This is a genomic window from Flavobacterium laiguense (genome assembly GCF_003097655.1).
Classification (GTDB): Bacteria; Bacteroidota; Bacteroidia; order Flavobacteriales; family Flavobacteriaceae; genus Flavobacterium; species Flavobacterium laiguense.
Map to the genome: position 1 here is coordinate 1 of NZ_QCZH01000007.1, position 57,671 is coordinate 57,671.

At 34.4% G+C, this 57,671-nt stretch carries 49 protein-coding genes (1 of these 49 running past the window's edge); 25 read left to right on the plus strand and 24 right to left on the minus strand.

Features of this window, described 5'->3' with window-relative positions; translation table 11 throughout:
• The 4 genes from DB891_RS08240 to DB891_RS08255 all read right to left on the minus strand — a co-directional run.
• The coding region (locus tag DB891_RS08240) for a hypothetical protein (protein ID WP_133243527.1) at positions 1 to 2,132 on the minus strand (2,132 nt) is incomplete at its 3' end.
• A gap of 793 nt (positions 2,133 to 2,925) precedes the next feature.
• On the minus strand, positions 2,926 to 3,822 hold the full coding sequence (locus DB891_RS08245; protein ID WP_116762425.1) for a GNAT family N-acetyltransferase: 897 nt from the start codon (positions 3,820 to 3,822) through the stop codon (positions 2,926 to 2,928).
• A 183-nt stretch (positions 3,823 to 4,005) separates the two neighbouring features.
• Entirely contained in the window at positions 4,006 to 4,575 is a 570-nt protein-coding gene (locus DB891_RS08250) for a hypothetical protein (RefSeq protein WP_124019505.1), read from the minus strand.
• 392 nt (positions 4,576 to 4,967) lie between these two features.
• On the minus strand, positions 4,968 to 7,094 hold the full coding sequence (locus DB891_RS08255; protein WP_116762429.1) for a M3 family metallopeptidase: 2,127 nt from the start codon (positions 7,092 to 7,094) through the stop codon (positions 4,968 to 4,970).
• A gap of 183 nt (positions 7,095 to 7,277) precedes the next feature.
• Here DB891_RS08255 and DB891_RS08260 point away from each other — a divergent pair, with 183 nt between their 5' ends.
• The 5 genes from DB891_RS08260 (at position 7,278) to DB891_RS08280 (ending at position 12,519) form a co-directional block, all read left to right on the plus strand.
• Complete coding sequence (locus tag DB891_RS08260; RefSeq protein ID WP_116762431.1) at positions 7,278 to 7,727, plus strand: DUF1569 domain-containing protein; 450 nt, start codon at positions 7,278 to 7,280, stop codon at positions 7,725 to 7,727.
• Between the two features lie 40 nt (positions 7,728 to 7,767).
• Positions 7,768 to 8,415, plus strand: coding sequence for a DNA/RNA non-specific endonuclease (locus tag DB891_RS08265; protein WP_116762433.1), 648 nt, complete (start codon positions 7,768 to 7,770; stop codon positions 8,413 to 8,415).
• Between the two features lie 367 nt (positions 8,416 to 8,782).
• Positions 8,783 to 9,463: a tRNA (guanosine(37)-N1)-methyltransferase TrmD gene (gene trmD / locus DB891_RS08270; protein ID WP_116762435.1), complete on the plus strand. Its 681-nt coding sequence runs from the start codon at positions 8,783 to 8,785 to the stop codon at positions 9,461 to 9,463.
• 199 nt (positions 9,464 to 9,662) lie between these two features.
• Positions 9,663 to 10,013 (plus strand): 50S ribosomal protein L19, encoded by a 351-nt coding sequence (gene rplS / locus DB891_RS08275; protein ID WP_111409294.1) that lies wholly within the window; start codon positions 9,663 to 9,665, stop codon positions 10,011 to 10,013.
• A 265-nt stretch (positions 10,014 to 10,278) separates the two neighbouring features.
• Positions 10,279 to 12,519 (plus strand): NADP-dependent isocitrate dehydrogenase, encoded by a 2,241-nt coding sequence (locus DB891_RS08280; protein WP_116762437.1) that lies wholly within the window; start codon positions 10,279 to 10,281, stop codon positions 12,517 to 12,519.
• 112 nt (positions 12,520 to 12,631) lie between these two features.
• On the opposite strand, the gene DB891_RS08285 is transcribed toward DB891_RS08280, so the two are convergent.
• Positions 12,632 to 12,952 carry a panthothenate synthetase gene (locus tag DB891_RS08285; RefSeq protein ID WP_116762439.1) on the minus strand — a complete coding sequence of 107 codons (321 nt, stop codon included), beginning with the start codon at positions 12,950 to 12,952 and terminating at the stop codon, positions 12,632 to 12,634.
• A gap of 284 nt (positions 12,953 to 13,236) precedes the next feature.
• Between DB891_RS08285 and DB891_RS08290 the strand changes: the two genes are divergently transcribed.
• Complete coding sequence (locus DB891_RS08290; RefSeq protein WP_116762441.1) at positions 13,237 to 14,169, plus strand: peptidylprolyl isomerase; 933 nt, start codon at positions 13,237 to 13,239, stop codon at positions 14,167 to 14,169.
• A gap of 227 nt (positions 14,170 to 14,396) precedes the next feature.
• On the opposite strand, the gene DB891_RS08295 is transcribed toward DB891_RS08290, so the two are convergent.
• The gene (locus DB891_RS08295; protein WP_116762443.1) at positions 14,397 to 14,951 is read right to left on the minus strand and encodes a thioredoxin family protein; all 555 of its coding nucleotides are present in this window, start codon (positions 14,949 to 14,951) and stop codon (positions 14,397 to 14,399) included.
• Between the two features lie 168 nt (positions 14,952 to 15,119).
• Here DB891_RS08295 and DB891_RS08300 point away from each other — a divergent pair, with 168 nt between their 5' ends.
• Entirely contained in the window at positions 15,120 to 15,455 is a 336-nt protein-coding gene (locus DB891_RS08300; protein WP_116762692.1) for a tRNA-binding protein, read from the plus strand.
• Positions 15,456 to 15,469: 14 nt separating this feature from the next.
• Here the strand turns inward: DB891_RS08300 and DB891_RS08305 are convergent, their stop codons facing one another.
• The 6 genes from DB891_RS08305 to DB891_RS08330 form a co-directional block, all read right to left on the minus strand.
• Positions 15,470 to 15,997, minus strand: coding sequence for a YceI family protein (locus tag DB891_RS08305; RefSeq protein ID WP_116762445.1), 528 nt, complete (start codon positions 15,995 to 15,997; stop codon positions 15,470 to 15,472).
• A gap of 318 nt (positions 15,998 to 16,315) precedes the next feature.
• On the minus strand, positions 16,316 to 17,134 hold the full coding sequence (locus DB891_RS08310; protein WP_116762447.1) for a sulfurtransferase: 819 nt from the start codon (positions 17,132 to 17,134) through the stop codon (positions 16,316 to 16,318).
• A gap of 2 nt (positions 17,135 to 17,136) precedes the next feature.
• Positions 17,137 to 17,685 carry an RBBP9/YdeN family alpha/beta hydrolase gene (locus DB891_RS08315; RefSeq protein ID WP_116762449.1) on the minus strand — a complete coding sequence of 183 codons (549 nt, stop codon included), beginning with the start codon at positions 17,683 to 17,685 and terminating at the stop codon, positions 17,137 to 17,139.
• A 2-nt stretch (positions 17,686 to 17,687) separates the two neighbouring features.
• Positions 17,688 to 18,509: an alpha/beta hydrolase gene (locus DB891_RS08320; RefSeq protein WP_116762451.1), complete on the minus strand. Its 822-nt coding sequence runs from the start codon at positions 18,507 to 18,509 to the stop codon at positions 17,688 to 17,690.
• Between the two features lie 203 nt (positions 18,510 to 18,712).
• Entirely contained in the window at positions 18,713 to 19,093 is a 381-nt protein-coding gene (locus DB891_RS08325; RefSeq protein ID WP_116762453.1) for a PUR family DNA/RNA-binding protein, read from the minus strand.
• A 67-nt stretch (positions 19,094 to 19,160) separates the two neighbouring features.
• Positions 19,161 to 20,921 carry an ABC transporter ATP-binding protein gene (locus DB891_RS08330; RefSeq protein ID WP_116762455.1) on the minus strand — a complete coding sequence of 587 codons (1,761 nt, stop codon included), beginning with the start codon at positions 20,919 to 20,921 and terminating at the stop codon, positions 19,161 to 19,163.
• Between the two features lie 201 nt (positions 20,922 to 21,122).
• On the opposite strand from DB891_RS08330, the gene DB891_RS08335 reads away from it, so the two are divergent.
• From DB891_RS08335 to yajC, 3 genes are all read left to right on the plus strand, one after another.
• Positions 21,123 to 22,229 carry a Glu/Leu/Phe/Val family dehydrogenase gene (locus DB891_RS08335; RefSeq protein WP_116762457.1) on the plus strand — a complete coding sequence of 369 codons (1,107 nt, stop codon included), beginning with the start codon at positions 21,123 to 21,125 and terminating at the stop codon, positions 22,227 to 22,229.
• 320 nt (positions 22,230 to 22,549) lie between these two features.
• Entirely contained in the window at positions 22,550 to 23,461 is a 912-nt protein-coding gene (gene nusB / locus DB891_RS08340; protein ID WP_116762694.1) for a transcription antitermination factor NusB, read from the plus strand.
• A gap of 76 nt (positions 23,462 to 23,537) precedes the next feature.
• On the plus strand, positions 23,538 to 23,813 hold the full coding sequence (gene yajC, locus DB891_RS08345; protein WP_116762458.1) for a preprotein translocase subunit YajC: 276 nt from the start codon (positions 23,538 to 23,540) through the stop codon (positions 23,811 to 23,813).
• A gap of 91 nt (positions 23,814 to 23,904) precedes the next feature.
• Here the strand turns inward: yajC and DB891_RS08350 are convergent, their stop codons facing one another.
• The 4 genes from DB891_RS08350 to DB891_RS17475 form a co-directional block, all read right to left on the minus strand.
• The gene (locus tag DB891_RS08350) at positions 23,905 to 24,429 is read right to left on the minus strand and encodes a hypothetical protein (protein WP_116927934.1); all 525 of its coding nucleotides are present in this window, start codon (positions 24,427 to 24,429) and stop codon (positions 23,905 to 23,907) included.
• A gap of 276 nt (positions 24,430 to 24,705) precedes the next feature.
• Positions 24,706 to 25,269, minus strand: a complete 564-nt coding sequence (locus tag DB891_RS08355; protein WP_116762464.1) for a YdeI/OmpD-associated family protein — start codon at positions 25,267 to 25,269, stop codon at positions 24,706 to 24,708.
• Positions 25,270 to 25,284: 15 nt separating this feature from the next.
• On the minus strand, positions 25,285 to 26,562 hold the full coding sequence (gene pepT, locus DB891_RS08360; protein WP_116762695.1) for a peptidase T: 1,278 nt from the start codon (positions 26,560 to 26,562) through the stop codon (positions 25,285 to 25,287).
• Between the two features lie 157 nt (positions 26,563 to 26,719).
• Positions 26,720 to 27,376 (minus strand): hypothetical protein, encoded by a 657-nt coding sequence (locus DB891_RS17475; protein ID WP_124019506.1) that lies wholly within the window; start codon positions 27,374 to 27,376, stop codon positions 26,720 to 26,722.
• A 359-nt stretch (positions 27,377 to 27,735) separates the two neighbouring features.
• Here DB891_RS17475 and DB891_RS08365 point away from each other — a divergent pair, with 359 nt between their 5' ends.
• Positions 27,736 to 28,698 (plus strand): ion channel, encoded by a 963-nt coding sequence (locus tag DB891_RS08365; protein ID WP_116762466.1) that lies wholly within the window; start codon positions 27,736 to 27,738, stop codon positions 28,696 to 28,698.
• Here DB891_RS08365 and DB891_RS08370 read toward each other — a convergent pair.
• Positions 28,688 to 29,380: an SIR2 family NAD-dependent protein deacylase gene (locus DB891_RS08370; RefSeq protein WP_116762468.1), complete on the minus strand. Its 693-nt coding sequence runs from the start codon at positions 29,378 to 29,380 to the stop codon at positions 28,688 to 28,690. The genes DB891_RS08365 and DB891_RS08370 overlap by 11 nt on opposite strands.
• A 414-nt stretch (positions 29,381 to 29,794) precedes the next feature.
• On the opposite strand from DB891_RS08370, the gene DB891_RS08375 reads away from it, so the two are divergent.
• On the plus strand, positions 29,795 to 30,454 hold the full coding sequence (locus DB891_RS08375; protein WP_116762470.1) for a TrmH family RNA methyltransferase: 660 nt from the start codon (positions 29,795 to 29,797) through the stop codon (positions 30,452 to 30,454).
• A gap of 6 nt (positions 30,455 to 30,460) precedes the next feature.
• Here the strand turns inward: DB891_RS08375 and DB891_RS08380 are convergent, their stop codons facing one another.
• The 3 genes from DB891_RS08380 to DB891_RS08390 form a co-directional block, all read right to left on the minus strand.
• Positions 30,461 to 31,228 carry a carboxypeptidase-like regulatory domain-containing protein gene (locus DB891_RS08380; protein WP_116762472.1) on the minus strand — a complete coding sequence of 256 codons (768 nt, stop codon included), beginning with the start codon at positions 31,226 to 31,228 and terminating at the stop codon, positions 30,461 to 30,463.
• Between the two features lie 127 nt (positions 31,229 to 31,355).
• Positions 31,356 to 33,293, minus strand: a complete 1,938-nt coding sequence (locus tag DB891_RS08385) for a DEAD/DEAH box helicase (protein WP_116762474.1) — start codon at positions 33,291 to 33,293, stop codon at positions 31,356 to 31,358.
• 468 nt (positions 33,294 to 33,761) lie between these two features.
• Complete coding sequence (locus DB891_RS08390; protein WP_116762476.1) at positions 33,762 to 34,343, minus strand: non-canonical purine NTP diphosphatase; 582 nt, start codon at positions 34,341 to 34,343, stop codon at positions 33,762 to 33,764.
• A gap of 240 nt (positions 34,344 to 34,583) precedes the next feature.
• On the opposite strand from DB891_RS08390, the gene DB891_RS08395 reads away from it, so the two are divergent.
• Positions 34,584 to 35,027: a lipocalin-like domain-containing protein gene (locus DB891_RS08395; protein WP_116762478.1), complete on the plus strand. Its 444-nt coding sequence runs from the start codon at positions 34,584 to 34,586 to the stop codon at positions 35,025 to 35,027.
• A 435-nt stretch (positions 35,028 to 35,462) separates the two neighbouring features.
• Here the strand turns inward: DB891_RS08395 and DB891_RS08400 are convergent, their stop codons facing one another.
• Positions 35,463 to 36,251, minus strand: a complete 789-nt coding sequence (locus DB891_RS08400; protein ID WP_116762479.1) for an NYN domain-containing protein — start codon at positions 36,249 to 36,251, stop codon at positions 35,463 to 35,465.
• A gap of 503 nt (positions 36,252 to 36,754) precedes the next feature.
• On the opposite strand from DB891_RS08400, the gene DB891_RS08405 reads away from it, so the two are divergent.
• Positions 36,755 to 38,017 (plus strand): aminotransferase class I/II-fold pyridoxal phosphate-dependent enzyme, encoded by a 1,263-nt coding sequence (locus DB891_RS08405; protein WP_116762481.1) that lies wholly within the window; start codon positions 36,755 to 36,757, stop codon positions 38,015 to 38,017.
• Positions 38,018 to 38,239: 222 nt separating this feature from the next.
• Here the strand turns inward: DB891_RS08405 and DB891_RS08410 are convergent, their stop codons facing one another.
• A complete protein-coding gene (locus tag DB891_RS08410) occupies positions 38,240 to 39,358 on the minus strand; it encodes a GTP cyclohydrolase (RefSeq protein WP_116762483.1) in 1,119 nt (372 codons plus the stop codon).
• A 20-nt stretch (positions 39,359 to 39,378) separates the two neighbouring features.
• Positions 39,379 to 40,356: a transporter gene (locus tag DB891_RS08415; protein ID WP_116762485.1), complete on the minus strand. Its 978-nt coding sequence runs from the start codon at positions 40,354 to 40,356 to the stop codon at positions 39,379 to 39,381.
• Positions 40,357 to 40,492: 136 nt separating this feature from the next.
• Here DB891_RS08415 and DB891_RS08420 point away from each other — a divergent pair, with 136 nt between their 5' ends.
• The 9 genes from DB891_RS08420 to DB891_RS08460 all read left to right on the plus strand — a co-directional run bounded on the left by DB891_RS08420 (position 40,493) and on the right by DB891_RS08460 (position 50,048).
• The gene (locus DB891_RS08420; RefSeq protein ID WP_116762697.1) at positions 40,493 to 40,774 is read left to right on the plus strand and encodes a DUF4834 family protein; all 282 of its coding nucleotides are present in this window, start codon (positions 40,493 to 40,495) and stop codon (positions 40,772 to 40,774) included.
• Between the two features lie 199 nt (positions 40,775 to 40,973).
• Positions 40,974 to 43,394, plus strand: coding sequence for a YfhO family protein (locus DB891_RS08425; RefSeq protein WP_116762487.1), 2,421 nt, complete (start codon positions 40,974 to 40,976; stop codon positions 43,392 to 43,394).
• A 53-nt stretch (positions 43,395 to 43,447) separates the two neighbouring features.
• Entirely contained in the window at positions 43,448 to 43,636 is a 189-nt protein-coding gene (locus DB891_RS08430; RefSeq protein WP_116762489.1) for a hypothetical protein, read from the plus strand.
• The gene (locus DB891_RS08435) at positions 43,617 to 44,081 is read left to right on the plus strand and encodes a hypothetical protein (RefSeq protein WP_116762491.1); all 465 of its coding nucleotides are present in this window, start codon (positions 43,617 to 43,619) and stop codon (positions 44,079 to 44,081) included. The genes DB891_RS08430 and DB891_RS08435 overlap by 20 nt, the downstream gene beginning before the upstream one ends.
• 129 nt (positions 44,082 to 44,210) lie before the next feature.
• Positions 44,211 to 45,503 (plus strand): glycosyltransferase family 4 protein, encoded by a 1,293-nt coding sequence (locus DB891_RS08440; protein WP_116762699.1) that lies wholly within the window; start codon positions 44,211 to 44,213, stop codon positions 45,501 to 45,503.
• Positions 45,504 to 45,554: 51 nt separating this feature from the next.
• On the plus strand, positions 45,555 to 47,018 hold the full coding sequence (locus DB891_RS08445) for a lipopolysaccharide biosynthesis protein (RefSeq protein ID WP_116762493.1): 1,464 nt from the start codon (positions 45,555 to 45,557) through the stop codon (positions 47,016 to 47,018).
• 141 nt (positions 47,019 to 47,159) lie between these two features.
• Complete coding sequence (locus DB891_RS08450) at positions 47,160 to 48,851, plus strand: mechanosensitive ion channel family protein (RefSeq protein ID WP_116762495.1); 1,692 nt, start codon at positions 47,160 to 47,162, stop codon at positions 48,849 to 48,851.
• Between the two features lie 274 nt (positions 48,852 to 49,125).
• Positions 49,126 to 49,425 (plus strand): hypothetical protein, encoded by a 300-nt coding sequence (locus DB891_RS08455; RefSeq protein WP_116762497.1) that lies wholly within the window; start codon positions 49,126 to 49,128, stop codon positions 49,423 to 49,425.
• A 323-nt stretch (positions 49,426 to 49,748) separates the two neighbouring features.
• Positions 49,749 to 50,048 (plus strand): hypothetical protein, encoded by a 300-nt coding sequence (locus tag DB891_RS08460; RefSeq protein ID WP_116762499.1) that lies wholly within the window; start codon positions 49,749 to 49,751, stop codon positions 50,046 to 50,048.
• 97 nt (positions 50,049 to 50,145) lie between these two features.
• Here the strand turns inward: DB891_RS08460 and uvrA are convergent, their stop codons facing one another.
• Positions 50,146 to 52,941 carry an excinuclease ABC subunit UvrA gene (gene uvrA, locus DB891_RS08465; protein ID WP_116762500.1) on the minus strand — a complete coding sequence of 932 codons (2,796 nt, stop codon included), beginning with the start codon at positions 52,939 to 52,941 and terminating at the stop codon, positions 50,146 to 50,148.
• Between the two features lie 634 nt (positions 52,942 to 53,575).
• On the opposite strand from uvrA, the gene DB891_RS08470 reads away from it, so the two are divergent.
• Together DB891_RS08470 and DB891_RS08475 are read left to right on the plus strand one after the other, a co-directional pair.
• On the plus strand, positions 53,576 to 57,565 hold the full coding sequence (locus DB891_RS08470; RefSeq protein ID WP_116762502.1) for a putative Ig domain-containing protein: 3,990 nt from the start codon (positions 53,576 to 53,578) through the stop codon (positions 57,563 to 57,565).
• Between the two features lie 2 nt (positions 57,566 to 57,567).
• Positions 57,568 to 57,671: the 5' portion of a glycoside hydrolase family 78 protein gene (locus tag DB891_RS08475; RefSeq protein WP_116762504.1), read on the plus strand. The gene runs 583 nt beyond the window's last position; only the first 104 of its 687 coding nucleotides appear in the window; it begins with the start codon at positions 57,568 to 57,570; its stop codon lies beyond the right edge, outside the window.

Sequence of the window (57,671 nt, forward strand, 5' to 3'; positions counted from 1 at the left end):
GCCCCCTGAACAGGTGTATTAGAAGAATTATATAACTGATAGCTTATGGTATTATTTCCGGATGTGGTAGAACTAATCGTGCCTGTGTCAGGAGCAGAAACACAAATTGAACTTCCAGTCAATACCAGCGCCGCTGGATTTGCTACCGTGGTTACATTAGCGGGAACACTGGTAGAAGTACAGCTGGTAGGAGTAGCGCCAGTAGCGATTACATAGTACCCATTCCCTGCCGCAAGTCCATTCCATGTCAAACCCGAACCCGTTCCTGTTTTAGCCCCCTGAACAGGTGTATTAGAAGAATTATATAACTGATAGCTTATGGTATTATTTCCGGATGTGGTAGAACTAATCGTGCCTGTGTCAGGAGCAGAAACACAAATTGAACTTCCAGTCAATACCAGCGCCGCTGGATTTGCTACCGTGGTTACATTAGCGGGAACACTGGTAGAAGTACAGCTGGTAGGAGTAGCGCCAGTAGCGATTACATAGTACCCATTCCCTGCCGCAAGTCCATTCCATGTCAAACCCGAACCCGTTCCTGTTTTAGCCCCCTGAACAGGTGTATTAGAAGAATTATATAACTGATAGCTTATGGTATTATTTCCGGATGTGGTAGAACTAATCGTGCCTGTGTCAGGAGCTGAAGCACAAATTGAACTTCCTGTTAAGGCAAGAGCCAATGGATTAGCAACAATTACAACATTAGCTGTTGCAGGAAACTGACAACCAGAACTGGTATAATTATAGGTTATGGTATAAGATCCTGCATCACTTGCTCCAAGGTTTATCGCACCGGTAGCTCCATCAAGTTCTAAATGTAAGGTTACTGGGGTATAGCTATAATTACCACCTGCAATTGAAGGTGGAGGGGTAGGATATATTGTCCCCCCTGATTTACAGAAAGATGGCGCACTATAAGCTAAACCTGTTGTGCCAAATTGGAAATTTACCTGTTGCGGTTCTACAAAGTCTTTTAACGCTGCGCTATAAGAATCGGACGCTTTCGTTTTAACAAAAATAGTTTTAATACTTAAGCCTTCGCAATTGGCACTTAATATAGCATCAATATTAACAGCTGCTTCGACAAAAGCATAAGGGATATAATTTGTGGAGCCAAATGCACCATAGGGAGCATCAGTAGTAGTTCCGTTTGTTGCTCCATATGCCAATATTAAATTATTTCCCAAAGGGATTGGATGTTCAACGTATTTATATCCCCCGGAATTTTCCCAACGGTAATAATGTACCGTTGCATTTGTACCTCCATTGCTATACTCCATGGATAGAACAAAATCACCAACTTTCCTTCCTCCGGTATCATTTGAAGATAATGATGTAAAGGTATTATCACTATTTCTTGTCAATGTATTCTGTAAAAATTCAAAATCAATATAACTGGTACCTGTTGTGGTAAAGCGATCTCCTCCAAGAATTATCCATTTACTGTCGGCAGAAGTAGTGACATGATACATCGCATTGTTTATATCGCATTTGTTAGTGGCTTTGCCACTAGTCCATTTCCAACCACCTTGTAACCCAGCAACGGTATTGGGATTATCACTGAACGAACTTCCGGAAAAGATCATATCAGTGGTGCTATTGTAAGCATCCTGAACAAATTTGGTCGTAGTAGAATTTACCGGCACCCAATTAGGACTTACAAATTGAATTACATGCCCCCCTGTTCCAAAAGCACCGGTAGTAACCCAATCACCCTCATTTACAAAAGGGAGGTTTGCTTTTACATCACCTTCAATCCTGAACCCATTGGTTGGTGGACTAACAGGCGCAACGGGTGGCCAAGTCTGAGCAAATGATTTCGAGGAAACAAGAAAAACAAAAAAGAAAATTTTGAGAGAACGGGATAAACAATCTACCCATTTCACCTGATTAGAAACAGGGTAACGGAAGCATAATAAGTTTTCGAACTGCTTCGCAAGTGAAAGAACACTAAACTTTGTAGTTACTGTAGGATCTTGAGCAGTAATTTGAGACCAAGAAACAATCCTAGATAAACAGGATATAATAAATTTAAAAAACCCGAATGTAAAAACCATGTTTTTCTGCAAAAAGCTATCTCTTATTTTGCTTGATAAAATTTCGAAAAACGTCAGAAGTGAATTTTTTTTCATAATAATAAAGTTTTAAAACCATAATCAGTGAAAAGAAGGAAACCAGCAGATTTGGGAAATAAAACGTGCAGATAAATACATACCACCTTCACAAATATAAATTCATGAAGAACTCCATCATCAAAAGGATATTTTACTTTGGGGAATAAATAAACTTTTATTAACCTAAAGGCATTTGACAAAATAAAAACCTTATTTTAAATTAATAAGTATGTATAGGAAAAAACAGAAAGCTTACCGATTTGGGTAATGAAACTTTCATATAAATACAAACACCTCCATAAAGATAAATTTATGAAGAACTCCATCATTAAAAGGATATTCTATTGTGGGGAGCAATAACTAAATTCTTTTTTTACCAGTAACCTGTTTCAGAAAACAGATTAAAAAAATAATTCTAAAACATTAGAATTAAAAATCAAAAAAATAAAATAAAGTTAAAAAGTTAATGGGTCTGCGAAAATTTAAGCAATACAAAAACACCTTCAAAAAATACAAATTTATGAAGAACACATTCATCAAAAGGATATTCTACTGTGGGGAACAATAACTAAATTCTTTTTTAACCAATAAACTGTTTTACTGAACAGCTTTAAATTCAATTATTTTGGGAGATTAAAGTTAATCAATTAGTTTGAAAATAGGTTAAATGATTCTGATAAATCAGACAAAACAATAACTTTATCCGATAAACACCTTTTTGATTCAAAAAGCAACATTTTTCGATTGTAATTTTCTGACTATGAATATGTTAATGTCGTTTTTTGTTAGTTTTGAATATTTGTTTTTTTTGTTATTCGAGGGTATCGTCTTCCCAAATAACGGAACTTATTTTCCACCCATTGTTTGTTTTGACATACTGAAATAATTTATTGCCATTCCCCTCAAAGTAAGTTCCGTTATGATATCCTTTCTTTTGAAATCTAGAAAAACGTTGCGAAATACTACCAACTACTCTAGTTTCTTCGGATGTTTCATATTCCATAAATTCAGTAAGCGTTCCATCTGAAAGTGTTTTTTTTCTGGGCTCAATAAAAGTGCTTAAATTGTAAACTTCTTCATTGTTGGTACTCTTCTTTATTATTATAGTTTCAGGCAAACAAATAGTGTAGATCGTATTCCAATTTGGTTGCTGTTGATTGCTGTTTGTGAAAATATTGAAAAAGGATTCCGTCAATTGGTCAATAAGTAATTTGTCAGCAGTTATAGAATAGACTTGTAGCAATTGGTTTTCATTTTGAATTTCTTTGTAAAATTGCAGACCTAATTTCTCCAGAAGTTGTATAGAATTGGTGTTTTCTTTTACCGTTGTTGCAAGAATCTGTTTGTGGTTATAATTCTTTACGGCATCATTTAATACTACAATTGAGGCTTCGTGAGCATATCCTTTTTTGGTGTATTTTGCAAGAAAGGCAAAGCCAATATCGTAATGATCTAAATAATCACGTTTGATAAAAGTGATAATGCCAATAGGTGTTTGTTGGTCTTGTATTCGTACTACCCAAAAATTAGTATTCGGATTGCTAATTATTTTTTGGATATATTCGTTTGCTTCGGCTATGCTTTTAATATTTCTATCCCCGATAAACTTTATCCATTCAGGAGTGTTTACTAACTCCGAAATAAATTCAGCGTCATCTAAATTTATTTCATTTAGTAAAAGTCGGTCTGTGCTGTAAGCATGTTGCATTTTTTGTGGGTTCGTTTATGGTCTGTTAGTTATTAGTCGCACTGTCTTTATTTCTAATGCTTTCGCTAGCGTTTTCCTGAGACTGTGGGTTTGGGACTAAATTATAATTTCTTTTCGGTTATAACTCAATTTCTTGAAACCGTTAACCTTGCTTTTTTATTTTATAATCCGTCTGCCATGTATTTATTTTGAAGATACGATATTACTAAGCTTAGATATTATAAACACTAACACTGGTCGGACTAATAAATATAATACTGCACCAATTACTGCTAAAATCGACCCTATCCCAGTTGGAAGAACAGCACCAAATGTATATGTCATACCAATGACAAAGCCAAGAATGCACTCTGCTCGATAAATGGGTAGGAACAGTGAAAGCAGAATAAGTCCCATAAGCATGTAACCGGGGATTTCAGTATTGCCAAAAGTAAAAAAGCTAGAAAGGGTTATGCCAAAAAGTAGCCCACCTAAGAATCCATAAAGGATATTTCTGGGAAATGGTATTACTTGTGATACGTCATTGTTTTTTCCTGTTGCTCTCTTCGAAATGCGAAATAATAGAAACAAAGTAAGTAATGGCAGTAAAAGTCCTCCCCACCAATTTGAAATTTCTGGTAGGTCTTCCCGAGCCAATATATGATGGCTTGGTACACCTCCGTGATAATGGTTCCAACTTAATAGTGACCAAATAGCAATTGTTACTATTGCCGTAAAATACAGTCGGGTCATAAAAAACATCTTTTTGCTCATAATTAGTTTTGTTAGAAATTTGTACCGTTTGCTTTCTGTTATGGTTGGTGATAACTTTTGTATAGGTCTGGGAAAGTTAAAATTATAGTTTCCAAATTCGGGAGACTTTATGCTATAATTTTGGAATTCCAATTCTGTAAATATATTAAAATTTTCCTTGCATTATTTCTGAGATAAAATGCTGTTTGGTGTTCTTATACCACTTACTATTGGGCTATTTAGAAAATATAGATGGTATTAATTCCATCAAGGCCTAGCCCAGATAGTAGCGGTATCCTTTATAAGGTGATTTTTCTTCACCTTATAAAGATACAAGCGGATAGCTGGAAATTGCTCCTAAAAAAAATGACATCCTTTCGAATGTCATTTCATGTATTAAATTTTAAAATAAATTATTGGGCTGATAGTCCCGCATTTTTTAGGTACGGTTCGGTTTGCATGTCGTGACCGATGAATTCTTTGAAGGCATGGTTTAAATCGACACTGTTCCCTACGGATAAAATGTATTTTTTGAAACGCTCGCAGTTTGCTCTAGTCAGACCACCATTGGCCTGCATCCAGTCAAATGCGTTGTAATCTAATGTTTTTGACCAAGTGTAGGCATAATACCCTGCAGAGTAACCGCCTCCCCAAATGTGAGCAAAATAAGGAGTGTGGTAACGAGTAGGAACTTCATTGACCAATAATCCGTATTTTTCTAAGGCCTCTTTTTCGAAAACCAAGGTTGGTTTAAAATCAGATTCTTTTTCGACACTGTGCCAAGCCATATCAAGGGTTGCAGCGGCTAAAAGTTCGGTCACATCATAGCCTTTATTGAAGGTTTCCGCTTTCTTGATTTTGTCGATCAAGTCTTGAGGTATCGGCTGTTTTGTTTGGTAATGGATGGCATAGTTTTTTAAAATTGCTGGGTCCAATGCCGCATGCTCATTGATTTGAGAAGGGAATTCTACATAATCTCTTGGTACCGAAGTTCCAGAAAGGGATACGTATTGTTGGTTGGCAAACAAACCGTGCAAGGTATGTCCGAATTCATGAAACATGGTAATTACATCATCAAAACTGATTAAAGATGGGTTTTCTCCAACTGGTTTAGAAAAATTATAAACGTTAACGATTACCGGTTTTTGTTTTAGATAATGCGATTGGCTTACCAAATTATTCATCCAAGCCCCTCCATTTTTATTGTCACGGGTATAAAAATCTAAATAGTAAATGGCAATTGAAGTCCCTTTTTCGTCAAAAACTTCATAGACTTTTACATCAGAGTTATACACAGGTAAATCTTTTCTTTCCTTGAAGCTGATACCATACATTTGTTTGGCGGCATAGAACACACCATTTTCTAATACGGTATTCAATTCGAAATACGGTTTGGTTTGACTTTCGTCCAGATCGTATTTTGCTTTACGCACTTGCTCAGCATAAAAATTCCAATCCCAAGGTTCTAATTTAAATCCTCCATTTTGGGAGTCTATTAAAGCTTGAATTTCTTTGGCTTCTACTTTGGCTTTTGCTACAGCCGGAGTAGCAATTTTAGCTAGCAATTCCATAGCTGTGGCTGGAGATTGTGCCATTTGATCTTGTAATTTCCATTCGGCAAAACTTTTTTTGCCCATCAAATTGGCTTTTTGCAAACGTAATCTTGCAGTTTTCTCCAGAATTTCACGAGTGTCTCCTTCATCATTTTTTTCGGCACGATACCAAGATGCTTTGTATATTTTTTCTCTTGTAGCTCTGTTTTTTAGGCTAGCGAGCAAAGGTTGTTGGGTGGTATTCAACAATCCTATTAGGTATTTATTTTCGTAACCTGCTTCTTTGGCTTTTAGTTTGGCAGCATCAATTTCGGCAGTACTCAATCCGTCTAAATCGGTAGCATTGTCAAATAAAATTGCACCATTTTTTCTTGATAATAATAATTTATTGCCATAAAGAGTGCTTAGACTCGCTAGCTCTTCATTGATTTGTTTCATTTTGACTTTATCTGCTTCCGATAAATTAGCGCCTGCTAATTCAAATTGTTGCAAATAGTATTGTGTCAATTTTTTGTCTTCCCCTTTCAATTTATTCAAATCGATTGCTTTGAATCGATTGTACAATTTACTGTTTAAATAAATTTTGTCGTTATGGCCAGAGAAAATAGGAGCATATTCCGCTTCTATAGCCTGCAAGGTCGGATTGGTGTTGGAACCAGTTAGATTATAAAAAATACCGACGGCTCTGTTTAAATCAACTCCGCAAATTTCTACTGCCAAGACAGTATTCTGAAAGGTTGGTTTTGCCGGATTATTGGCAATTGCATCAATCTCCTGATCGTGAATTTTTAAACCGTACTCAAAAGCAGGTTTGAAGTGTTCGTCTTTTATCAAACTAAAATTGGGTGATTGATACTGTAAAGCGCTTTTTTGCAATAGCGGATTTGTCATTTTAACCGAATTGTTTTGAGCATTCACTGTTTCAGTTGGTAAAGTTGCCACTAATAGCAATGAACCAGCAATGAATATTTTTGAAAAAATTTGCATAATTAATAATTGTTTGTTTTTTGGGTCTAAAAATAATCAAAAAAAGAGTTATAGGTAACTAATTCTGAATTAAATTAAATTATTGTTGTTTTTAGAGTTGTTTTTGTTTCGAATTAAAAATCAAGAATAGTTCTTTAGAAATATAGTTTATATTTGTTTACAATAATCAAACCAAAAGCAAATATGAGTTCTATTTTTAACAAAGCCGATAACGTGGCGATACTAAACAGAATTAATTCTCTCACATCAGAAAGTAAGGCACAGTGGGGGAAAATGACGGCTGATCAAATGTGTAAGCACTGTAGTTTGGCTATAGCCGTTGCCTTTGGGGAACAGGATTTGAGAATTAATTTCCTGATGAGGTTGCTGGGAAAAATGCTCAAAAAGAAAGTTATTCACGGAAATCATCTAAAGAAAGAAAGTCCAACTGCAAAAGAATTCATAGTAACTAAACATTATGATTTGGAAAAAGTAAAATCGGAATTAATTGCCCATTTCAGTCGATTTGCAACAGAAGGAGAATCAGCAATTCAAGTGAAAAAACATCCGTTTTGGGGAACAATGACCAATGAGGAATGGGATTTATTGATGTGGAAACACCTTGATCATCACTTGAAGCAGTTTGGCGTTTAGTTTTTATAGACGAAAATAGCATTTAAATAGTTATTGGCAAATGGCAATCATAAGACACAAGCATTTTTTTCTGTCCTATTCCGAAGAGCATGAGCAAGCGGAGTGGGCGGCGTACTATTTGACGAGAGACAATAGGCATCAACACAGTTTATCAAGACCCTATTTTTCTCTAGATCCTTTGATCGATACGGAATCTGCGCATTGGAAAAACTACAAAAATACCGGATTTGACAAAGGGCATTTGGTTCCGGCGGCCGATATGAAGTTTTCGGAAGAGGCTTATGGGGAAACCTTTTATACCTCTAATGTAGCACCACAAAATAGAGCATTTAATGCAGGTGTTTGGAATAGATTGGAACAAAAGATACGCTATTGGGCAGATAAATACACGGCTCTATTTATAGTTACGGGAAGTATTTTGCATGATGATTTGGTAACCATTGGTGAAGAAGAAGTTTCTGTTCCCGATTATTTTTTTAAAATTGTGGTTCGGGTGCAAAACGACAAGTTGGTTATGATTCCGTTTTTGGTTCCCAATGCAAAATCGGATGCTCCGCTTTATACTTTTGCAACTACCATTGATGAAATTGAACAAATTACCGGAATTGATTTCAATCAAAAATTGTCTAAAAAAATAGAAGAAAAAATAGAAAAAGAGTTGAGTTATAAAGAATGGAGTTTTAGTTAGTAAAAAAAATAAACATAGGAGTCATATAAGTTTACTTCTATAACCTGTTGGGTGTAATTCTGTTTAAATAAAAAAACGAACCACATAGATACATAGATTTATGACTAATGATTAAAGAATAAATAGAGAATAGCACTATTTTTCACATAGATTGACTATGTGAAAAGTAAAACATCTACCAAACTCTTTTCAAAAACTATAAATTCTATGTTTCTATGTGGTAAAAAAAATGCACCCAACGAGGTCCTATAATCTTATATGACTTATATGTTTAAAACCGTTTCCTTTTTTCGCTATAAGTTTGTGTTAGAAGTTACGAACGCTCCTATCAATTTATTTGTACCTTTGCCGTTCCTAAAGAAGCAACATGAGAATTGATATCGTTACCGTATTACCTGATTTACTAAGAAGTCCTTTTGAAGCTTCGATTATGAAACGCGCTATAGACAAAGGACTTGTAGAAGTCCATTTTCATAATTTAAGAGATTACACGACCAACAAACAAAAGAGTGTCGATGATTACCCTTTTGGAGGTGGCGCTGGAATGGTAATGACGGTGCAACCAATTGACGCTTGTATCACGCATTTGAAAAGTGAAAGAACCTACGATGAAATCATATACATGTCGCCAGACGGGGAAACGCTAAACCAAAAAATGGCCAATACCATGTCGATGTATGAAAATATCATTATACTTTGTGGTCATTATAAAGGAGTGGATCAACGCGTTCGAGATCATTTTATAACCAAAGAAATTTCTATTGGAGATTATGTTTTATCAGGAGGAGAATTAGGCGCGCTAGTTTTATCAGATGCTTTAATCCGATTGATTCCGGGTGTTTTGAGTGACGAAACCTCTGCCTTGACGGATAGTTTTCAAGACGGTTTATTGTCGGGGCCTATTTATACACGCCCTGCCGATTACAAAGGCTGGAAAGTTCCCGATGTTTTATTGAGTGGCCATTTTGCTAAAATTGACAAATGGAGGGAAGATACCGCTTACGAACATACTAAGAATAGAAGGCCTGATTTGTTGGAGGAAAAATAGTGGTCAGTAATCAGTTTTTGAGTGGTCAGTTTGCACACTGCAATTACAAACCAAGACTGATTACTGAAAAACTGAAAACTGAACACTTAAAAAAATTTGCAGTTTAAAACAAAAGCCTTACATTTGCACCCAAATTTAGATTAACCTCTGGCGAAGTACGCGAATGTTGATTTGATAAAAACCATAATAAAAAAACATCATGGCAGATTTAATGAAGTTCGTTCAAGACGAATTCGTAACAAGAAAAGATTTCCCTGTATTTGGAGCTGGAGACACAATCACAGTTTACTACGAAATTAAAGAGGGTGAAAAAACAAGAACACAGTTTTTTAAAGGTGTTGTAATTCAAAGAAGAGGTTCTGCTAACACAGAAACTTTTACTATCCGTAAAATGTCAGGAGCTATTGGAGTAGAGCGTATCTTCCCAGTAAACTTGCCAGCTTTGCAAAAAATTGAAATCAACAAAAAAGGTGCAGTTCGTAGAGCTAGAATTTTCTACTTCAGAGAACTTACTGGTAAAAAAGCTAAGATTAGAGATAAAAGAAGATAGTTTACTATTTCTTGAAGATAAAAGCCCCAACATTGTTGGGGCTTTTTTTATGATAATTTTTTGCCATTTAATTTTTCGATTTAAAAAATAAATGGCAAAAAATTATCAAATTCAAAATAAGCACCATCAAACTTTCAAAGTTGTTATTTTATGTCTAAAAGCATCATCAATTACAGCTGATTTTCATATATTTGTGAGCCTTATTTTAATCGATATAATTATATTTAAGGCCCTATGAATAGTGATTTAGATTAAAAATAAAAAAATGACACAAAAAGCAAAAATTTTTTACACACTGACAGATGAGGCCCCTTTATTGGCTACTTATTCTTTTTTACCTATTGTTCAAGCATTTACTTCTACTTCGGATATTGAAATTGAAACGAGAGATATATCGCTTGCAGCACGAATCTTATCTAATTTCCCTGAATTTTTGAAAGAAGACCAAAAGACAGGAGATGCTTTATTAGAATTAGGAAAATTAGCCACTACTCCAGAAGCTAACATTATAAAATTACCGAATGTTTCTGCCTCTGTACCGCAATTAAAAGCGGCAATTGCAGAATTACAATCTCACGGTTACGCCTTGCCTGATTTTCCGGAAGATCCGCAAAATGAGGAAGAAAAAAATAGTAAAGCTAAATATTCTAAGGTTTTAGGATCTGCGGTTAATCCTGTTTTACGTGAAGGTAATTCAGATCGTAGAGCACCAAAAGCAGTTAAGAATTATGCTAAAGCCAATCCACACTCTATGGGTGCTTGGTCATCTGATTCAAAAACGCATGTAGCTTCTATGGAAAGCGGTGACTTTTACGGAAGTGAAAAATCGATCACCGTTTCAGATGTTACTGATGTGAAAATTGAATTCGTTGGTAAAGACGGGGTAAGTACTGTATTAAAAGCAAGTACTCCATTAAAATCGGGCGAAATCATTGATAGCTCCGTTTTAAATATAAATGCCTTAAAAACTTTTGTAGCAAAAACAATCAAAGAAGCTAAAGAACAAAACATCTTACTTTCGGTTCACCTGAAAGCAACTATGATGAAGGTTTCTGACCCTATTATTTTTGGTGCTATCGTAGAAGTATATTTCGCAGCGGTATTCGAAAAATATGCTGCTTTATTTGTCGAATTGAATATCGATACTCGCAACGGTTTGGGTGATGTGTATGCAAAAATTGTAGGACATCCTATGCAAGCTGAAGTAGAAGCTGCCATAAACCAAGCCATTGAGAACGGACCAGCTTTGGCCATGGTAAATTCAGATAAAGGAATTACCAATCTTCATGTTCCTTCGGATGTGATTGTAGATGCGTCTATGCCTGCTATGATTCGTACTTCTGGACAGATGTACAACAAAGAAGGAAAACAACAAGATACAGTAGCGATCATCCCAGACAGATGTTATGCTGGTGTTTATACAGCTACGATTGATTTTTGTAAAAAACATGGTGCTTTTGTTCCAACTACAATGGGAAGTGTTCCAAACGTAGGTTTGATGGCGCAAAAAGCGGAAGAATACGGATCACATGACAAAACTTTCCAAATGCAAGGAGATGGAGTGGTACGTGTTGTTGATGCAAACGGAACGGTTTTGATGGAACAGCTAGTTGAGAAAAATGATGTTTTCAGAATGTGTCAAGCAAAAGACGCTCCAATTCAAGACTGGGTAAAACTAGCCGTAAACAGAGCTCGTTTGTCTAGCACACCTGCCGTTTTCTGGTTGGATGAAAATAGAGCACACGATAGAGAATTGATCGTTAAAGTAAAAAAATATTTAAAAGAGTACGATACTACTGGTTTAGATATTCAAATCTTGAATCCAATTGAAGCTACTAATTTTACATTAGAAAGAATCATCAAAGGATTAGATACTATTTCGGTAACAGGAAACGTATTGCGTGATTATTTAACCGATTTATTCCCGATTTTGGAAGTGGGAACTTCTGCAAAAATGCTATCTATCGTTCCGTTAATGAATGGTGGAGGTTTGTTCGAAACCGGTGCAGGTGGATCAGCTCCAAAACACGTGGAGCAATTTATACAAGAAGGATATTTACGTTGGGATTCCCTTGGTGAGTTTTTAGCTTTAGGAGCTTCTTTAGAGCATTTAGGACAAACATTAAACAATTCAAAAGCGATTGTTTTGGCAGAAACGCTAGATGTGGCTACTGAAAAATTCTTGGCAAATGATAAATCGCCTTCCCGTAAAATTGGTCAAATTGACAACCGTGGATCTCATTTTTATCTAGCGATGTATTGGGCAGAAGCCTTGGCAACTCAGGATAAAGACGCTGATTTAAAATCAATTTTTGCACCTATCGCAATTGAGTTTATAGAGAATGAAGCTAAAATCAATGCAGAGTTAATTGGGGCTCAAGGAAAGCCACAAACTATTGGAGGTTATTACCAACCGAATCCTGCATTAACAAACAAAGCAATGCGACCAAGTGAAATTTTTAATGCAATTCTAGCTAAAATTGATGTTTTGGCAAAAATCGCTTAATCAAATCGCTTACTTTTATACAAAAGACAACTGGAAACAGTTGTCTTTTTTTTTGCTCAAAAAAGAACCACTTCATGCGAATTGAAGTGGTTCTTTTAATTTGTTCATGGCTTTATGAGACAGGAATGTCACTCCATTTTTCAGCGATTTTAGTAAGGTTGGCTCGCTGTAAATCATCAGGGGTCATTGCAATTCTAAATTCGCAATGGGCTTCAAAAATCAAAAACCATGGTTCTGCAATAGCAGGAACGGCAGAAGCGTCAGGAACTTCAACAATCATTACTGCAGATCGATTTCCTTCTTGTTCACAAAAATGAACGCTTTCAGGTTTGATGTCATCAATTACTCGACCGATGATTTCACCTGCTGTACCATTTCTGACCATTGAATTAAAAGGCTCAATAGGAAAGATAACATTAACTAACATTTTCATTGTAATTGGATTTAAAGTTATTAGGTCTAAAGATACAAAATAAATGAATTGAAAATATGCGTAACTATTTGATAACTAGAGTGTGAATTGGTTTTTTTTGTCTGTTTGCATAGTAACTATGTGTATTGAATAACAAGGTCTGTAATTCTATATAACGTTGTATATTCAATTATTTAGTCACTAAAAATTCGAACCCTAATAGAATTGCCAAATTTCCAAATCATCAAATTTTCTCATTCTCTAATTAATTTCGTAAATTTGCACTTCAATAAAAAATAAACACAATGGAAAACGGAATATACGCTAAATTCAACACCGCAAAAGGGTCGATTTTAGTAAAATTAACACACGATTTAACACCGGGAACTGTAGGGAATTTTGTAGCTCTTGCAGAAGGGAATATGGAAAATAAAATTAAACCTCAAGGAACTAAATTCTATGATGGTTTAAATTTTCACAGAGTTATCCCAAATTTCATGATTCAAGGGGGTTGTCCTCTTGGTACAGGTACTGGAGATCCAGGGTACAAATTTGATGATGAATTTCATCCTTCTTTAAAGCATGACCGTCCAGGAGTGCTTTCTATGGCAAATTCTGGTCCAGGATCAAACGGTTCTCAGTTTTTTATCACGCACATCCCAACGGATTGGTTGGATAACAAGCACACTGTTTTTGGACACGTTATCGAAGGACAAGATGTTGTTGATGCGGTTGAAGGGAATGATCTTCTTGAAACTCTTGAAATTATTAGAGTTGGTGAAGAAGCTCAAAAATGGAATGCTATTGAAGCTTTCGTTGGATTAAAAGGGGCTCGTCTAAAACGGGATGCAGCTTTGAAATCAGAATCAGAAGCAAAAATGGAAAAATTGGCGGCTGGTTTTGAAAAAACAGAAAGCGGTTTGCGTTACCAATTCATCCAAAAAGGGGATGGTAAAAAAGCTGAAAGCGGAAAAACGGTTGCTGTTCACTACGAAGGTTCATTAGAAAATGGTAAAGTATTTGATTCTTCTTACCCAAGAAAAAAACCAATCGAATTTAGATTGGGTCAAGGTCAGGTAATTGAAGGTTGGGACGAAGGTATCGCTTTATTAAGAGTAGGAGACAAAGCGCGTTTTGTTATCCCATCTGAATTAGGATACGGATCTCGTGGTGCTGGAGGAGCAATTCCACCAAACGCTACTTTGATTTTTGACGTAGAATTAATGGAAGTGAAATAGTTGCCAGATTTCAGTTATTAGTTATCAGATAGCAGAATTCAGATTTCAGTTGTAACATAAATTGAAAATCCCAAAATGAAAATTTCGGGATTTTTTTTGGTTTAAAATGGTGCCTATTTTACACTCAGTACATTTTTACTGTCCGACATTCTGAAATCTGATTTCTTCAATCAGAAATCTATATTCTCTTCTCTATGTTCTTTATTCTAAAATCTAAATTCTGACAGCTACTTCCACTTAATATTACAACCTATACTCGGTTTCTGGAGCTCTTTCAAACTTCTATTGTAAATTAAAGCATCTATGGCTCCTCTCAAATCACTACCGCTTAATGGGATTCCGTTTCCGGGTCTAGAATCGTCGAGTTGTCCTCTGTAAAATAATTTATCTTCCGTATCAAAAAGAAAAAAATCGGGGGTGCAAGCGGCGTCATACGCTTTGGCGACTTCTTGACTTTGGTCAAATAGATAAGGAAATTCCATTTTGTTCTGGAAAGCAAATTCGGTCATTAATTCAGGGACATCTTGAGGGTATTTTACAATATCGTTACTCGAAATGGCAATTATTGCTAGACCTTGTACCCGGTAATCATTGTTAATCTTTACTATTTCTTCGATAACGTGAAGAACGAAAGGACAGTGGTTGCACATGAAAATAATCAAAGTTCCTTTCGAACCTTTTAGTGAATCATAGGAACCTTCAAAATTTGAATTAGTGTCTTTTAACTTGAACTTTGGTGCCAAAGTTCCCAGAGGTAACATATTTGATGGAGTTTGTGCCATTGAAGTTTTTTTTACTCCTTCTCAAGAGTCCCGATAATTATCGGGAGTGGGTGTGTTTTAGGTTTAATGTTTAAAGTTAAGAAAAAGGATTGTTTTTTTTGCATAGAAATAGTAAATTTAGATTTTAAAAATCCTTTAAACTAAACTATGGAAACGGTAAACAAAACGATGGAATTAACTTGGTCTGAATTTGAAAGAGTAGAAATGCGTGTGGGAACAATACTAGAAGTCAATGATTTTCCCGAGGCACGCAAACCAGCATATCAACTTACGATTGATTTTGGCGCTGTCATCGGAATCAGAAAAACATCGGCACAAATTACCAAACGTTATCAAAAAGAAGTATTATTAAATAGGCAAATTGTTGCAGTTGTTAATTTTCCTAAAAAGCAAATCGGGAAGTTTATGAGTGAATGTCTCGTATTGGGTGCAGTAGGCGAGGGGGGAGACGTGATTTTATTGTCACCTGATTTTAAAATAGAAAATGGGTTGCGTATCGGGTAGTTTCGTTTGTATTCTTATTTCTTTAGCAATTCTATATTAGCAGCTATTTTTATTTCTTCACCTACCAAAACACCGCCTGCTTCTATTGCAGCATTCCATATCAATCCAAAATCTTTGCGATTTATTTTTCCATTCAACTCTAGGCCTGCTTTGGTATTACCCCAAGGATCTATAGCGGTACCACTATATTTTATTTTCAAAATGGTTGGTTTTGTGATTTCTTTAATGGTAAGTTTACCTATTAATTCGAAATTGGTATCACCGGTTCTTTTGAATTTAGTGGAGAAGAACGTTATTTTGGGAAACTTTTCTGCATCAAAGAAATCGATGCTTTTTAAGTGAGTATCTCTTTTTTGATCGTTGGTATTGATGGAGTCAACATTTGCTGAAAAAGAAAACGCTGCATTTTCAAAATTTTCTTCTGCCTCAGCAGTTCCTGTTATTTCATCAAACCTTCCTGTTAATGTAGCAATCCCAAGATGTTTAACTTTGAAATGGACTTGTGAATGTGTTGGGTCTATTTCCCATTTTGTATTTTCCATGACTCTGTTTTTTAGGGTTGAGTGTTTCCTTTGTTAATAAGGTTCAGTAATTTAAGAAACATAAAACACTATACAAAGGTAATGTTTTCAATTTTATTTCAATTGGTTTTAAATGTGTAAGTAATTGTTTTTCAATAGAATGTATTTTTTTTTTAAAATAAAAACATAAAAATTATGTAACTATTCAGTAGACACTAAGTTGCTAAGATTTAAGTATACAATTTAAAAAACAAAACAAAAAATAATTATCCCGAAAAGCAAGAATTAATATACTAGCGTTTATGAAAAGGTAAAAAACTATTTTATCGTTAACGAATCTTATTTTTCAATAGGCAGATCACTAGAACCCCATTCGGTCCATGAACCATCATAAACGGCTTTTGGGTTATCCGAAATCAATTCGCAAGCCAATAATACAATACAGGCGGTAATTCCGGAACCACAGGTAAATAACAAGGGCTGATCGTTTAATTTCAAAATTTCAGTCAACTCTTCTGCTGATTTGTATTTTCCGTCTTTTTGAAGCTCTGTATAAGGAACGTTAATTGATCCAGGAATATGTCCGCTTCTTAAACCGGCTCTCGGTTCTTCGTGAGTAGCATAAAAACGATCTTGGGATCTTGCATCTATGAGTACCGCTTCTTTAGTTTTTATATTTTCAAGAATCTGTTCTTTGTTTTTTATGAATTCGGGTTGTAGGTTTGCTTCAAAATCGCCAATGGTATAGGTGGTCTCTTGTCGATTTTCTGTCGGATTACTTTCTTTGATCCATTCGGGAAGTCCACCATCCAATACAAAAACATTCGAATGTCCCATGGCTTTAAACATCCACCAAGCTCTTGGACTCGAATAGATTCCCAAAGTGTCATAAACTACAATGGTGCTGTTTTTGTTGATGCCTAATTTTTGACATTCGGCAGTGAATTGTTCTGGCGTTGGAAAAGTATTGGGTAGTGGATTGCTGGTGTCGCTAAAATTATTTTTGATATCAAATAAACGAGCGCCTTTAATTTGTAAATCTGGATTTTGGTTTTCCAAACCAGATTGATTATGGTCTAATCGGGCATCGAGTATTATTAGTTCAGGGTCATTCAAATGATCTTGAAGCCAAGTCACGGAAACTATTGGATTTGTCATGTTTAGAGGTTTGTTTTAGCTATTAATTGTTGTAGAAATAGTTGTCCTTCTTCCCAATATTCGAGATTAGAATCGGAGTTGACGTGCCCTTTTTGTCCAATGTTTACAAAATCACTTCCCCAATTATGCGCGAGTTCTTGGGCTCTTTCTAAAGATATATAAGTATCGTTTTCGGTTCCAACCACGAGAGATGGGAACGGTAATTTTGAAGTCGGAATGGGAGCAAAGTTCCTTAGGAAATCAGGAGTGTGTTCGGGAGAATCTACATCGGCGGGTGCGACAAGTATGGCGCCAATGATATTCGGATTGTTGTTTTGAGAAAGCCAGTGTATCACGAGCGAAACTGCTAGACTATGAGCAACCAAAATAGTTGGCTCTTCTAGTTTTTGAATGGCTTCGTTTAGATTATAAAGCCATTGTTCTAGTTGAGGTTCTTCCCAATTGTCTTGTATGACTTTGGTGGAATTTGCGAATTTTTTTAGCCAAAAGCTTTGCCAGTGTTTTTCGCCTGAATCACCAAGTCCAGGAATAATTAATAAGTGCGGAGTCATTTTTATTTCTTTTTTAAAGCGGTAATTCTTTGAATTTCTTTAATAACAAGAGGAAAAGCAGGTTCGGTCATGTCGTGTCCAAAACCTTGTAATTCATATAAAGTGGTTTTTTTGTGACCTGCGATTTTCATCATTCGCATCAAGTAGGCGTTTTCTTCGTAACGCCCCAGCAGTTCTTTTTCTCTGTCTCCTGTAATGAGTAATAAAGGAGGGGCATCGGCGTGAACATGATACAATGGAGCAAATTCATCAATAATGGGTTGGATGTCTGGAATACCTCTTTCTTTTCGAATTTCAAAATGGGTAATGGCTTGGGCGCTTAAAGGAATCAGTCCAGCAATGGAGTTCGCATCAATGTCGTCGGCTTTTAACCATCTCTTATCCAAACCAACCATCAATGCCAAATACCCGCCAGCGGAATGTCCTGAAATAAGAATCGAGGAATCGTCTCCACCATAAGCTGTAATATTTTTGAATGTCCAAGCTACGGCTGCGGCAGCATCTTCTATGCATTTTTGCACTTTTACTTTTGGAGACAATCTATAATTTACAGAAACGACACAAAACCCTTTGTCTTTGAGTCCTTCTGGGAGTTCTTTGCTGCCAGAGGATAAGCCGCCTCCGTGAAACCAAATCACGGTCGTAAATCCTTTGGTGTTTTTAGGGTAATAGATATCCAGTACGCATCGTTCTTTGATATAAGTATCTGTATTGGCTGTGGTTATGTTGTAATAGGGAATGTTGTTAATTGTGGTGTATTCTGTTTTTTGGGCGAAAACTAATGTAATCGAAAGTAATAATAGAGTGAGAAATGTTTTTTTCATTTTTTGCTTTCATTTTGACTTTATAAAAGTACAGAATTTTTATACGTTGTTTGTTTTGGCTTTTTATAAAAATAAAAAAAATGTAGAATAACCACGATGGGAGTAATTGCCCTCCCATCTCGTCTAGTCCCAAAGACGAGATATAACAACAAAAAAAGCCCAAAAATTAGGTGATTTTGGGCTTTAAGTTAAGTAAGTGTCAATTAAATATCGTCAAATTCGATATCGGTAAAACTAGATGTGCTCGGTATAATATCTTCATTTGTTTTATCTGAAGTATATTCTTTTTTGAAATCTTTTTGGTGTCTTTCAGAGATTACTTCTTCACCTTTGTGGTTTAAAACGTAAGAAGTCATGTCTTCTAAAATTTCAGAGAAGGCGGTAAAATCTTCTTTGTATAAATAGATTTTGTGTTTTTTGAAATGAAAAGAACCGTCTTCTTCAGTGAATTTTTTACTTTCGGTAATCGTAATATAATAATCATCAGCTTTTGTAGCTCTTACATCAAAGAAATAGGTTCTTCTACCAGCTCTTAAAACTTTTGAGAATATTTCTTCTTTTTCTAACATATCATTTTCTCTCATAATCTTTTCGTCATTTTTTTATTTAATAGCACTCAAAAATCATAAAAATATATCTATTATACAACAATTAAAGCAATTCTTTTTCTGAAAGTTGTTTTAAATAGAGTGTTGCATAATGTCCTTCTTCATTTATCAATTGATTATGAGACCCTTGTTGAATTATTTTTCCGTCTTCAATAATAATAATTTTATCTGCATTCTTTGCCGATGAAACTCTATGACTTACAATTATAGTGGTTTTATTCTTGCATATTTCGTAAAGGTTGTTTAAAATAGCTTCTTCAGTTTCGGTATCAACTGCAGATAGGCAATCATCGAAAAGTAAAATGGCCGGATTTTTTATGATGGCTCTAGCGATAGAAACGCGTTGTTTTTGACCTCCGGAAAGTGTAATTCCTCTTTCTCCTAATACAGTGTCGTATCCTTTGCTAAAACCAATAATGTTGTCATGAACTACAGCGCTTTTTGCGGCGGCTTCTACTTCTTGATCAGTAGCTTCTTCTTTTCCAAACTTAATGTTATTCTTGATACTGTCCGAGAATAGAAAGGCATCCTGAGGTACAACTCCTGTACTACTGCGCAAATCAAATAAATTGACTTGGCTGATCTCTTTGTTGTCAATCAAAATTTGCCCACTGGTTGCATCATACAGTCTGGATAATAAAGCCAAAATAGTTGATTTTCCAGAGCCTGTTTTTCCTAGAATTGCTAAAGTTTCTCCTTTGTGTACAGTGAAGGACACGTTTTGAAGTGCTTTTATATGGGTGTCTTCGTAAGTGTAACTTACATTTTCAAAAGTGATTCCACCATCAATTTTAGATTTGTTTGGGTTTTTGTTTTGTATTTCTGGAACGATTTTCAAAAATTCATTCAGTCTTTTTTGTGAAGCTTCGGCTTCTTGAACCATAGAGGAAACCCATCCCAAGGAAGCCACGGGCCAAGTAAGCATATTTACATATAAAATAAATTCCGCAATGGTTCCGAGACTTTTTATGGTGCCATCGATGTACATTAGACCACCGAAGTAAATTACAACTAAGTTACTCACTCCAATCAAAGCGAGCATCAAGGGGCCAAAAAGGGATTGTATTTTGGCTAAACTCAAACTTTTACTTTTACTTTCATTGGCCAAATTTGTAATGTTAGCCTGATGTTGGTCTTCTAGAGAATAGGCTTTTATAACTCTAATTCCGGAGAAAATTTCTTGTGTATAACTCGATACTTTGGATAAGTATTGCTGAAAAGTAGTCGATCGTTTATTGATTTCGGAACTTAGTTTGAAGATGCAGTACGATAATATTGGTAAAGGTAAAATTGTATATAAAGTTAGGCGAGGCGAAACATTGTACATATACCCAATTACGATAGCAAATCGTATGAAGGTGTTTATAGAGTACATAACCGCAGGTCCAACGTACATTCTAACCTTGGAAACATCCTCGCTAATGCGGTTCATTAAATCTCCGGTTCGGTTTTGTTTGTAGAAGTTTTGCGATAAGTTTTCGTATTGACGGAAGACTTCATTTTTTAGATCAAACTCAATATGACGCGACATTACGATCAGCGTTTGTCTCATCAGGAAAGTCAGGAAACCAGCGATTATGGTGGTAGCAATAATTAATAGAATATTCGAAATTAATTGCTGACTTATAAGGGTGGTGTCTACGGCATTACTTTTAGAAAAGGCTTCGATTTCATTAAAAGACTTGCTGATCAGTTTTGGTGTAAACAAAGAAAATATTTGTGCGATTATTGTGATAATAATTCCGAGTAAAAAGCTGTATTTGTATTTAATGAAATATTTATTTAAATAACGTAATTCTTTCATATTTTAAGAGATTCAGTATTGAATTGTTTTTGTTTTTTATTGAATAATTGATTTTTAATAATTGTTTTGATGATTCAAATATTATTTATTCTTGTTGATTATTTATTTTAAGATAAATTTAATGCGGTATGTTTATTTTTTATGTATGTTTGATATGTCTTTTTGACGAATTCGTAATTTATAACTAAAAAAAATAGTGCTATGGATGCTACGGTTACAACTGTAAAAGAACTTCAAAAAATGGATCCTGTTTTTGGACAATTGTCTTTTAATGATCACGAACAAATTGTATTTTGTAATGACAAAGATACAGGTTTAAAAGCAATTATTGGTATTCATAATTCGGTTATGGGACCTGCATTGGGTGGAACTCGTATGTTTAATTATGCTACTGAATGGGATGCTTTAAATGATGTTTTACGTCTTTCTAGAGGGATGACTTATAAAGCTGCAATTACAGGATTGAATATTGGTGGAGGTAAAGCTGTTATTATGGGGGATGCCAAAACTCAAAAAACGCCTGAATTAATGCGTAAGTTTGGAGAATTTGTACATTCATTAAGCGGAAGATATATTACGGCTGAAGATGTTGGGATGGAAACATCGGATATGGATTTAGTGAGAGATGTGACTCCTTATGTTACAGGGATTTCTGAAGAAAGAGGTGGAGCAGGAAATCCATCGCCAGTTACCGCTTTTGGGGTATATATGGGGATGAAAGCAGCTGCAAAACAAAAATTTGGTTCGGACAAATTAGAAGGTAAAAAAATATTGGTTCAAGGAATTGGACACGTAGGAGAGACTTTGGTTGATTATTTGACGAAAGAAGGAGCTCAAGTTATTATCGCTGATATCAATGAAGAAAGATTAAATGAAGTAGCAGCAAAATATAATGCACAAATATTTAGAGGAGACGATTTATACAATGCTGATGTTGATATTTATGCGCCTTGTGCTATGGGAGCAACAATTAATGATGCTACCGTAAACAAAATTAAAGCAAAAGTGATTGCGGGTGCTGCTAACAACCAATTGGCAAACGAAGATACACACGGTCTAATATTGCAAGAAAGAGGGATTCTTTATGCTCCGGATTTCTTAATTAATGCAGGTGGAATTATCAATGTTTATGCAGAGTTGGCTCATTATGACAAAGCAGAAATCATGCGTAAAACCGAAAATATTTATAACACTACATTAGAAATCTTTGATTACGCTATTGCAAAAGGAATAACAACACATCAAGCGGCTTTGACTATTGCTCAAAATCGTATTGATTTAAGAAAAATTGAGAACAGTAAAAAATAATAGTGTTCAGTGATCAGTTTTAAAATAGTGTTCAGTAATCAGTTGTTTAGTATTCAGTTTTATAGAGTTCTATAAAAATACTGACTGCTAATAAAGCTGTTAACTGAACATTTTTTTTAAGTACAAAATATGAATCACTTTTTAAACTCTGATCACTTACCACTTCTTAGAAACTGATCACTAAAAAACTGACCACTGATCACTTTTTTTTAATTAAGCAGTTATAAATTTTCATTTCAGCGATGAAATTCTTATTTTTGCAGACTAATTTTAAAAGTTCTTACAAGGTGGTAAATAGAAGACACATTCGCGTTAAAGTCATGCAATCCATTTATGCAATGCATCAAAATGGATCTGATAATCTAGAAAAAGAAGAGAAGTTCCTTTTTCATAGTATTGATGCCATTCAAGATTTATACCTTATCATGCTTTCTTCGCTGATAGAAATTTGTAAAAAAGAAACCATCTTTTTGCATCTGTCAAGCCAAAAACACTTGGCTACAAAAGAAGAACGTAATCCTAATGAGAAATTCATTAAAAACAGTATTTTTCAAATTCTTGCCGAAAATAATTCCCTTAGTATTGCTCTGGAAAATCGTTCCATTAACAATTGGACATTAAACGATGATTACATTATTCTTTTGCTTAATGCGATAAAAGAAAGTGATTTGTATGCTAAATACATGAGCAATAATGTGAATGCTTTTGAGGAAGACAGAGATTTTATTGTCGACATATTTACAGATGTTATCGTTCCTAATGAGAAATTATACGAATACATTGAAGATGATAAATTGACATGGATTGATGATGTGCCTTTGGTAAATACACATATTATCAAGCAACTAAAAGGAATAAAACAAGGCGAAGATGATAATTTTAGAGTACCAAAATTGTACAAGGACAATGAAGACAAGGCTTATGTGAAAGATTTGTTTAGAAAAACTGTCTTGAATGAATCGGAATTGGCTAAAGAATATGTTGATAAAACACCTAATTGGGATAGTGAACGTATTGCCGAGATCGATACTATTATTCTAAAAATGGCGATTTGTGAATTTTTGAAATTCCCTTCTATTCCTGTAAAAGTAACTTTGAATGAATATTTAGAATTGGCAAAAGAATATTCTACGCCAAAAAGCAGTATTTTTATCAACGGAATTTTAGATAATCTAGTAAAAGAACTAGAAAAAAGTAAAAGAATAGTTAAGATTGGTAGAGGTTTGATGTAAAAGTAATTTGCTGAAAATACAAAACCCAATTCCACTAAAAAATAAAATTAATTAACAAAAACCCAATATTTAAATTATGGAACAATTAACTCAGTTTGCACCGTTTTTATTGATGTTTGTAGTGATCTATTTCTTTATGATCAGACCACAACAAAAAAAAGCTAAAAATGAAAAAGAATTTGAAAGCACATTAAAAGTAGGAGACAAAATCATCACAAAAAGTGGTCTTCATGGTAAAGTTGCTGAGCTTGCTGATACTACAGTGATTATTGAAACTATGGCTGGAAAATTGAAAATGGAGCGTTCTGCCATTTCTATGGAAATGAGTGCTGCTTTGAATAAAAAACAGTAGTTTAAAAAATATAATATTTAAAATCCCAAATTCCAATCGTTATTATTGGAATTTGGGATTTTTTTATTTTTTTTGAACTTTAAAAATTGGATTATTTCTTTTTATTCTTTTTTCCTTTTTTAGATTTTTTTGCCTTTGCTTTCGCTTTTTTCTCTTTGGCTTTGGCTTTTACCTTTGCTTTTTTCGCTTTATCTTTTTTCGCTTTCTTAGCTTTTTTGGCTTTCGCTTTTGCTTTTTCCTTTGCTTTCGCTTTTTTTGCTTTTTCTTTCTCTTTGTCTTTCATTTTTGCTTTGTTTTTTTTCTTTTTCTTTTTCTCTTTTTTCTCTTCCGAAATAATAGCTTTTTCGGCTGTCTTAATGTTTTCGGTAATTTTGTCTTTGACCTCTTCGCTTTTTTCAACTTTTACTGCTGGAGAGCTTACTTTTGCGCTGCTAGGTCTCGATGTTGTTTTTGCAACAGTGGGTTTTACAACGGTTGCTTTTGCAACTGTAGTTCTTGTTCTTTTAACAACTGGCTTTGAAGATGCTGGTTTTGCCGCAACAGGTTTTTTGCTTTTTATCGCATCTGGATTAACAGCTATTTCCGGAATTACTTTTTCTTCTTTTTTTTCTATCATAACAGTATGTATTAGTATGTGAATTATTGTATTGACGATATTGAAAAACAAGGGTCTGGATGCCGTAAATCGCTCAATGTTAGTGAATTGTTAGATTTGTATTAACAAATATAATGAATATTTACATACTAAAATGTTAAGTTTTTGTAGATTTTTAATTACTTAAACTGCTTTTTAGGAATGAAATTTTTTATTGCTTTAAATGAAAAAATCCCAAATTCCAATGCTATTGGAATTTGGGATTTGAGTTTTTATTTGAATTTTAAATTTTCGAATCTACCTGTATTTATCATTCAGACCAATATTATCTAAAATCATAGGCTTTATCTTTTCAATTCTCGAAAGTTTAGTTTCTTCTCGTTTTGCGGTTTCGATATATTCTAAAAATTCTTTTTGTTTGTATGGACTGAATCTTTGGAATGCCTCTTCTAAATTGGGATCGGCATTCAATTCTTTTTGAAAAATAGCAGGTATTGAAACTGCTTCTTTTGTCTTTTCGGGTTTAATTATTTTTACCTGTTTTTCATTTTTAATGGCTTCCTGGATGTAGGCAAGAATTTCCGTCTCATTGATTTCCTCTTTGGATGTAAAACGCCATTGTTGCAATGATTTGGTAACGCCTTCGTTGGCATTGACCAAATGTTTCTTTTCATCTTTTAAAAATACACCATTGAAAAACCAAAGCGTAAAGAAGTTTTTGAATCCACCAACACCAATTACATTTTTGTTATCAAGTACATATACACAACCGCCCCACTTGGTGGTTTCAACCAATACTGTTTTAGCAATAATTGATTTTAAAATTTCCAATTCAGCCTCCCAATGATTGATTTTGTCCATGTATTACTGTTAGATTTACCTTCTTCTTTTCGGTTTTTCTTCTTTTTTTAGATAGTCACCTTTGGCGGTCAATTCGGCAATTCTCACAATTACATTTACTGCTTTTTGCATGCTTTCTACCGGAACATATTCATACTTTCCATGAAAGTTATGTCCACCTGCAAAAATATTAGGACAAGGCAAGCCTTTGTAAGATAATTGGCAGCCGTCTGTTCCTCCACGAATAGGTTTGATTAGCGGTTTAATTCCGAGTTCTCTCATGGCACTTTCGGCAATGTCAACAATATGTTTTACAGGCACTACCTTCTCTTTCATATTGTAATATTGATCTTTTACTTCGGTAATGACAATATCTTCTCCAAATTTTTTGGCAAATTTCTTGTTGAATTTTTTAGCTATTTTCGCAATTAAATCTTTACGTTTCTCGAACTTTTTCTTGTTATGATCGCGAATGATTAATTCTAAAACCGTTTCTTCTATGCTTCCCGTTAGGTGATGTACGTGAAAAAAACCTTCGTATCCTTTAGTGTCTTGCGGAGTTTCTTCCTTTGGTAATTCGTTGATAAAGTCATTGGCGATAAGCATTGAATTAATCATTTTTCCTTTGGCATAACCGGGATGAACGCTTTTTCCTTTGAAAATTATTTTGGCACCAGCCGCATTAAAATTCTCGTATTCCAATTCGCCTACTTGACTACCATCCATGGTGTAAGCCCAATCTGCTGCAAATTTTTCAACGTCAAAATGATGGGCACCACGACCAATTTCTTCATCGGGAGTAAAACCAATTCTAATTTTTCCGTGTTTGATTTCAGGATTGTTGATTAGGAATTCCATTGCAGTAACAATTTCCGTAATTCCGGCTTTATCATCGGCACCCAGTAGTGTTGTTCCGTCTGTGGTGATTAGCGTTTGTCCTTTGTATTGTAATAAATCCTTAAAATATGAAGGAGATAAGATAATATTTTGTTCTGCATTCAGAATAATATCTTTACCGTCATAATTAGGGATAACTTGTGGTTTTACATTGGCACCGGTAAAATCGGGAGTGGTGTCAAAGTGAGAAATGAAACCTATAGTTGCCACTTCATGGTCTACATTACTCGGTAGCGTTGCCATGATGTAAGCTTTGTCATCTATGGTTACATCCTGTAATCCGATAGTTTTTAATTCTTCTACCAATTTATTGGCTAAATCCCATTGTTTTGCTGTACTAGGAGTTGTAGTTGAGCTTGCATCCGATTCGGTGTCAATGGTAACGTAACTAATAAAGCGGTCAATTATATGTTGCATGATTATTTTTTTTTTGGTGGTAAAGATAGACATTTTTAAAAAATATTATGTTGGATATAATTGCCCTTGATTTGTATGTATTAAAATAATAAAATCCGCTTTTCAGCGGATTTTAAAAACTAAATTGGTTAGAATAATTCTTGGTTTTGTTCGTGGTTTACTTTTCTGTTTTAGCCGCTTTTTCTTCCGCTATTTTAGCTTCTGCTGCCGCTTTTTTCTCTGCTTCAGCAGTTGCTTTAGCGATTTGTTCTTCTAGTTGGGTCGATTTTTGCAGTGCTAATCTTGCCGATTCAGCTAGTTTTTGTTCCGCTTCTTCTTTTTCTTTAGTCAGTTTTTCAACATCTTTTGCAATTTTTTCTTGAGCTTCTTTGGCGGCATTGACTTCTTTTTCATAAGCTGCTAGTTTTTCTTTTGATATTTTTTCGGCCGCTTCTGCCGCTTTTTTATCTGCTTCAGCTTTTGTTTTTGCGGTTATGGCATCTTCTTTTGCTGCTTTTTCTGCGGCTATTTTAGCCTCAGCTGCTGCTTTTTTGTCAGCTTCCGCCTTTGCTTTTGCGGCTATAGCCTCTTCCTTGGCTGCTATTTCCGCTGCTTTTTTATCTGCTTCTAGTTTTGCTAAATACGCTTTTTCTTGATCTTTTAAGGCTTGAATTTCTTTTTTATAATCAATTGCAGGCGCATCAGTTTTTGTTGTTTCTTCAGAAAAGGTATTGTTTTTTGCATCGATAGTTGCTGTCTCGTCTTTTGATTCTTGTGCAAAAGAGGATTGTGCGCCAAAAAGTAAGATAATGATTAGGGGTAATTTTAAATTCATGATTTTGTGGTATTTAACTGGTATTGTTTGTTTTGTGAAGAAACAAAAATAACTTTTTTTTCATTTTTTCAACTTTTTAGAGGTAAAAATATTTGAATATTTATCTAACATGGTAGTACTACTCATAAAAATATTTTTTGAACAAGATTATTCGTGTTATTATTATACTTGCTTTAGGATTTGATATTTTTTTTCTCTTTTAGGTACTTTATTTTGTGCTTTCTGATGTGAAATAATGGATTTTATATTTCGAATCCTATTGTTATGAAGAGCTTATGATTTTAGGGGATACTTTATTTTATGCAGTAATCAGATGTAAATGAAATTAGTTAATTTGCACTTAAATAATTCAACGCATTATGGTACTATTTGACCGATTAAATTTAAAAGCAAAATTTCTTATCAATACGGGATTTGGAGCTAGTGCATCCAGTTATGGTGGTCGTTTCATCAATAAGGATGGCTCTGCAAATGCGGTTAAAAAGGGTGTTGGGATTCTAGATAGAATAAGTTGGTACCATACTATGTTAGATATGTCTTCATGGAAATTCCTTTCGATTCTTTTGTTGTTTTATATTAGTATTAATTTCGTGTTTGCATTACTCTATTTTGGGATAGGAATTGAGAATCTCAACGGGATCCAAACTACAGATGATGAATGGATACAATTTGGGCAGGCTTATTTTTTTAGTGCACAAACGTTTACCACAGTGGGGTATGGGCATATTAGTCCGACAGGTTTTTATACGAGCGCTTTATCTTCTGCTGAAGCTTTAATAGGTTTGTTGAGTTTTGCCATTGCCACGGGTTTGTTTTTTGGAAGATTCAGTAAACCTGCTATTTTTTTAAAGTTTTCGCATCATGCAATCATTGCTCCTTTTAATGATGGAAAAGCATTAATGTTTAGGCTCGCTCCTTACAAAAACACTAATTACATTGACGCTGAAGTCAATGTAACTCTTGGAATGCGAATTGAAGAGAATGGGGTTATGACGAATAAATTTTTCACCTTGGATTTGGAATATCAAAAAATAAACTCGCTGGCGATGAGCTGGACTTTGGTTCATCCGATAACTAACGAAAGTCCTTTATTTGGATTGGTAGCTTCTGATTATACTTCAATTTCGGGTGAAATTATAATAATCGTTAAAACATTTGATGATATGTTCAGCACTACGGTTGCAACAAGGACTTCATATACTTTTGATGAAATCGTTTACGGAGCCAAATTTATGCCGATGTATTCCCAAAGTGAAAATCATCGTAGCACTGTTTTGGATTTAGGCTTATTAAATTCGTTTGATAAAGTTGTTATAGATTAGTTTGTAATTTTTCTTTTAAAATAATCATCCCTTCAGAAGCGATGTTCGGAATTACTTCAAGGCGATTTCTAAGATTGGGTATTTTTATGGGTTTTGGATCAATATAATAAATTGGGGTTTCTTTTTTGGTAAAATCTATTAAACCCGCAGCAGGATAGACCTGTAATGAAGTTCCAATGACTGCAAAATAATCAGCTTGTTCTGTTATTGTGATGGCTTCGTCTAGGGCAGGGACTTGTTCCCCGAACCAAACGATATGTGGCCGAAGTTGATTTCCTTGATGATCAACGTCTCCAAAATTTAAGTCATCTTGCCAATCCAAGATATAGTTTTCATCTTTAGAACTTCGTACCTTTAATAATTGACCGTGCAAATGGGTGATATTAGAGCTTCCGGCACGTTCATGTAAATCATCTACATTTTGGGTGATAATGTAAACGTCAAAGTCATTTTCTAATTCGGCTAAAATTTGATGTCCTAAATTGGGCTGTACTTCTTTTAATTGTTGGCGTCTTTGGTTGTAAAAATCCAAAACTAAAGAAGGGTTTTTATGCCAGCCTTCGGGAGTAGCTACGTCCATCACGTTATGGCCTTCCCATAATCCGTCGCTGTCACGAAAGGTTTTGATACCGCTTTCGGCACTAATTCCTGCACCGGTGAGAACTACTAGTTTTTTTTTCATTAGGTTGTATTTGTTTAAAAGTTCAATTTTTTAGAACGTTTGAATGCATTTATAAATCATTGTGAAAAATAACCATATAATATAAGTTAAGCTTAAATAAACTTAACCCGTTGGGTGTAATTCTGTTTAAATAAAAAAATGAACCACATAGACACATAGATTTATAACTGATAACTTAAGAATGAATAGAAAATAGCACTATTTTTCACATAGATTGTCTATGTGAAAAGTAAAACGCCTTTCAAATTCTTTTCAAACAATATAAGCTCTGTGTTTCTATGTGGTAAAAAAATAATTACACCCAACGCCTTAAACTTATATGAATCTTATATGGTTTAAACTTTTTTTGTTGTTTGTTAGTCTAGCTTATAAAACTACTCTTTTTTAGTATTTTTGCCAAAAAAATAATTCGCAATGATTGATATAGATTACCTCACTTTTCTGGAAAATATTTTAACCGATAATCGGAAAGAGAAATTTTTGAAAGTCCTAAATAACAGAACTAAACATTTTACGATTGCGGTTGAAGATATTTTCCAAATGCATAATGCCAGTGCGGTAATGCGCAGTTGTGAAGTTTTTGGTATTCAGGAGTTGAATGTGATCGAGGAACGTTATGGTAAAAGTATCGACAAAGAAATTGCGATGGGTGCCCAAAAATGGGTGGATATATCCTCTTTTGACAGTGTGACCAATTGTATCGATTCGCTGAAAGACAAAGGATACCAAATCATTGCGACCACACCACACGAGAATGATTACTTGCTGGAGGATTTTGATATTTCGAAACCAAGTGCGTTATTTTTTGGCACCGAAAGAGATGGATTGTCAGAAGAAATTCTTCGCAGGGCGGATGGTTTTCTTAAAATCCCGATGGTGGGTTTTACGGAGAGTTTGAATATCTCGGTTTCGGCGGCTATTATTATTCAGAATCTAACAAATCGATTGCGTAATTCCGATATTAATTGGCAGTTGACCGAAGAAGAAATATTGGTAAAACGATTGGATTGGGCGAAGAAGTCTATTAAGGATATTAAAAGAATTGAGGAGAGGTATTATAGTAGTGTTCAGTAATTAGTTTTACTTTTTCTTCAAAATCTTATATTGCTCGTAACATCCACTTATGGCGTCCATGATTTGAAGGTCGTTGGCGGTTTTGATAAAAGCTTCGGAGTAGCTGCATCGAGATAATATTTCGGCAATTTCGTCTTTGGTAACGCCTAATAGTAATGAAATGGTTTCTCTGTCAAATTTGGTTTCCAGAAGATTTCTCACGGTGTCATCCTTTCGCAGCTCTTTGAGTTTTTTGAGCTGTTGGGGTTTCTTTCCAAAGACATTGTAGAGCATATCGGCAGGATTGAATATGGATCCGAGTACTTTGCCAAAAGCTTCGGGTGCGTATTGACCTCCTTCATAGCCTTGGTTTAATCCCGAAATACTATAGCGGTAATCTTCTTTTATAGGGATTAATTTAGAATCGATTTCTAGATAGCCGGTAAGGTAGTATGGACTTATGACCACTTCTTCCAAAGCGATTGCTTTTTGAGTCAATTGAATAGTCGTTTTTTTGTTTTTTATCCAGTCATTGGTCACTCTAACCCGTAAGGATTGATAGCCAAGAAGGGTAACGTGTAAGGTGTCGCTTTGGGTTACGGCAATCTCAAAACTACCTTTGTCATCAGTAGTGGTACCGGTAACTTGATTGATGTTGATAATATTTGCGTTAGCTAAAGGGGTGCCGGTATTATCGCTGATAATCGTACCAGAAACTTTTACGGGAGTATCAGTGGTTTGGGCAACTGTACTTATGGAAGCTATTAAAAATAAAAAAACTACAAAATATTTCATAAACTGGTTTAAAACTTTAAAAGTAATAAAACAGGATTAAATATTTTGTAGTTCCAGTATAATTATAAGAAAATTAACAGAAGGTTTTAAAATTGCAAATCATAAATCTGCAATCTAAAATCTTTTCTTAGTCTCTTCTTGGTCTTCTTGGTCTTGGTGCATCACCAAAGCTTTCAGAACGTCTTGGAGCTCTATCAGATGAACCTTCTGCTCTTGGCGCCCTGTCAGATGAAAAACCACCTGTTCTTGGAGCTGATGAGCTTCTTGGTCCAAAACCACCTTCTCTAGGAGCAGAACCTCTGTCGCTTCTAAATCCGCCTGATCCTTCTCTTCTTGGAGCAAAACTTCCTTCTCTTCTTGGAGCAGAACTTCTTCCACCACCAAATCCGCTTCCACCACCTCTAGAATCTCTTCCGTTGTGATCTCTTCTTCCACCACCATCGTTTTTAGAAATTTCAACATTGATACGACGTCCTTCTAATTGTACGTTGTTCAAAACTTCCATTACTTTATCCGTGTGTTCTGGATCAGTGTTAAAGAAAGAGAAACCTTCTTTTACATCTACTTTGAAAACGTCATCACGACCTAAGTCTAATGTTTCTTTCAAGTAGTCTTTTAATGACATCCAGTCGAAATTGTCTCTAGAACCAATGTTTACAAAATATCTTGTAGCACCGCTATTGTTGTTTTCTCTTGGAGCACCATCTCTATCATCACGATCACGTCTTTCAGAATTTGAAGACTGATTAGAAATATCTCTGTTTTTCTTGTAGTAAGCAATAAAACGGTTAAATTCTACTGATACCATTTTCTTGATCAATTCTTCTTTAGTTAAACCTTCAAGAACATTGTTGATAGCTGGAAGATAGTTGTCAATTTCGTGATCAACTTCTGTGTCTTTTATTTTGTTTGCAAGGTGCAACAATTGAATTTCGCAGATTTCAATTCCAGAAGGGATTGTTTTTTCTTCGAATTTTTGTTTGATAATTCTTTCGATAGAAGAAATTTTACGCAATTCACTTTTAGTAACAATTACGATAGAAGTTCCTAATTTACCAGCACGACCCGTACGACCTGAACGGTGATTGTACGTTTCGATTTCGTCAGGAAGTTGGTAGTTTACTACGTGAGTAATATTATCAACGTCAATTCCACGTGCCGCTACGTCAGTCGCAACAAGCATTTGGATTTGTCTTCCTCTAAAAGATTTCATAACACCATCACGTTGCGCTTGAGATAAATCTCCGTGCAAGGCAGCAGCGCTGTATCCGTCTTCAATCAATTTTTCGGCAACGGCTTGTGTATCACGTTTTGTTCTACAGAAAACTACTGAGAAAATATCAGGATTACAATCGGCTAATCTTTTCAAAGCTTCGTAACGGTCACGTGCATTTACTAGGTAAAATTCGTGAGAAACCGTTGCAGAACCAGAGTTTTTGGCACCAACTGTAATTTCAATTGGATCTTTCATGAATTGTTTTCCAATTCGTGCTACTTCAGCAGGCATAGTTGCAGAAAACAACCATGTGCTTTTGGAGTCAGGCGTAGTAGAAAGGATGTTTACGATATCTTCGTAAAAACCCATGTTCAACATTTCGTCTGCTTCATCAAGGATACAATAGTTAATTTGAGAAATGTTTACCAATCCTCTGTTTATCATATCTTGCATTCTTCCTGGAGTTGCCACAATAACTTGTGCACCTCTCTTTATGTCTCTCGCTTGTTCTGTTATGCTAGCTCCACCGTACACTGCTACTACATTAATACCTTTTTCGTATTTTGAGTAGTTTTTAAGTTCGTTGGTAATCTGCAAACACAATTCGCGTGTTGGAGATAAAATTAACGCCTGTGTATTTCTGTTGTCGGCATCAATTTTCTGAATAACTGGAAAACCAAAAGCTGCCGTTTTCCCTGTCCCTGTCTGAGCCAACGCAACTAAATCTGTGTCTTTTTCCAATAATAGGGGAATCGCTTTCTCCTGTACTTCGGTCGGATTCTCAAATCCTAGATCTAAAATCGCCTTCAGTAACGATTCACTCAATCCTAATTGTTCAAATTTATTCATATGTATTTTTAAAATAGGGTGCAAAATTACTGTTTATAATTCATATAAACTAATGCTATTTTAAGATTTAATGTTTTATTAGTATTTGATAATCAGAATTTTATAATTTTGATTTTATAATTTAAATTTTAAATTTTGAATTTTGATGTCTGAGGATGGCTTTTGAGTAGAAAGTTTTAATCAGAAAATGATGTTTTTTTAGGAGCAGAATATTTTCTTTTCATAACAAAACATCCTCCCGCCATCATTCCAATCTTTCTTGTCTCGAAATCCCGATAGCTATCGGGACGAGACAAGAAAGTATTTTCCCTTCTGTCGGGGCTATTCTACAGTTTTTTATTTTTATAAGACCTTTGCAAAAGCTACAGGGTACGCGACAAATTACACTTTTAAAGAAGATATTATAGAGTAAAAAAAATCTGCAAAAATCTGCGAACCCCGAAAGCTTTCGGGAGCATGCTACTTTTTTTAGATTTTATTATTAGTCAAAAAAGCGATAAGTTCAACCGTAGCCTTTCCTCTATGGCTAATCTTGTTTTTGGTTTCTAATGACAATTGAGCGAAAGTCTCTTGGTAATTTTCCGGTCTAAAGATGGGGTCATAGCCAAAACCTTGATTTCCTGTTCTCTCCAAAGTGATTTCGCCTCGTGAAATACCCGTAAAAAGATACTGTTTTCCTTTAAGGTTTAATGTGATTACGGTTTTAAATTGGGCTTTTCTATTGGTTTTGTCTTCTAAATTCGAAAGTAACTGCGTCATATTGTCTTCAGACGAACGTTGTTCTCCAGCATAGCGAGCAGAGAATACGCCTGGTTCGCCATTAAGTGCATCCACTTCCAGTCCTGTGTCGTCTGCAAAACAATCATAACCATATTTTTCGGTTACATAATTGGCTTTCATAATAGCATTTTTTTCAATAGTATCAGCGGTTTCAGGGATTTCTTCATGACAACCGATGCTTTCGAGACTTATGATTTCGATACTTTCGGGAAGCATGCTTTGTATTTCTTTGATTTTGTTGGAGTTGTTGGTAGCGAATACGAGTTGCATAGGGAGTATTGGTTTGCTGTTTTGATTGCAAAGATATGTGTTTTTTGGATTTCAATTAGGAAACAAATGAATTTATGAATGAAGGAGTGTGTATTGAAAAGCGTGTATTTTGATACTGAAAATCAAGACGTTAACTAATTGTTAAAATACTTATGTATAGGTCTTTTCACAATAATTTATTGTAAATTCAAGTTCTTTTTTTTTTTTAGAATCCACTTCCTAATTTAAAAACAAATTATTATGAAAAAAGCAATTATTTTATTCATTTCTGCCCTAGTTTTAGGCATGACTTTTTCCTCTTGTAGTAATGATGATGATTCTCCAGCTCCAGCTCCGGCTTCGGTTGAAGGAAAATGGAATTTCAGCAAGATGAGCGAGACTGTTAATGGGGTAACTTCTCCAGAAGAAGATTATGGTCATGAGCCCGGATGTATCAAAGATTACATCGAATTAAAAGCAGGTGGTGTTTTTAATGAAGTTTATTATTTCGGTTCAGATTGTGCATCAGATCTAGTTACTGGAACTTGGTCTAAAAGCGGAAACATTATTACTATTAGATATGAAGGAGGACGTGTGGTTTCTGTCGAGGTAGTAAGTGTATCGAGTTCTGTGTTAAAAGTAAAATTTTCAAATACTGAAGGAGGAATTACAACTGTAATAAATACGACTTTTACAAAAGCATAATTTTATATTTGTCTAGTTCTGAAAAAAATTGACGGGAATGATGGTTTAAAATTACATTAAAAATTTAGCTCGGAAGCAAAAAAACAAGGTTTTTTTAAGGGTTTTATTTTTGTTATTTTGTTTGAAAAAACAGGTGTTTTAAATATTGAAAACAAATGTGTTAAATAACGGTTAAAGTACTGAAAAAGATATGTTTAGATTTAAATATATTGTAAATTTGATTGTGGTTTTGATTAATTACTTGAGCATATAATATCACAACTGTTTCAGTATTAGAAAAAATATCTCAATAGTCAGCTATACGGATTTAGGGTATAAGTTAGATAATGATAAATCAGAACTACAATGGGAGGGTGGTACATACGCCCTCCTTTTTTTGTGCACTATTTTGAATGTCACGTTACATTTGTTAAATTATCGGGAAAAAATGATTGATTACGTATAACGCAATCGCACATACACGTGTTTGATTCCTTTTTTATCAGAGTCTCTTTCGTCTATTTCTAGAATATCGGTTAGGGATTTGAGCATAGGTGTCAGTTTGTTGAAACCATAACTTCTGGGGTCAAATTCGGGTTTTTTCTTTACGATTAGGTTACCTACATCTCCCAAGAAAGCCCAACCATCATCATCGCCAATTGCATCTATGGTGTCTTCTATCAGTTCTATAGTTTGATTGTCTACTTTTATAGAGGTTTCTTTTACGGCAGTTTTTTTGGTGTCTTTAGTATCTGTAACTGGAGCCGAAACGGTTTGTTTTGTTTTTTTCTTTTTGATGGCGCCTTCCAAAACTTCGATAAAAATAAAACGGTCGCAAGCCACAATAAAAGGATTTGGTGTTTTTTTCTCGCCAATTCCGATGACTTTCATGCCAGATTCTCGCAAGCGTATGGCTAGTCTGGTAAAATCGCTATCACTGGAAACGATACAAAAACCGTCAACTTTGTCTGAATACAATAAATCCATTGCATCAATTATTAAAGCCGAATCGGAGGAATTTTTTCCGACGGTGTAACTATATTGTTGAATAGGTGTAATAGCGTGTTCAAGCAAAACTGATTTCCAACCATTGGCATTAGGTTTAGTCCAGTCGGCATAAATGCGTTTGGTGGTTGGGGTGCCATATTTAGCGATTTCTTCCATCATTCCCTTCACATTGCTGTAAGGAACGTTGTCGGCATCAATAAGTACGGCGAGTTTTAATTCTTTTGCGTTTTGAGACATACCTTAATATTTTAGTCCCGAAAGCTTTCGGGAGCAGATTTTAGATTTTAGATTATTTTGATTGTCAATTTTTAGAATTTAGATTTTTCATATTGTAATTGACATTGCAATTGATATTGATATTGAATCTGATTCAAATATACGGATTTTATTGAAAAAAGTTGTTTGTTGCCGCATTAGCCCTGATGGAAACGGAAAGCCTCGATGGAATAAACCTGTTTTTTCTTGTACTGCAAGAGCGACTGGAGGAAGCTCCTTGCAGCGCAATAGAAAAAAAGGTTTATGAAGAAGAGCTTGTAATGTACAGCGGGAGATAGCTCCTTTATTTCTACCCTTCGGCTTCGCTTAGTGTAGAGTTCGTTAAGGATCAAAATATTGATTTTTTTAAGTGGTTTTTAGATAGAAAAAATAAATTTACTTTCAATACGCTAATAAATTATAAATAATTAATTTTGCCCCCGAACCTTCGGGACTTAAAATTAATACTAGTACATACATATATTATGGTAAAAGATTTATTCGAAAGAATTCAAAACAATAAAGGTCCACTAGGAAAATGGGCTTCACAAGCAGAAGGTTATTTTGTGTTTCCAAAATTAGAAGGAGAACTAGGACCAAGAATGAAATTTCAAGGAAAGGATATTTTGAACTGGAGTTTGAATGACTATTTGGGTCTTGCGAATCATCCTGAAGTACGTAAAGCGGATGCTGATGCGGCTATCGAGTTTGGTGCTGCTGCCCCAATGGGAGCCAGAATGATGAGTGGTCACACAAAATATCACGAACAATTAGAAGAAGAATTGGCTGCTTTTGTAATGAAAGAATCAGCTTATTTATTGAATTTTGGTTACCAAGGAATGGTGTCTATTATTGATGCTTTGGTTACTAGAAATGATGTGATTGTGTACGATGTTGATGCTCATGCTTGTATTATTGACGGGGTTCGTTTGCATAGCGGAAAACGTTTTACATACCGTCATAACGACATCGAAAGCATGGAGAAAAACTTGGCTCGTGCTACGAAACTTGCAGAAACAACTGGTGGTGGTATCTTATTTATTACCGAAGGTGTTTTTGGAATGCGTGGACAACAAGGGAAGTTGAAAGAGATTGTAGCCATGAAAGAGAAATACAATTTCCGTTTACTTGTAGATGATGCACATGGTTTTGGCACTCTTGGTAAAACAGGTGCTGGAGCAGGTGAGGAGCAAGGTTGTCAAGACGGAATTGATGTTTATTTCTCTACGTTTGCAAAATCTATGGCTAATATTGGTGCTTTTGTGGCTGCTGATAAAGATATTATCGATTACTTAAAATACAACTTACGTTCTCAAATGTTTGCCAAAGCGTTGCCAATGATTCAAACCATCGGTTCTTTGAAACGTTTGGAATTGTTAAGAAATTCATCTGAATTGAAAGACAAACTTTGGGTAAATGTTAATGCATTGCAAAGTGGTTTGAGAACTAGAAATTTTAATATTGGGGATACGAATACTTGTGTAACTCCTGTATATCTTGAAGGTAGTGTGCCAGAAGCGATGGTTATGGTAAATGATTTAAGAGAGAACTACGGTATTTTCTTGTCGATTGTCATTTATCCGGTTATTCCAAAAGGGATGATTTTGTTGCGATTGATACCTACAGCTTCACATACATTGTCTGATATTGACGAAACGCTTACCGCATTTGAAGACATTCGTGAAAGATTAGAAAACGGAACCTATAAAGAAATCGCTAGCAGAACTAAAGTTGATTTGGACGCTTAATATTTAGTGTTCAGGTTTTTAGTGATCAGTTTTAAAAAGTGTTCAGTTAACAGTTTTTTAGTAATCAGTTAGGAATATAAAAAAAATCCATTCGTTTTTGCGAATGGATTTTTTATTTAAAAATAAACCCGACAGGTTTTAGAAATCTGTCGGGCTTATTTTGCTACCGAATCTTCAATTTATGGACTGATCACTAAAAAACTGACCACTGATCACTCTTTTTTAAAGTTCTTTTTTAAAGGTTTTTCTTCTACAATGAATCGTAGGGTTGAAATTTTTCCAAAGTAACTGTATGGCTAAGTTATCAGCTAATTCAGGGGTTCTGAAACAGTTTTTAATTCCTCTTTTTGTAAAAGTCTTGTGGTATTCACTGAAAATAATAGCTGTAACTCCTTTGTTTTGATATTCGGGATGTACACCTATCAGATAAAAAACAACATCTTTGCTGTTGCGTCTCGCATTTAGTAAATGCAGGAAACCAAAAGGAAATAACTTGCCATTGGCTTTTTGCAATGCTTTGGAAAAACTTGGCATTACAATAGCAAAAGCCACTAGTTTTCCGTCTTTGTCTTCTACATATTTGATGTATTCCGGATTGATGAAGCTAATGTATTTTTTCTTGAAATATTCTTTTTGAACATCTGTAATGGCTACAAACGAAGACAAACTCGCGTACGATTCATTAAATAAATCAAACATCTTATCGACATAAGGCATCACGGCTTTGGCCGATTTAAAATTGATGGGTTTGAGTTGGTATCTTTTTTTGACCAACTCATTTATTTTTTCGAAAAACTCTGGTTTCGCATTGGCAAATGGAAATTTGTTTTCTAGGTATTCTTTCTCGGTTACATATCCTAATTTTTCAAAATGGGTTGCATAATAAGGATAATTGTACCACGTAATCATCGTTCCTAATTCTTCAAAACCTTCAGTCAAAACGCCTACTTTGTCCAGATTGGAGAATCCCATTGGACCTTCAACATATTCAAGATTGTTTTTTTTTCCCAATTCATATACTTTTTCAAGCAATGCTTTGGTTACTTCTAGATCATCAATAACATCAAACCAACCAAAACGAACTTTCTTTTTCTGTTGGTGATTGACTTCGTCCCAGTTGATGATTGTCGCGATTCTACCTACTATTTTGTTGTCTTTTAGTGCTACAAAAAAGGAAGCTTCGGCACTTTCAAAAGCTGGATTTTTGGTCTTGTCAAACGTTTCCAACTCATCGGCAATAATGGGCGGAACCCAATACGGATTGTCTTTGTATAAGGAAAAAGGGAATTTTATGAATTCGATTAACTCGTTTTTAGTCTTTGCTTCTTGTATGGTAATCATTATTTTCGGGAACTATGTTTTTATTTTTTTGATTTTTTGCTTTGTTTTTTGGAATGGGTCTTTTTTGCCATTTTTTCGGCCGCTTGTTCTTCTTTGGTCAAAATATGAACTTCTTTGTAGCGACCATCATAACGCCATGAAACGCCCACTCCTCCGTAAAGGATAGAAGGGGTGTCTTTAAAATTGGTACTTATTGAAGCGTCTACTTGCAAGTTTTTGTTGATCAAATAAGCAGCACCACCTCGAATAATAGCATCGCTGTAGATGTCACTTTTTACCCCTTGGTTTTCCACAAAGGCAGACCATTTATCATTAATTCCTCTTGTTAGAGTCAGGATGTAGCTAAGACTCGGATAATCAGTTGTCATATAATCTGATATGATATTGGCTACAAAAACCCATCTTCCGTCACCTAAATGGTTTTGTGTGATCAATATTAATTTTGGGGATATACTGGACTCGGGTAGTTTTGATATCTTGGATCCGAGCGAATAAGAATATGGATTATCCGTAAAGATAAAATTTGCTCCTGCAAATACAGAAACTGCAGGAATTAATTGATGCCAATCGAAAGAATGATTGGCTTTCCAGCTGTATAGATTTGGTTCTTTCTTATAATTTTTGTTTGGATCGTAAATTAAATATTTAGCGCCTAGAACAGTTTGTTTAAAATCAGCGATATCCATAGAGCGCATAGGAGAATTGACGGTTTGGTTTACGTATTGTATATCGGCAACCAATTCTAAATTTTCAAGAAACAATCCATATCTCAGGGTGACGTCTATACCAAACCCATTAGCATCAGAATGCGGTGGTAAACTATGACTTTCTTGAATACCAAAAACACCGGTTTCTACTTGAATAACGGTTTTTCCAACAGCAAAAGCCGACATGGATTCCCCTGGTCTGTTTGAATTGATTTGGTCCGTGTGTTGTCCGTAATGAATTGTTGGAATCAAAAAAACAGCGGCAATAAATAATTTTTTGATAGTGAACATACTAAAATATTTGAGTTGAAAAGGGATAACGCATTTCAAATGTACTATATTTTATCATTTATTTAAGAATGATATTTTTATTTTGTCCCAAAGTTTCGAGTTGGATTTATTAATTTTGCCTAAAAATTATTTGATTATGCAAACAGCCTCTTTTTCGGGTTTTATAAAAGCGATATTTTACATGATCGCTTTCTATTATATTTTTAAATTTTTGGCTCGATTGTTTTTGCCTTTATTAGTTAAAAAGGTGGTGGAAAAAGCAGGGCAAAATTTTCAGCAGCAACAACAGCCGTATCAGAATACGACTTGGAATAAAACATCCAATAAGGATGAAATAATAATCGACACTGCGAATAGTAAAAATCCTCGCGAAACCAAAAAAGTGGGGGATTATGTAGATTACGTAGAGATAGAGTAGTGATTTATGATTGAGGATTAACGATTTTTGATTTTTAGATGTGGCCTCCTGAAGATGACAATGTAGTTGCAATCACGAAATCTAAAACTATTAATCCTTATATTGCTAATCTAAAATATCTCCCGAAGATTTGGGACTGAAATCTGAATTCAAAAATCGTTAATCCTAAATCTAAAATCTAAACTCTAAAATCATATTAATGAAGCAACTTCAAAAGTTCTTTCCGCACGCACTAGCCATTCTAGGTTTTGTATTCATCTCAACACTTTATTTCTTCCCTGTTTTACAAGGAAAACAAATTTTTCAATCGGATATTGCCCAATACACGGGTATGGCCAAAGAGCAAAATGATTTTAGAGCGACCCATCAGGAAGAGCCTTATTGGACAAACTCTGCCTTTGGAGGAATGCCAACGTATCAATTGGGAGCCAAATATCCTCACGATTATATTGGCGCAATTGATGATCTATTACGATTTTTACCACGTCCGGCCGATTATTTATTCCTTTATTTTCTTGGTTTTTATGGTTTATTGTTGGTTTTAAAAGCTGACCCGCTAAAAGCCTTTTTTGGCGCTTTGGCTTTTGGATTTTCAACCTATTTAATTATTATTCTTGGAGTGGGTCACAATGCCAAAGCTCATGCCATTGCCTATATGCCACTTGTGATTGCTGGTTTTGTTTTGGTTTTTCAAAAAAAATACATTTGGGGAGGATTGCTCACCATGTTTGCGGTTGCATTAGAAGTAAATGCCAATCACTTTCAAATGACTTATTATTTATTGATTTTTTTATTGATTCTTTCCGGTTGTTTTATTTACGAAGGAATCAAAACAAAAGAATATAAAACCCTTTTGTATGCTGTAGGAACGCTTTTCATTGCCGGAATTTTTGCCATTGGTGCCAATGCCACTAACTTATTGGCTACAGCCGAATACGCTAATTTTAGCACTCGTGGGAAAAGCAATTTAAGCTTTAATCCCGATGGAACCAAAAGAACTACTGATGTGGCTATGTCTCGTGATTATATCACAGAATATAGTTATGGTATTGCCGAAAGTTTTAACCTGATTGCGCCTAGACTTTTTGGAGGTTCCAATAATGAAAAGGTTGGGACAGACAGTAGTATGTTTGATTTTATGATTTCACAAGGTGTGCCAGAAGCTCAGGCAACTGATTTTGTATCAGGTATGCCAACCTATTGGGGAGATCAACCTATTGTGTCTGCACCTGCTTATATAGGAGCCGTGGTTTTCTTTTTGGGGATTTTGGCTTTGTTTATAGATGAAAGAAAAATTAAATACGCATTCCTAGGAGGTGCATTCGTGTCCTTAATTCTTTCTTGGGGAAAAAACTTCCCTGCATTGACAGATTTTTGTATTGATTATATTCCTATGTACAATAAGTTTAGAGCGGTATCCTCGATTCAAGTTATTCTTGAATTGTGCTTTCCTGTTCTCGCGATTATGGGCTTGCAATCTTTTTTTAAATTAGAAAAAGAAAAACAGTTAAAACCGTTGTTGCAATCGGGAGCAGTAGGCCTTGGACTAATTTTGGTTCTGTTTTTATCTAAAAGTCTATTCAGCTTTTCGGGAGGCAGCGACAGTTATTTCCTTGAAAGTTATGGACCTAGTTTTGTAGATGCCTTAAAAGCCGACAGAAAATCGTTGTATAGTGCCGATTTATTGCGTTCAGGATTTTTTATTCTAATTGCCGCAGGGACTTTATGGTTGTTTGTTAAAAATAGAATAGCTCAAAATACGGCTATCATTTTGGTTGGTTTATTTATGGTTTCCGATTTGTTTTTTGTGGATAAGAATTATGTGTCCAACAAAGATTTTGTAAATGCTAGAGATGTTGAAGTGCCTTTTCAAGAAACACCCGCTGATACTGAAATTCTAAAAGACCCAACCAATTACCGTGTCTTTGATGTACAAGGTTTGATGCAAGCTAGAACATCTTATTTTCATAAAGCTATTGGTGGATATAGTGCGGTAAAACCTCAAAGAATACAACAATTGTTTGATTATCAAATTGCCAAAAATAATACTGAAGTTCTTAACATGCTGAATGTTAAGTATGTAATTCAAACGGATAAAGAAGGGAAAGAATACCCAATTATCAATGAGGATGCCAATGGAAATGCTTGGTTTGTTAGTCAAGTAGAATTGGTAAAAAATTCGGATGATGAGATGAAAGCTTTGGATAAATTAAATTCTAAAGAGGTGGCTGTTATTAATGTAAATGAATTTTTAACTATTAAAAGTAAGGCTTTCGCCAAAGACAGTTCGGCAACCATAATTTTAGATACCTATAAACCAAATAATCTAAAATATACTTCAACCAATTCTAAAGAAGGTTTGGCTGTCTTCTCTGAAATGTATTATGAAAAGGGATGGAAAGCGCTTGTAGATGGTAAAGAAACACCTATTATGAGAGCTGATTATGCTTTGAGAGCGATTGTGGTTCCAGCAGGAAAACACAGTATCGAGTTCAAGTTTGATCCCCAGGTTGTAAAAACAGGAAGTGCAATTACATTAGTTAGTTGTGTTGGAATGTTATTGCTTTTAGTAGGAGGATTGTACTCTGAGAGAAAGAAACAAGGGACGGTCAAACAATAGATTTTGGTAGTATTATTTCGTAACTTTGTTTAATGTAAATCAAAATACAAGTGATGGAAAAAAGTATTTTAAATCATGGTTCTCCGGAAGTTTTAGAAGCTAGACGAATAGCCGAAATTAAATCGCTTTCTTATGTTGAGCGATTAGAACGATTATTTGCGATTATTGAAGTTTCATATATGATGAGAAATGCTGCTAAAAATCAAAATCAAATAATAAGAAATGAACCAACAAATAATTGATATTTGGAGATATTTTTTTCAATACAATGTCAAGTATATTACTATTGGAGGTTTTGCAGTAAATGTATACGGATATAATAGGAATACTGGGGATATAGATATTTATATCGATGATAGTTTAGAGAATAGAATTAATCTTCGGAATGCTTTTATTAAAATTGGGTTAGGTGATTTTGAATCTATTGAAACGATGCAGTTTATTCCTGATTGGACTGATTTTACCTTGAATTATGGGATGAGATTAGATGTTATGTCAAGTGTAAAAGGTTTGGAAGATAAAACATTTAAGGAATTATTTGACGCTGCTAAAATTGTAATGATTGAAGATATTCCTGTGAAATTTATTGATTATGACAATCTGATAATTGCTAAGAGAGCCACAAACAGACCCAAAGATATTTTAGACATTGAAGAACTCGAAAAATTAAATAAAGATAATGTATAAACTATAAACTGTCCAACATTGCGCTGGACAATTAAAAAAAACACACAGAAAATAGTTTTGATTTAGAGTTTGTGCAACACTACTTTGCCCAAATTTCTTGTTGTCAATTCACAATCTATAATTATTAAATTGAACTCAAAAAAAATCCTCATTATAACGTATTATTGGCCGCCAGCAGGTGGGCCAGGTGTTCAGCGTTGGCTTAAGTTTGTAAAATATTTGCCGGATTTCGATATTCAGCCCATTGTTTATATACCAGAAAATCCAACGTATCCAATCATTGATGCCAATTTAGAAAAGGAAGTTTCGGAGAAAGCGATTATCTTAAAAAACAAAATTTTTGAACCTTATCAATTAGCATCGTTTTTTTCTAAAAATAAAACCAAAAAAATTAGTTCTGGGATCATTCCAAATCAAAAGAAACAATCTTTTCTCGATAAAACATTGTTGTGGATTAGAGGAAACTTATTTATTCCCGATGCACGGGTGTATTGGGTAAAACCATCGGTTTCCTATTTGGAAAAATATATAGTAGAAAATAATATCGATACCATTGTTACCTCTGGGCCACCGCACAGTTTGCATTTAATTGGTTTAAGTTTAAAACAAAAACTAAATCTTACTTGGTTTGCTGATTTTCGGGATCCTTGGACCACCATTGGATACCACAAATCACTGAAACTATCCACGGGAGCTGCGAGAAAACACAAAGCATTAGAATATCAGGTTCTCAATACCGCAGATACTATTATTGTGACCAGTAAAACGACCAAAACCGAATTTGAAGATATTACCAATAAACCTATTGCGGTTATAACCAATGGGTATGATACGGAGCAAGTAGCAAAGTTAAGTCTGGATACAAAGTTTAGTTTGGCGCATATTGGTTCTTTTCTTTCGGAAAGAAATCCAGCTATTTTATGGGAAAGTTTGGTTGAATTGTTGGATGAAGTTCCAGATTTTAAGTCTCATTTAGAAATCAAATTGATAGGGGCGGTTAGTCAAGAAGTATTAGAAACCATTTCGCAATTTGGGTTAAATTCCTATTTGAATAATTTAGGTTATGTGTCGCATTCAGAAGCCGTAGCACATCAAAGGAATTCACAGGTTTTGTTGCTGATCGAAATTAATTCGGAGGAAACCAAAAGTATAATACCTGGAAAATTATTCGAATATATGGTTTCAAATCGACCTATTATTGCCATTGGTCCAGCCGATTCTGATTTTGCCGAAATTATTACAGAAACCAACACAGGAGTATTTTTTGACTATACTGAGAAATTGAAATTGAAAACTTTAATTTTAAAATATTATAACCAGTTTTTAGAAGGTAATTTACAATCCTATGGTGTAGGTTTGCAAAAATATTCCAGAAAAAATCTGACCAAACAGTTGGCACAGTTGATTCATTCGAAAATTTAAGGTATTCCAACTTTAAACTTTTTTAAACCTTAAACTTTTAAACTCCTATTAATGGGCATAGTCTTAAATCAGTCTTTAAAAAACACAATAATCACCTATATCGGTTTTGCCATTGGCGGTATAAATACCATTTATTTATATCCTGTTTTTTTGGGAGCTACGTTCTATGGTTTAACGAATTATGTCACGTCTTGCGCCAATGTTATTATGCCGTTGTTTGCTATTGGTATGCAAAACACTTTGGTGAAATACTATTCGCAATATAATACTAACGAAGAGAGATCCCGTTTTTTGTCTTTTACGGTATTATTCCCTTTATTATCAATCATTCCTTTTTTATTGTTAGGACTTTTTTTTTATGATGAAATAGTATTCTTTTTATCTAAAGAAAATGCAATAGTAAAAAATTATATTTGGCTGATACCGATTATCGGATTAAGCATGGCTTATTTCGAAATATTTTACGCTTGGGCAAGAGTACACATGCATTCTGTTTTTGGGAACTTTATAAAGGAAGTGGGGTTACGATTGTTTTCTTTGGTTTTATTACTTGGGGTGTATTACAAGTGGCTCACGGTGGAGGGATTTGTTTATGCCACAGCAGTCTTGTATATTTTAGCATTTTTAGTTACGATGTTTTATGCCTTTAGGATTCAGAAGCCTACTTTTCAGTTTACTATACCTGCGAACACCAAAGAAATATTGATATATACGTTTTATATTATTTTATCGGGAAGCGTAGCCAATTTACTTTTGGATGGGGATAAAATGATTTTGAATCAGTACATGAAAATTGAGAATATTGCATTCTATTCTGTAGCAACATATATCGCTTTGGTAATATCAGTACCCAGTCGTGCGATGCATCAAATTGTATATCCCATTACGGCAAAATTGATGCATGAAAATAAGCATGATGAGTTGAATAGTTTGTATAAAAAAACATCCATTAATCTTCAAATGGTTGGGGGGTTTGTGATGCTTTGTATTTTTGTCAATATCAATCAGTTGTATGAAATGGTGCCAAAAGAGTACAGTGGCGGTATCATGGTAGTTTTTATGATAGGTCTATCCAAGTATTTTGACTTGATTTTAGGGAATAATAATGCCATTATTTTTAATACAAAATATTACAGAACCGTTTTGTTTTTAGGTGTTGCGTTAGTCGCTTTGACAGTTGGCTTAAATATGATTTTTATTCCTATTTATGGGATTATAGGTTCGGCATTTGCGACTTTATTGTCTATCACTTTATATAGTTTGGCCAAATTATTATTCGTTGTTAAGAAACTACATTTGTATCCATTTACCAATCAAACGTTGCATTCTCTTGGAATTACGTTTATAGTATTTTTGTTGTTTTACTTTTGGCAATTTCCTTTTCATCCTATTGTTGGGATTGTATTAAAGTCATTTTTAGTGACGGTAGTGTATATTTATGCCAATTATAAGTTTGTGATTTCTGTAGAGATTAATCAAGTTCTTGATAAATTGATTAAGAAATTCATAAGATAAGCAACGAAATAATTTCATTTTGAATTTTTGATGCACTTATTTTAAAAATTTTTCATCTTTTTATATTTATATTTGTTAGTATAGACGCTTTTTTTAATTTGATTTAAAGCGCTTTTATACTAAGTAATTAAATATAAAAAGATGAAAAAGTTTAAAAGTATAGTCCTACTGTTTTTATTTCTTTTGTGTTCAACGGTGTTATTTTCTCAAGTTAATGGCAATGAGAAAACTATAGTTGAAACGGTTAAGTCAGAAAGCCAAATACTCTCGAAAAAAAAGAAAGAATTAATTGGGTACCCTGTTGCACCTTTCAAAGACACTCTTTTTTTTATATACAATAAAATAGGATCATTTAAAGCCGAAAATCGAGCTACTGCAATAGCCGACAGAATTAATTTGCTTTATAAAGATTCATTCTATATTCCCGATTCGTTGGTTGTAAGCGCATCGGATGGAAGTGTTGATATTATTTATAAAAGAGATTTTATAATTATGTCAATTACAGAATTAGATGCCAAAGTGGTGGGAGATAACAGTTTTTCTTTGGCTCAAAAAAATCGTTCTATAATTAATAAAGCCATACTCTATCAACAAGAATATAATTCAGAGGGAAATTGGTTGAAACGCATAGGATTGGCGGCTCTGCTTCTGACTATGATTATTTTGATTGTATGGATAATCAATAGATTATTCAGATGGCTAAAATTGTATGTAATCAAAAATAAAGAAAAACATATAACAGGCCTTAAAGTAAAGGAAGCGTATGTCTTTTCTCCTGATAAACAGCTAGAATTTGTTTTACGAATAATTAATATAATCCGAATTGTTGTCTTAGTATTTGTACTTTATATTTCATTACCCGTACTTTTTAGTGTTTTTCCAGCCACAAAGCATTATGCATCCATACTTCTAAAATGGATTTTTTCTCCGGCTAAATCTGCATTGATGGGATTTGTTCATTTCTTGCCTAATTTATTTTCAATTATTGTAATAGTATTACTGTTTGTCTACCTCATAAAAGCAATTAAGTTTTTTGTAGATGAAATACATAAAGGACAAATTAAAATAGATGGTTTTTATAGTGATTGGGCTATACCGACTTTTAATATCATTAAGATTTTGCTGTATGCTTTTATGGTGGTAATCATCTTTCCGTATTTGCCGGGATCTAATTCTCCTATTTTTCAAGGAGTTTCTGTTTTTATCGGAATTTTATTTTCTTTAGGTTCTTCTAATGCTATAGCCAACATGATTGCTGGGTTGGTAATTACGTATATGCGCCCTTTTAAAATAGGTGATTTTATAAAAATTGGAGATGTAAGCGGAACTGTACTCGAAAAAACGGCATTGGTTACTAGGATTCGAACTTCTAAATTTGAAGATATTACGATTCCTAATGCAACAGTTTTATCCAGTTCGTCCATAAATTATTCATCAAATACAAAAGAGAATTCAAATGGTTTGGTTATTCATACAACAGTTACGATAGGCTATGATGCTGATTGGAAAGAAGTTCATAAAGCCCTTATTAAGGCTGCTTCAAGGACGGAATTGTTAGAATCAATCCCAGGTCCATTTGTATTGCAGACTAGTCTTGATGATTTTTATGTTTCGTATGAAATTAACGGGTATACCAAGCAGCCAACTCAACAGCCTTTAATTTATTCAAAACTGCATCAAAATATCCAGGATTGTTTCAATGAAGCGGGACTCGAAATTATGTCTCCCCACTTCAATGCGATTCGCGATGGGAATAAAACGACCACACCCAATGATTATTTAGATTCCGAATATAAATCGCCTTCCTTTAATGTGGATATCACAAAAAAATGATTTACTAGATAAATAGGCCCGTTTTTATTGGGTTATTAAATATTTTAACATATTTTTTGTAAGTATATGTCTTATAATTATAAAGACGTATGTTTTTTGACGATTATTTGTGTTTTTAGTTTTTTAAATAACTCGTAACTTATTTGTTTTCAGTTATTTAGGTTTTAATGATTTTGAATATCACTAAAAGTGGGTATTGTGCATTCTGTTTGTTGGATGTAATTTTGCAATATTCTAATAGATTTTGTGAAATCATAATCAAATAAAAACCTAAATGATAAAGAATCAATTTATTAATCAGGAAAAATTAAATAAGTTTACAAATACTATTGCTGATAAAATTAATAATGGCTTTGTAATTGTTGAAAGAAATGAAAAAATGCCATTTACTATTTTGGTAAAAGAAGGTAAAAAAGTAAATCATTTTTTAAACTTTTTTGTTTGTTGTGCTACTCTTGGAATGTGGTCATTACCATGGTTGTATTTATCTCAGGTATCCTCTAAAACAAAAAAAATATTGATCGCAATTGATGAAGACGGCAATGTTTTTGAAGAGAATTGCTACATGGGATAATACATTTTAGATTCTATAAAAGTGTTCTAGTATTAATGAAACTACATTTCGATTATTTTCGAAATGTAGTTTTTTTTTGGGGGATTATGTATAAAACTTGAAGTGTGAACCTTTATTAGTTTCAATTTTATCTGGTTTATTTCTAAAATAATAAGAAAATTAGTAAAAAAATAAATTTAAAATGTAGTTTATCTGTGTAATTTGCTTTTGATGGTTTTTTTTACGTATTTTGTTCAAGAAAGATAGTTTATATGGGTTGAATATTAGTAAGTAAAATTGAAAATCGATTTTACTCTTTATGTTTTTATATAAAAATCACCAAAATGTCAAAACACCAATTTACCGATCAAAAGAATTTAAATCATTTTACTAATTCCATCTCCAACAAAATTCAAAACGGTTTTGTAATTGTAGAGAGAAATGACAAATACCCTTTTACGGTATTAGTAAAAGAAGGAATAAAAGTTGATCATCGACTTAATTTCTTGGTTACTTGTGCTACCCTTGGGATATGGCTTTTGCCATGGTTGTATTTGTCGCAGGTTTCATCTAAAGCAAAACAAATTTTAATTGCAATAGATGAAGAAGGTAACGTTTTTGAACAAAATTGTTATAGGGGTTGATTGATTTAGTTTATCGAATAATATATAATAAAAAGCCACGTCTCAATACCAATTGGGTCGTGGCTTTTTAATTTTAAAATAATTGAAACGAATTCGGTTATAACTTTTCTTTTAAATATTTTGCTGTAATCGATTTTTTGTTTTTTACAATTTCTTCAGGGGTTCCTACAGCTAATAACTGACCACCATTTTCGCCTCCTTCTGGTCCTAAATCAATTACCCAGTCGGCACATTTTATTAAGTCAAGATTGTGTTCTATTACGAGTATGGAATGCCCTTTTTCTATCAAGGCATCAAAGGACTTCAAAAGTTTTTTGATGTCATGAAAATGCAATCCTGTTGTAGGTTCGTCAAATACAAAAAGTGCTTTCTCTTTGGTGGCTCCTTTTACTAAAAACGAAGCGAGTTTGATACGTTGTGCTTCCCCTCCGGATAGTGTCGATGAGGATTGTCCCAATTGTACGTAGCCTAAACCTACATCTTGTAAGGGCTGTAGTTTTTGAATAATTTTTGTTTGTTTGTTTTTTTCGAAGAATGCTATAGAATCATCGATAGTCATTGTTAGAATGTCATGTATGTTTTTGCCATCAAAAGCTACTTCTAAAACTTCTTTTTTGAAACGTTTTCCGTTGCAGGTTTCACAAGGCAATTGTACATCGGCCATGAAAACCATTTCTACATTTATGGATCCTTCCCCTTTACAGGTTTCACATCGACCGCCATCGACATTAAAAGAGAAATGCTTGGCTTGATACCCTCTTATTTTAGAAAGTTTTTCTTTGGCATACAATTCCCGAATATCATCGTAGGCTTTGATATACGTTACGGGATTGGATCGAGAGCTTCTACCAATAGGGTTTTGATCTACGTATTCAATGTGTTTGATTTGCGAAAATGAACCGGAAAGCTCGCTAAACTGTCCTGCTTTTTCTCCTGCATTATCCAGTTTTTTCTGCATGGCAGGAAAAAGAATTTTTTTGACCAATGTACTTTTTCCACTGCCCGAGACTCCTGTAATGACTGTTAAAACATCAAGAGGAAAAGTAACATCTATATTTTGTAAATTGTTTTCTCTGGCACCTTTTATTTCGATGAAATTTTTGAAAGGTCTTCTCTTTTTTGGAACAGCAATTTCTAGATTTCCATTCAAGTATTGAGCGGTTAGTGAGCTTGATTTAAGTATTTCGTCATACGTTCCTTGTGCCACTAGATTTCCTCCCAGTGTTCCTGCTTCAGGACCGATGTCGATAATCATATCGGCCGCTTTCATAATGTCTTCATCATGTTCGACTACAATCACGGTATTGCCTAAATCACGTAGGGATATCAGCACTTTTATTAAGCGTTCAGTGTCTTTCGGGTGCAAACCAATACTTGGCTCATCCAGAATGTACATAGATCCTACCAGACTGCTACCAAGGGAAGTGGCCAAATTGATACGCTGTGATTCTCCACCGGAAAGTGTTGCTGAATTTCTGTTTAAAGTCAAATAATTCAAACCGACTTCAGTTAAAAAGGATAGTCTATTGTTGATTTCTATTAATAATCGTTTAGCGATTTGTTTTTCATATTCATCTAAATTGATGTTTTTGAAAAATTCAACTAAATGCTTGATTGGTAAATCAACTAAATCAGATACGGTTTTACCGTTGATTTTCACATACGAAGCTTCGATTCTCAAGCGTTTTCCTTTGCAGACATGACATTTGGTTTTGCCTCTGTATCGGGAAAGCATTACTCTGTTCTGAATCTTATAATTTTTCTCTTCGAGTTCCTTAAAAAAGTCATTCAGTCCTTGAAAGTATTTGTTTCCGGTCCAAATCAAGTCTTTCTGTTCTTCGGTCAGTTGAAAGAAAGGTTTGTGGATAGGAAAATCAAATTTATAGGCATGGTTGACCAATTCGTCTCGAAACCAACCCATGCTTTCGCCACGCCAAGGGAAAATAGCGTTTTCAAAAACAGATAACGAAGTGTTTGGAACGACCAATTCGGCATCGATTCCTATAATATTTCCGTAGCCTTCACAAACAGGACAAGCGCCATACGGATTGTTGAAACTAAATAAATGAACATTGGGTTCCAGGAAAGTAATGCCATCCAATTCAAAATTATTGGAAAACGATAACCTTTTATCTGAATTTAATTCTTGTAAATAACAAATTCCTTTTCCCTCAAAAAAGGCAGTTTGCACAGCATCGGATAATCGATTGTAGAACTCTTCTTCATCTTTGACTATAATCCTGTCAATGATGAGTAAAATGTCTTTATGGTCTAAAGTATGTTGTTCTGCAGGAGTAAAATCATCCAGACGAACCATTTCATTATTAACCAAAATCCTTGCAAATCCTTGTTGCAACAAAACTTTTAGTTTGTCTTCTAGTTGTCTCCCTTCTTCGAGATGAATAGGGGCAAGGAGTAGCCATTTGCTGTCTAGTTCAAATTTTTTGACTTCAGTAACCACATCGGTAACTGTGTTTTTTTTGACTTCTTGTCCAGAAATTGGCGAATACGTTCTTCCGATTCTGGCAAATAACAGTTTAATGTAATCGTATATTTCGGTTGATGTTCCTACAGTAGAACGCGCATTAGTGGTATTTACCTTTTGTTCTATGGCAATAGCCGGCGCAATTCCTTTGATGTATTCTACCTTTGGTTTGTCCAGTCGACCTAAGAATTGTCTAGCATAGGAAGACAAACTTTCTACATATCTGCGTTGTCCTTCTGCATACAAAGTGTCAAAAGCTAAACTTGATTTTCCAGAGCCCGAAAGCCCAGTAATAACCACAAGTTTATTTCTAGGAATGGCCACATCTACATTTTTTAAATTATGTACTTGTGCTCCTTTTATAATGATGTTTTTCTTCGGATCGAGTTTGGAAATATCAATTGGCATACTGAAATGAATTTTCACAAAAGTACTTAATTTTACTATGGAAATGGCTAAAGAATTTAATGCAATTATTAGTTTTTAGTCCAATTTTAATGTGTGATATCCAGTTTCAATTTCATTAGTTTAATGGCATTGTCTTTATATTATATCAAATAAATATTTTAATTAGTTTACAATGAAAATAATTTTTTATAACTGTTGAATTAATTGTACATAATAGTTAAAAATAGTGTTTTCAAACTATATTATTAAAATCTGATAGTATCAAATCATTAATTTATTAACCTATAAAATGTCTATTTTGCATTTGTAATCATTTTTGTTTCGTAATGTATAATTGTGATAATTCAATATAAAATCGATAAAACTGTCAATATCGTTTTTATTATGTTATAATTTTAGTTATTTTCAATGCAACGTTTTCGTAATTACCTATACATTACCACAACATTTTGCCATTATTTAGAAAAAAATCATTTTAACGTTAACTCAATATAGTTGGCTTTTAATTGCTCTATACCTATGATTACAAGAGGTTTTTTTGTTTTTTATTAATTGGTATAGTTTTTACATACTAGGTTTTTTAAGGGTTCTTTTGTTTCATTCCTAAATTTGAGAAACTTAAAAACTAAACTATATGAAAAAATTTACTTCGTTGATTTTCTTAATGCTTTATGCATTTGGATTTTCACAAAATGCGCCTATAACCTTTGAAACAGGAGGGCAAGGATCTACTTGGTCTTTTGCGTCTTTTGAAAATTCTACGGGAATAGGCTTTGAAAAAGTAGTGAACCCATTTGCTACAGGAATAAATACCTCTGCTACCGTGGGCAAGTTTACAGCTCTTGTCGCTGGACAACCTTGGGCTGGATGTGAGTCAGCGGGTATTGGTAAGTTCTCATTAAATGCGTCAAATGCTATTGTAAAAATAATGGTCTACAAATCAGTTATTAGTGATGTAGCTTTAAAATTTTCAATAGCAAGTGGCGGAGCTCAAGCAGAGATTAAAGTAGCGAACACCAAAATAAATGAATGGGAAGAATTGACTTTTGACTGCTCTGCAAATATTGGAAAAGGAGAGTCAATAGATATAGAAAAAATCATTTTCTTTTTGGATTTTCAAGCTAGAACCACTGAAAACGTTTGTTATTTTGACAATGTTACTTTCTCAGCCGTGCCTTTAGCAACGATACCTACGACAGCTGCGCCTACGCCAGGAGCTCTAGCCTCTACTGATGTTGTATCCCTTTTTAGCGGTGCTTATACAAATATAGCAGGAACAGATTTTAACCCAAATTGGGGGCAATCAACTGTACATTCCGATATTACCATTGCAGGGAATGCAACCAAAAAATATACTAATTTCAATTATCAAGGAATAGTATTAGCTGGTTCAACTGATGTGTCTGCAATGACAAAATTGCATTTGGATGTATGGTCTCCAGATTGTACTGCTTTTGAAGTGTATCTTATTAACCCAGGACCGGTTGAGCAAAAAGTAACTGTAACACCAACATTGTCTGGATGGAATTCATTTGATATTAATTTATCGGATTATACGAGTATTAATTTGGCAACTGTTTTCCAATTGAAAATGGTTTCTCCAACGGCTGGTACAACTGTGTATATTGACAATCTTTACTTTTATAAAGCGCCAGTAGTTGTTCCATCGTCACTAAATGCACCAATTACATTCGAAACTGGTGAATTTGGATCGGATTGGACTTTTGCATCTTTTGAAAATTCAACTGGAGTTGGATATGAAAAATCTGCCAATCCAAGTGCTACAGGTATTAACACATCGGCTACAGTAGGGAAGTTTACTGCACTTGTTGCGGGAGCACCTTGGGCTGGATGTGAGTCAAACGGTATTGGGAAATTTTCTTTGGACGCTACAAACAGCACAGTGAAAATAATGGTTTATAAATCTGTTATTAGTGATGTCGGTTTGAAATTTTCAATTGCTAGTGGAGGAGCTCAAGCTGAGATTAAGGTTAAAAATACTAAAATCAATGAATGGGAAGAATTGACTTTTGATTGCTCGGCAAATATTGGTAAAGCAGAGTCAATAGATATCGTAAAAATTATTTTCTTTTTGGATTTCCAAGCTAGAACTACCGAAAATGTTTGTTATTTTGACAATGTAACGTTCTCAGCCAAAACTACAACTCCTCCAGGTGCAACAGCGCCAACTGTAGCCGCTACAACACCTGCTGCACGACCTGCAGTCGAAGTGATTTCTCTTTTTAGTGATGCATACACGAATATAGCAGGAACAGATTTTAATCCAAATTGGGGGCAATCTACTGTTCATACTGATATTGCTATTGCAGGGAATGCAACCAAAAAATATACTAATTTCAATTATCAAGGAATAACATTAGCTAGTTCAACAGATGTGTCTGCAATGACAAAATTGCATTTGGATGTATGGTCGCCAGATTGTACTGCTTTTGAAGTGTATCTTATTAACCCAGGACCGGTTGAACAAAAAGTAACTTTAACGCCTACATTATCTGGATGGAATTCTTTTGATATTAATTTATCGGATTACACATCGATTAATTTGGCAACTGTTTTCCAATTGAAAATGGTTTCTCCAACGGCTGGTACAACAGTGTATATTGATAATCTTTACTTTTCAAAAGGTACTGTTACTCCTCCAGTAACTACTGATGCAACACTTCCTTTAGATTTTGAGGCAGCTTCGTATGCGTTTGTTGATTTTGATGGTGGAGCTACAACAAAAATTGCTAATCCAGATAAATCTGGAATAAACACTAGTAATAATGTTGCAAAAATGGTAAAAGGTGCTGGACAACCTTGGGCAGGAAGCAAAATTAAAATGGCTTCTCCAGTAGATTTTTCTACAAAAAAAATACTTAAAGTAAAAGTTTGGTCGCCAGTTGCTGGTAAAAAACTTTTATTAAAATTTGAAGGAGCTGGAGCTGCATTCGAAAAAGAAGTGGCTACAACAGTTGCAAACACTTGGGAAGAATTAACTTTTGATTATACAGGAGTTGCCGGTGTAAACAACTTAAATGATTATATGGTTTTCATATTTGATTTAGGAACTGTAGGAGACGGAAGTGCCAATTCGACTTATTATTTTGACGATGTAACACAATTTACTCTAACGCAAATGAGTTTGCCAGTTTCTTTTGATGATGCTACTGTAGATTATTCATTAATAGGATTTGGTGGTGCTGAAGGTTCTACAATTGTGGTTGATCCAACATTGGCAACAAACAAAGTGGCTAAAGTTGTGAAATCTGCAACTGCAGAATTATGGGCTGGAACAACCGTTTCGGCAGCTGCTGGATTAGGTTTCAGCAGTGCTATTCCGTTTACTGCTACAGTCACTAAAATGAGTGTTCGTGTTTGGTCTCCAAATGCCGGAACCATAATTCGATTAAAAGTAGAAGAACATGGCGATAATACACATACTGTAGAAACAGAATCTGCTGTAACAACAGCAAGTGGATGGGAAACTGTTGTTTTTGATTTTGCAAAACCAGTTACGGGAACAGCTGCATTAAATTTGGCTTATAAATATGACAAAGCTAGTATTTTCTTCGGTTTTGGTACAACGGGAGCACAACAGGGAGCAGAAAAAATCTATTATTTTGATGATATGATGATGGCTGTGATTCCGACTTCACCAGTTTTAAGTTATGGTGTTGCGGCTCAAACGTATCCATTAGGTAAGTCTATTTATCCGTTGACAATTGCCAATACAGGAGGTTTAGTACCTGCAAATGGATACACAATTAGTCCAGCTTTACCTGCAGGGTTGAGTTTTGATGCTTCAACTGCAACAATTAGTGGTACACCCTCAGTTATGATTCTTGCTACTACTTATACAATTGTGGGAAGTAATGAAGCTGGAAGTAGTAATACTACAATAAGTATTGCTGTAACTCGTGATTTCAAATCAAATAATTTCACCATTGAAACAACTGGTGAAACCTGTTTGGGTGAGAAAAATGGAGAAATTAACATTAAAGCTTTAGAATCTCATACTTATGTAGCGGTTATAAATGATAAGAGCTATGAGTTTACCACTAACAGTTTAAGAGTTTTTAATCTAGCTCCAGGAGTGTATACTATTTCTATTTCGGTTAAAGGAGAATCTTCTGCACAAAGCTTTACGGCTGTAGTTCCAAAAGGATCTACTATAACAGGAAAAATCAATAAATTATCGTATAATAAATTGACTGTTGTAATGACCGAAGGAACTGCTCCTTACAAAGTGTACTTAGATGGAGAAGAACAATTTGAAACTCCTTTCTCTACTTTTACAATAGATGTAAATAAGGAAAGCTTATTAGAAGTAAAAACGGCTAAACCATGTGAAGGTACTTATGTTAAAAATGTTGAAGGTATCCTAGATTCTTCTGCAGCTTTTCCAAATCCAACTTCAGGAAGTTTTGAAATTGCAATTCCAACTAATAGAAAAGAGGTTGTTATCGATTTGTATTCTTTGACTTCTATGTTTATTTCAAGCAAATCTTATCCTTTAGAAAATGGAACTGTAAAATTGAGTCTTGAAGGTCAAACAGATGGAGTTTATATTGCAAAAGTATATTTAGACACTCCATCCTATTTAAAAATCATAAAAAAATAAAGATGAAAAAGTTTTTATATCTATCAATCGCCAGCGCCTTTCTAATCTCTTGCGGAAATGAAGATGCGCCTGCAGAGTCACCAAATGTAGCACCTACAACGCCAAC

Excerpts from the sequence above, each read along its gene's own strand:
- DB891_RS08245 (WP_116762425.1), bottom strand. The coding sequence starts at position 3,822 with ATGCAACATGCTTACAGCACAGACCGACTTTTACTAAATGAAATAAAT.
- DB891_RS08250 (WP_124019505.1), bottom strand. The coding sequence starts at position 4,575 with ATGAGCAAAAAGATGTTTTTTATGACCCGACTGTATTTTACGGCAATA.
- DB891_RS08255 (WP_116762429.1), bottom strand. The coding sequence starts at position 7,094 with ATGCAAATTTTTTCAAAAATATTCATTGCTGGTTCATTGCTATTAGTG.
- DB891_RS08260 (WP_116762431.1), top strand. The coding sequence starts at position 7,278 with ATGAGTTCTATTTTTAACAAAGCCGATAACGTGGCGATACTAAACAGA.
- DB891_RS08265 (WP_116762433.1), top strand. The coding sequence starts at position 7,768 with ATGGCAATCATAAGACACAAGCATTTTTTTCTGTCCTATTCCGAAGAG.
- trmD (WP_116762435.1), top strand. The coding sequence starts at position 8,783 with ATGAGAATTGATATCGTTACCGTATTACCTGATTTACTAAGAAGTCCT.
- rplS (WP_111409294.1), top strand. The coding sequence starts at position 9,663 with ATGGCAGATTTAATGAAGTTCGTTCAAGACGAATTCGTAACAAGAAAA.
- DB891_RS08280 (WP_116762437.1), top strand. The coding sequence starts at position 10,279 with ATGACACAAAAAGCAAAAATTTTTTACACACTGACAGATGAGGCCCCT.
- DB891_RS08285 (WP_116762439.1), bottom strand. The coding sequence starts at position 12,952 with ATGAAAATGTTAGTTAATGTTATCTTTCCTATTGAGCCTTTTAATTCA.
- DB891_RS08290 (WP_116762441.1), top strand. The coding sequence starts at position 13,237 with ATGGAAAACGGAATATACGCTAAATTCAACACCGCAAAAGGGTCGATT.
- DB891_RS08295 (WP_116762443.1), bottom strand. The coding sequence starts at position 14,951 with ATGGCACAAACTCCATCAAATATGTTACCTCTGGGAACTTTGGCACCA.
- DB891_RS08300 (WP_116762692.1), top strand. The coding sequence starts at position 15,120 with ATGGAATTAACTTGGTCTGAATTTGAAAGAGTAGAAATGCGTGTGGGA.
- DB891_RS08305 (WP_116762445.1), bottom strand. The coding sequence starts at position 15,997 with ATGGAAAATACAAAATGGGAAATAGACCCAACACATTCACAAGTCCAT.
- DB891_RS08310 (WP_116762447.1), bottom strand. The coding sequence starts at position 17,134 with ATGACAAATCCAATAGTTTCCGTGACTTGGCTTCAAGATCATTTGAAT.
- DB891_RS08315 (WP_116762449.1), bottom strand. The coding sequence starts at position 17,685 with ATGACTCCGCACTTATTAATTATTCCTGGACTTGGTGATTCAGGCGAA.
- DB891_RS08320 (WP_116762451.1), bottom strand. The coding sequence starts at position 18,509 with ATGAAAAAAACATTTCTCACTCTATTATTACTTTCGATTACATTAGTT.
- DB891_RS08325 (WP_116762453.1), bottom strand. The coding sequence starts at position 19,093 with ATGAGAGAAAATGATATGTTAGAAAAAGAAGAAATATTCTCAAAAGTT.
- DB891_RS08330 (WP_116762455.1), bottom strand. The coding sequence starts at position 20,921 with ATGAAAGAATTACGTTATTTAAATAAATATTTCATTAAATACAAATAC.
- DB891_RS08335 (WP_116762457.1), top strand. The coding sequence starts at position 21,123 with ATGGATGCTACGGTTACAACTGTAAAAGAACTTCAAAAAATGGATCCT.
- nusB (WP_116762694.1), top strand. The coding sequence starts at position 22,550 with ATGCAATCCATTTATGCAATGCATCAAAATGGATCTGATAATCTAGAA.
- yajC (WP_116762458.1), top strand. The coding sequence starts at position 23,538 with ATGGAACAATTAACTCAGTTTGCACCGTTTTTATTGATGTTTGTAGTG.
- DB891_RS08350 (WP_116927934.1), bottom strand. The coding sequence starts at position 24,429 with ATGATAGAAAAAAAAGAAGAAAAAGTAATTCCGGAAATAGCTGTTAAT.
- DB891_RS08355 (WP_116762464.1), bottom strand. The coding sequence starts at position 25,269 with ATGGACAAAATCAATCATTGGGAGGCTGAATTGGAAATTTTAAAATCA.
- pepT (WP_116762695.1), bottom strand. The coding sequence starts at position 26,562 with ATGCAACATATAATTGACCGCTTTATTAGTTACGTTACCATTGACACC.
- DB891_RS17475 (WP_124019506.1), bottom strand. The coding sequence starts at position 27,376 with ATGAATTTAAAATTACCCCTAATCATTATCTTACTTTTTGGCGCACAA.
- DB891_RS08365 (WP_116762466.1), top strand. The coding sequence starts at position 27,736 with ATGGTACTATTTGACCGATTAAATTTAAAAGCAAAATTTCTTATCAAT.
- DB891_RS08370 (WP_116762468.1), bottom strand. The coding sequence starts at position 29,380 with ATGAAAAAAAAACTAGTAGTTCTCACCGGTGCAGGAATTAGTGCCGAA.
- DB891_RS08375 (WP_116762470.1), top strand. The coding sequence starts at position 29,795 with ATGATTGATATAGATTACCTCACTTTTCTGGAAAATATTTTAACCGAT.
- DB891_RS08380 (WP_116762472.1), bottom strand. The coding sequence starts at position 31,228 with ATGAAATATTTTGTAGTTTTTTTATTTTTAATAGCTTCCATAAGTACA.
- DB891_RS08385 (WP_116762474.1), bottom strand. The coding sequence starts at position 33,293 with ATGAATAAATTTGAACAATTAGGATTGAGTGAATCGTTACTGAAGGCG.
- DB891_RS08390 (WP_116762476.1), bottom strand. The coding sequence starts at position 34,343 with ATGCAACTCGTATTCGCTACCAACAACTCCAACAAAATCAAAGAAATA.
- DB891_RS08395 (WP_116762478.1), top strand. The coding sequence starts at position 34,584 with ATGAAAAAAGCAATTATTTTATTCATTTCTGCCCTAGTTTTAGGCATG.
- DB891_RS08400 (WP_116762479.1), bottom strand. The coding sequence starts at position 36,251 with ATGTCTCAAAACGCAAAAGAATTAAAACTCGCCGTACTTATTGATGCC.
- DB891_RS08405 (WP_116762481.1), top strand. The coding sequence starts at position 36,755 with ATGGTAAAAGATTTATTCGAAAGAATTCAAAACAATAAAGGTCCACTA.
- DB891_RS08410 (WP_116762483.1), bottom strand. The coding sequence starts at position 39,358 with ATGATTACCATACAAGAAGCAAAGACTAAAAACGAGTTAATCGAATTC.
- DB891_RS08415 (WP_116762485.1), bottom strand. The coding sequence starts at position 40,356 with ATGTTCACTATCAAAAAATTATTTATTGCCGCTGTTTTTTTGATTCCA.
- DB891_RS08420 (WP_116762697.1), top strand. The coding sequence starts at position 40,493 with ATGCAAACAGCCTCTTTTTCGGGTTTTATAAAAGCGATATTTTACATG.
- DB891_RS08425 (WP_116762487.1), top strand. The coding sequence starts at position 40,974 with ATGAAGCAACTTCAAAAGTTCTTTCCGCACGCACTAGCCATTCTAGGT.
- DB891_RS08430 (WP_116762489.1), top strand. The coding sequence starts at position 43,448 with ATGGAAAAAAGTATTTTAAATCATGGTTCTCCGGAAGTTTTAGAAGCT.
- DB891_RS08435 (WP_116762491.1), top strand. The coding sequence starts at position 43,617 with ATGAACCAACAAATAATTGATATTTGGAGATATTTTTTTCAATACAAT.
- DB891_RS08445 (WP_116762493.1), top strand. The coding sequence starts at position 45,555 with ATGGGCATAGTCTTAAATCAGTCTTTAAAAAACACAATAATCACCTAT.
- DB891_RS08450 (WP_116762495.1), top strand. The coding sequence starts at position 47,160 with ATGAAAAAGTTTAAAAGTATAGTCCTACTGTTTTTATTTCTTTTGTGT.
- DB891_RS08455 (WP_116762497.1), top strand. The coding sequence starts at position 49,126 with ATGATAAAGAATCAATTTATTAATCAGGAAAAATTAAATAAGTTTACA.
- DB891_RS08460 (WP_116762499.1), top strand. The coding sequence starts at position 49,749 with ATGTCAAAACACCAATTTACCGATCAAAAGAATTTAAATCATTTTACT.
- uvrA (WP_116762500.1), bottom strand. The coding sequence starts at position 52,941 with ATGCCAATTGATATTTCCAAACTCGATCCGAAGAAAAACATCATTATA.
- DB891_RS08470 (WP_116762502.1), top strand. The coding sequence starts at position 53,576 with ATGAAAAAATTTACTTCGTTGATTTTCTTAATGCTTTATGCATTTGGA.